44 protein-coding genes and 2 pseudogenes (2 of these 46 running past the window's edge) are annotated in these 57,671 nt (G+C 53.2%); 35 read left to right on the top strand and 11 right to left on the bottom strand.

Going from position 1 to position 57,671, the window contains the following annotated elements; all coding sequences use genetic code 11:
* From rnpA to F7R06_RS05150, 22 genes are all read left to right on the top strand, one after another.
* Positions 1 to 211, top strand: the 3' portion of a protein-coding gene (gene rnpA / locus F7R06_RS05260; protein ID WP_027926203.1) for a ribonuclease P protein component. Its footprint begins 191 nt before the window's first position; the window shows 211 of its 402 coding nt (coding positions 192–402); its start codon lies off the left edge, out of view; it ends in the stop codon at positions 209 to 211.
* Complete coding sequence (yidD, locus tag F7R06_RS05255; protein WP_090326955.1) at positions 204 to 449, top strand: membrane protein insertion efficiency factor YidD; 246 nt, start codon at positions 204 to 206, stop codon at positions 447 to 449. Before rnpA ends, yidD begins: the two co-directional genes overlap by 8 nt.
* Positions 450 to 451: 2 nt before the next feature.
* Positions 452 to 2,131: a membrane protein insertase YidC gene (gene yidC, locus F7R06_RS05250; protein WP_090326951.1), complete on the top strand. Its 1,680-nt coding sequence runs from the start codon at positions 452 to 454 to the stop codon at positions 2,129 to 2,131.
* 79 nt (positions 2,132 to 2,210) lie between these two features.
* Positions 2,211 to 3,581, top strand: coding sequence for a tRNA uridine-5-carboxymethylaminomethyl(34) synthesis GTPase MnmE (gene mnmE / locus F7R06_RS05245; protein WP_090326949.1), 1,371 nt, complete (start codon positions 2,211 to 2,213; stop codon positions 3,579 to 3,581).
* A gap of 551 nt (positions 3,582 to 4,132) precedes the next feature.
* On the top strand, positions 4,133 to 6,031 hold the full coding sequence (mnmG, locus tag F7R06_RS05235; protein ID WP_090326946.1) for a tRNA uridine-5-carboxymethylaminomethyl(34) synthesis enzyme MnmG: 1,899 nt from the start codon (positions 4,133 to 4,135) through the stop codon (positions 6,029 to 6,031).
* Entirely contained in the window at positions 6,028 to 6,672 is a 645-nt protein-coding gene (gene rsmG / locus F7R06_RS05230) for a 16S rRNA (guanine(527)-N(7))-methyltransferase RsmG (protein WP_090326944.1), read from the top strand. The genes mnmG and rsmG overlap by 4 nt, the downstream gene beginning before the upstream one ends.
* An 18-nt stretch (positions 6,673 to 6,690) precedes the next feature.
* Complete coding sequence (locus F7R06_RS05225) at positions 6,691 to 7,488, top strand: ParA family protein (RefSeq protein ID WP_090326941.1); 798 nt, start codon at positions 6,691 to 6,693, stop codon at positions 7,486 to 7,488.
* Between the two features lie 9 nt (positions 7,489 to 7,497).
* The gene (locus F7R06_RS05220) at positions 7,498 to 8,370 is read left to right on the top strand and encodes a ParB/RepB/Spo0J family partition protein (protein ID WP_047535612.1); all 873 of its coding nucleotides are present in this window, start codon (positions 7,498 to 7,500) and stop codon (positions 8,368 to 8,370) included.
* A 148-nt stretch (positions 8,371 to 8,518) separates the two neighbouring features.
* Positions 8,519 to 8,926 (top strand): F0F1 ATP synthase subunit I, encoded by a 408-nt coding sequence (locus F7R06_RS05215; protein ID WP_047535609.1) that lies wholly within the window; start codon positions 8,519 to 8,521, stop codon positions 8,924 to 8,926.
* A 16-nt stretch (positions 8,927 to 8,942) separates the two neighbouring features.
* A complete protein-coding gene (gene atpB, locus F7R06_RS05210) occupies positions 8,943 to 9,812 on the top strand; it encodes a F0F1 ATP synthase subunit A (RefSeq protein WP_007969902.1) in 870 nt (289 codons plus the stop codon).
* A gap of 133 nt (positions 9,813 to 9,945) precedes the next feature.
* Entirely contained in the window at positions 9,946 to 10,203 is a 258-nt protein-coding gene (gene atpE / locus F7R06_RS05205; protein ID WP_003097235.1) for a F0F1 ATP synthase subunit C, read from the top strand.
* 58 nt (positions 10,204 to 10,261) lie between these two features.
* Positions 10,262 to 10,732 (top strand): F0F1 ATP synthase subunit B, encoded by a 471-nt coding sequence (locus tag F7R06_RS05200; protein ID WP_090326939.1) that lies wholly within the window; start codon positions 10,262 to 10,264, stop codon positions 10,730 to 10,732.
* A 12-nt stretch (positions 10,733 to 10,744) separates the two neighbouring features.
* Entirely contained in the window at positions 10,745 to 11,281 is a 537-nt protein-coding gene (locus tag F7R06_RS05195; RefSeq protein ID WP_090326933.1) for a F0F1 ATP synthase subunit delta, read from the top strand.
* Positions 11,282 to 11,302: 21 nt separating this feature from the next.
* Positions 11,303 to 12,847 carry a F0F1 ATP synthase subunit alpha gene (gene atpA / locus F7R06_RS05190; RefSeq protein WP_090326931.1) on the top strand — a complete coding sequence of 515 codons (1,545 nt, stop codon included), beginning with the start codon at positions 11,303 to 11,305 and terminating at the stop codon, positions 12,845 to 12,847.
* 50 nt (positions 12,848 to 12,897) lie between these two features.
* On the top strand, positions 12,898 to 13,758 hold the full coding sequence (atpG, locus tag F7R06_RS05185; protein ID WP_090326929.1) for a F0F1 ATP synthase subunit gamma: 861 nt from the start codon (positions 12,898 to 12,900) through the stop codon (positions 13,756 to 13,758).
* A 27-nt stretch (positions 13,759 to 13,785) separates the two neighbouring features.
* A complete protein-coding gene (gene atpD / locus F7R06_RS05180; protein ID WP_090326926.1) occupies positions 13,786 to 15,162 on the top strand; it encodes a F0F1 ATP synthase subunit beta in 1,377 nt (458 codons plus the stop codon).
* Positions 15,163 to 15,207: 45 nt separating this feature from the next.
* Entirely contained in the window at positions 15,208 to 15,633 is a 426-nt protein-coding gene (locus F7R06_RS05175) for a F0F1 ATP synthase subunit epsilon (protein ID WP_090326923.1), read from the top strand.
* A gap of 114 nt (positions 15,634 to 15,747) precedes the next feature.
* Positions 15,748 to 17,115: a bifunctional UDP-N-acetylglucosamine diphosphorylase/glucosamine-1-phosphate N-acetyltransferase GlmU gene (gene glmU, locus F7R06_RS05170; RefSeq protein ID WP_090326921.1), complete on the top strand. Its 1,368-nt coding sequence runs from the start codon at positions 15,748 to 15,750 to the stop codon at positions 17,113 to 17,115.
* Between the two features lie 195 nt (positions 17,116 to 17,310).
* Positions 17,311 to 18,087, top strand: coding sequence for a DeoR/GlpR family DNA-binding transcription regulator (locus F7R06_RS05165; protein WP_090326918.1), 777 nt, complete (start codon positions 17,311 to 17,313; stop codon positions 18,085 to 18,087).
* A gap of 1 nt (position 18,088) precedes the next feature.
* Positions 18,089 to 19,921 carry a glutamine--fructose-6-phosphate transaminase (isomerizing) gene (glmS, locus tag F7R06_RS05160; RefSeq protein WP_090326915.1) on the top strand — a complete coding sequence of 611 codons (1,833 nt, stop codon included), beginning with the start codon at positions 18,089 to 18,091 and terminating at the stop codon, positions 19,919 to 19,921.
* 283 nt (positions 19,922 to 20,204) lie between these two features.
* A complete protein-coding gene (locus F7R06_RS05155; RefSeq protein ID WP_139204836.1) occupies positions 20,205 to 21,137 on the top strand; it encodes a TniQ family protein in 933 nt (310 codons plus the stop codon).
* 536 nt (positions 21,138 to 21,673) lie between these two features.
* Entirely contained in the window at positions 21,674 to 22,189 is a 516-nt protein-coding gene (locus F7R06_RS05150; RefSeq protein ID WP_139204835.1) for a hypothetical protein, read from the top strand.
* A gap of 525 nt (positions 22,190 to 22,714) precedes the next feature.
* Here F7R06_RS05150 and F7R06_RS05145 read toward each other — a convergent pair.
* On the bottom strand, positions 22,715 to 23,152 hold the full coding sequence (locus tag F7R06_RS05145) for a GNAT family N-acetyltransferase (RefSeq protein ID WP_090326913.1): 438 nt from the start codon (positions 23,150 to 23,152) through the stop codon (positions 22,715 to 22,717).
* A gap of 401 nt (positions 23,153 to 23,553) precedes the next feature.
* On the opposite strand from F7R06_RS05145, the gene F7R06_RS05140 reads away from it, so the two are divergent.
* Positions 23,554 to 24,711 carry a response regulator gene (locus F7R06_RS05140; protein WP_017124691.1) on the top strand — a complete coding sequence of 386 codons (1,158 nt, stop codon included), beginning with the start codon at positions 23,554 to 23,556 and terminating at the stop codon, positions 24,709 to 24,711.
* Between the two features lie 43 nt (positions 24,712 to 24,754).
* Entirely contained in the window at positions 24,755 to 29,134 is a 4,380-nt protein-coding gene (locus F7R06_RS05135) for a response regulator (protein WP_090326910.1), read from the top strand.
* An 806-nt stretch (positions 29,135 to 29,940) separates the two neighbouring features.
* Here the strand turns inward: F7R06_RS05135 and F7R06_RS05130 are convergent.
* Positions 29,941 to 31,566 carry a TnsD family Tn7-like transposition protein gene (locus tag F7R06_RS05130; protein WP_090326907.1) on the bottom strand — a complete coding sequence of 542 codons (1,626 nt, stop codon included), beginning with the start codon at positions 31,564 to 31,566 and terminating at the stop codon, positions 29,941 to 29,943.
* Positions 31,567 to 32,308: 742 nt separating this feature from the next.
* Here F7R06_RS05130 and F7R06_RS05125 point away from each other — a divergent pair.
* From F7R06_RS05125 to F7R06_RS05115, 3 genes are read left to right on the top strand one after another with little or no spacing between them, the layout of a single operon-like run.
* On the top strand, positions 32,309 to 33,271 hold the full coding sequence (locus F7R06_RS05125; RefSeq protein WP_090326904.1) for a PDDEXK family nuclease: 963 nt from the start codon (positions 32,309 to 32,311) through the stop codon (positions 33,269 to 33,271).
* Complete coding sequence (locus tag F7R06_RS31000) at positions 33,271 to 35,283, top strand: transposase (RefSeq protein ID WP_245706730.1); 2,013 nt, start codon at positions 33,271 to 33,273, stop codon at positions 35,281 to 35,283. The genes F7R06_RS05125 and F7R06_RS31000 overlap by 1 nt, the downstream gene beginning before the upstream one ends.
* The gene (locus tag F7R06_RS05115) at positions 35,276 to 36,622 is read left to right on the top strand and encodes a transposase (RefSeq protein WP_090326902.1); all 1,347 of its coding nucleotides are present in this window, start codon (positions 35,276 to 35,278) and stop codon (positions 36,620 to 36,622) included. Before F7R06_RS31000 ends, F7R06_RS05115 begins: the two co-directional genes overlap by 8 nt.
* Before the next feature lie 470 nt (positions 36,623 to 37,092).
* On the opposite strand, the gene F7R06_RS05110 is transcribed toward F7R06_RS05115, so the two are convergent.
* Complete coding sequence (locus F7R06_RS05110) at positions 37,093 to 39,003, bottom strand: UvrD-helicase domain-containing protein (RefSeq protein WP_090326898.1); 1,911 nt, start codon at positions 39,001 to 39,003, stop codon at positions 37,093 to 37,095.
* Positions 39,000 to 40,922, bottom strand: a complete 1,923-nt coding sequence (locus F7R06_RS05105; protein ID WP_090326896.1) for an ATP-dependent nuclease — start codon at positions 40,920 to 40,922, stop codon at positions 39,000 to 39,002. The genes F7R06_RS05110 and F7R06_RS05105 overlap by 4 nt, the downstream gene beginning before the upstream one ends.
* A gap of 529 nt (positions 40,923 to 41,451) precedes the next feature.
* On the opposite strand from F7R06_RS05105, the gene F7R06_RS31355 reads away from it, so the two are divergent.
* Positions 41,452 to 41,820 (top strand): antitoxin Xre/MbcA/ParS toxin-binding domain-containing protein, encoded by a 369-nt coding sequence (locus tag F7R06_RS31355; RefSeq protein WP_090326893.1) that lies wholly within the window; start codon positions 41,452 to 41,454, stop codon positions 41,818 to 41,820.
* 428 nt (positions 41,821 to 42,248) lie between these two features.
* On the opposite strand, the gene F7R06_RS05095 is transcribed toward F7R06_RS31355, so the two are convergent.
* From F7R06_RS05095 to F7R06_RS05085, 3 genes are all read right to left on the bottom strand, one after another.
* On the bottom strand, positions 42,249 to 43,745 hold the full coding sequence (locus tag F7R06_RS05095) for a hypothetical protein (RefSeq protein WP_090326889.1): 1,497 nt from the start codon (positions 43,743 to 43,745) through the stop codon (positions 42,249 to 42,251).
* Positions 43,746 to 44,121: 376 nt separating this feature from the next.
* Entirely contained in the window at positions 44,122 to 44,718 is a 597-nt protein-coding gene (locus tag F7R06_RS05090) for a GNAT family N-acetyltransferase (protein WP_159437830.1), read from the bottom strand.
* 277 nt (positions 44,719 to 44,995) lie between these two features.
* On the bottom strand, positions 44,996 to 45,376 hold the full coding sequence (locus F7R06_RS05085; protein ID WP_139204834.1) for a hypothetical protein: 381 nt from the start codon (positions 45,374 to 45,376) through the stop codon (positions 44,996 to 44,998).
* A gap of 181 nt (positions 45,377 to 45,557) precedes the next feature.
* On the opposite strand from F7R06_RS05085, the pseudogene F7R06_RS30995 reads away from it, so the two are divergent.
* Both F7R06_RS30995 and F7R06_RS30990 read left to right on the top strand, forming a co-directional pair.
* Positions 45,558 to 46,070 (top strand): annotated as a pseudogene (locus F7R06_RS30995) (AbiJ-related protein); the annotation flags it as partial.
* The gene (locus F7R06_RS30990) at positions 46,059 to 46,556 is read left to right on the top strand and encodes an abortive infection family protein (RefSeq protein ID WP_342671326.1); all 498 of its coding nucleotides are present in this window, start codon (positions 46,059 to 46,061) and stop codon (positions 46,554 to 46,556) included. The pseudogene F7R06_RS30995 and the gene F7R06_RS30990, both read left to right, overlap by 12 nt.
* Before the next feature lie 37 nt (positions 46,557 to 46,593).
* On the opposite strand, the gene F7R06_RS05075 is transcribed toward F7R06_RS30990, so the two are convergent.
* Together F7R06_RS05075 and F7R06_RS05070 are read right to left on the bottom strand one after the other, a co-directional pair.
* The gene (locus F7R06_RS05075) at positions 46,594 to 48,117 is read right to left on the bottom strand and encodes a hypothetical protein (protein ID WP_139204833.1); all 1,524 of its coding nucleotides are present in this window, start codon (positions 48,115 to 48,117) and stop codon (positions 46,594 to 46,596) included.
* Entirely contained in the window at positions 48,104 to 48,406 is a 303-nt protein-coding gene (locus F7R06_RS05070) for a hypothetical protein (RefSeq protein WP_090326879.1), read from the bottom strand. The genes F7R06_RS05075 and F7R06_RS05070 overlap by 14 nt, the downstream gene beginning before the upstream one ends.
* 226 nt (positions 48,407 to 48,632) lie before the next feature.
* On the opposite strand from F7R06_RS05070, the gene F7R06_RS05065 reads away from it, so the two are divergent.
* A complete protein-coding gene (locus F7R06_RS05065) occupies positions 48,633 to 49,661 on the top strand; it encodes a DUF4238 domain-containing protein (RefSeq protein ID WP_090327612.1) in 1,029 nt (342 codons plus the stop codon).
* 741 nt (positions 49,662 to 50,402) lie between these two features.
* The gene (locus F7R06_RS05060) at positions 50,403 to 51,548 is read left to right on the top strand and encodes a TniQ family protein (RefSeq protein WP_139204832.1); all 1,146 of its coding nucleotides are present in this window, start codon (positions 50,403 to 50,405) and stop codon (positions 51,546 to 51,548) included.
* Positions 51,549 to 51,637: 89 nt separating this feature from the next.
* On the opposite strand, the gene F7R06_RS05055 is transcribed toward F7R06_RS05060, so the two are convergent.
* Together F7R06_RS05055 and F7R06_RS31350 are read right to left on the bottom strand one after the other, a co-directional pair.
* Positions 51,638 to 52,735 carry a TnsD family Tn7-like transposition protein gene (locus F7R06_RS05055; RefSeq protein WP_245706727.1) on the bottom strand — a complete coding sequence of 366 codons (1,098 nt, stop codon included), beginning with the start codon at positions 52,733 to 52,735 and terminating at the stop codon, positions 51,638 to 51,640.
* Between the two features lie 24 nt (positions 52,736 to 52,759).
* Positions 52,760 to 53,230, bottom strand: a pseudogene (locus F7R06_RS31350) (TniQ family protein); the annotation flags it as partial.
* Positions 53,231 to 54,986: 1,756 nt separating this feature from the next.
* On the opposite strand from F7R06_RS31350, the gene F7R06_RS05045 reads away from it, so the two are divergent.
* The 3 genes from F7R06_RS05045 to F7R06_RS05035 all read left to right on the top strand — a co-directional run.
* Positions 54,987 to 55,889: a LysR family transcriptional regulator gene (locus tag F7R06_RS05045; protein WP_090326871.1), complete on the top strand. Its 903-nt coding sequence runs from the start codon at positions 54,987 to 54,989 to the stop codon at positions 55,887 to 55,889.
* 129 nt (positions 55,890 to 56,018) lie between these two features.
* Positions 56,019 to 56,645 carry a glutathione S-transferase family protein gene (locus F7R06_RS05040; RefSeq protein ID WP_090326869.1) on the top strand — a complete coding sequence of 209 codons (627 nt, stop codon included), beginning with the start codon at positions 56,019 to 56,021 and terminating at the stop codon, positions 56,643 to 56,645.
* A 63-nt stretch (positions 56,646 to 56,708) separates the two neighbouring features.
* Positions 56,709 to 57,671 carry the start of a pyridoxamine 5'-phosphate oxidase family protein gene (locus F7R06_RS05035; RefSeq protein WP_090326866.1) on the top strand. Its footprint extends 1,068 nt past the window's final position, so only the first 963 of its 2,031 coding nucleotides appear in the window; the start codon lies at positions 56,709 to 56,711; its stop codon lies beyond the right edge, outside the window.

The raw sequence follows: 57,671 nt of genomic DNA, 5'->3' as shown, positions 1-57,671 counted from the left end.
CCTCAAACGTCTGATGCGCGAATCGTTTCGCCTGCACCAGGATTCACTGGTCGGTTGGGACATTGTTATCGTCGCGCGCAAAGGTTTAGGTGACGTAGAAAACCCCGAATTGATTCAGCATTTCGGCAAGCTCTGGAAACGACTGGCACGCAGCACGCCGGTACCAGCAGTGAAAACCGAAACTGTAGGGGTAGACAGTCCAGATGCGTAAACTGGCACTCGTTCCGATCCAGTTTTACCGCTTTGCCATTAGTCCCCTGATGGCCAATCACTGTCGTTTCTACCCCAGTTGTTCCTGCTACGCGTTAGAAGCCATCGAAAATCATGGCCTCCTGCGCGGTGGCTGGCTGACCTTTCGTCGTTTAGGTCGCTGTCATCCGTGGAATCCCGGTGGTTATGACCCGGTTCCACCTATCCCTACCTCCCGTTCTTCTTCGATGGCCGAGTAATCATGGATATCAAACGCACGATCCTGATCGTCGCCCTGGCAATCGTGTCCTACGTTATGGTTCTTAAATGGAACCAGGACTATGGCCAGGCTGCCCTGCCGACTCAGAATGTTGCTTCCAGTACTTCCGCACCGGGCCTCCCGGATACGGCAACTGGCAATAAAGCGTCCGTCAGTGACGACATTCCACGCGCCGCAAACGATACCAGCGCACCTGCCGAAACTCCGGTAGCGGCAAGCACCGACCTCATCCAGATCAAAACGGATGTGCTCGATCTGGCTATCGATCCACAAGGTGGTGATGTTGCGCAGCTGAAATTGCCGCTGTATCCACGTCGCCAGGACCATCCGGAAATTCCATTCCAGCTGTTCGATAACGGCAACGAGCGGACTTATCTGGCTCAGAGTGGCTTGATCGGAAGCAACGGCCCGGACGCAAGTCCTGCCGGTCGTCCGGTTTACTCCTCGGAGAAGAAGATCTATCAACTGGCTGATGGTCAGGACCAATTGGTCGTGGACCTGAAGTTCAGCAAGGACGGCGTCAATTACATCAAGCGTTTCACCCTGAAGCGTGGCCTGTATGACGTAACCGTTTCCTACCTGATCGACAACGAAAGCACTCAGCCGTGGTCCGGTGCAATGTTCGCGCAATTGAAGCGTGACTCCAGCGCCGATCCGTCTTCCAGCACCGCCACCGGCACCGCGACTTACCTGGGTGCAGCCCTGTGGACAAGTTCCGAGCCGTACAAGAAAGTGTCCATGAAGGACATGGACAAAGGACAGCTGAAAGAAAACGTTACCGGCGGTTGGGTAGCCTGGCTGCAACACTACTTCGTGACTGCCTGGATTCCGGCCAAGGGCGAAAACAACGTCGTCCAGACCCGTAAAGACAGCAAAGGCAACTACATCATTGGCTACACCGGTCCATCCTTGACCGTTGCGCCAGGTGCCAAGGCTGAAACCAGCGCTGTTTTGTACGCCGGTCCGAAAAGCCAGGCTGTGCTGAAACAGTTGTCCCCAGGTCTGGAACTGACCGTTGACTACGGCATTCTGTGGTTCATCGCTCAACCGATCTTCTGGCTGCTGCAACACATCCACGCCATTGTGGGTAACTGGGGCTTCTCGATCATTTTCCTGACCATGCTGATCAAGGGGCTTTTCTTCCCGTTGTCGGCCGCCAGCTACAAATCCATGGCGCGCATGCGTGCAGTGGCCCCAAGACTGGCCGCGCTGAAAGAGCAACATGGCGATGACCGGCAGAAAATGTCGCAGGCCATGATGGAGCTGTACAAGAAAGAGAAGATCAATCCGCTGGGTGGTTGCTTGCCAATCCTCGTGCAGATGCCGGTTTTCCTATCGCTGTACTGGGTTCTGCTGGAAAGCGTCGAAATGCGTCAGGCTCCGTTCATCCTGTGGATTACAGACCTGTCGATCAAGGATCCGTTCTTCATTCTGCCGATCATCATGGGTGCAACCATGTTCATCCAGCAGCAGTTGAACCCGACGCCTCCGGATCCGATGCAGGCCAAAGTGATGAAGCTGATGCCAATCATCTTCACCTTCTTCTTCCTGTGGTTCCCGGCTGGTCTGGTGCTGTACTGGGTAGTGAACAACTGCCTGTCCATCGCCCAACAGTGGTACATCACTCGTAAGATCGAAGCAGCTACCAAAGCGGCTGCCTGACTTACACTGTGGATAACCACTCAAGACGCCCCCTAGTGGGGCGTTTTGCTATCTGTCACTTTTGTCTGGATACCGGTTTATGAGCGCTCCTCGTGAAACCATCGCTGCCGTCGCCACCGCCCAAGGTCGCGGAGGCGTTGGCATCGTCCGCATTTCCGGGCCGTTGGCCAGCGCTGCGGCCAAGGCCTTCAGTGGTCGTGAGCTCAAGCCAAGATTTGCTCATTACGGGCCATTCCTCGGCGCCAACGATGAGGTGCTGGACCAAGGCATCGTGCTGTATTTCCCGGGCCCCAACTCGTTCACCGGCGAAGATGTCCTGGAATTGCAGGGGCACGGTGGCCCTATTGTTCTGGATATGCTGCTCAAGCGCTGCCTGGAATTGGGCTGTCGACTCGCCCGACCGGGTGAATTCAGCGAACGCGCTTTTCTGAACGACAAACTCGACCTGGCCCAGGCCGAAGCGATTGCTGACTTGATCGAAGCCAGTTCGGCCCAGGCGGCCCGAAATGCGCTACGTTCCCTGCAGGGTGCGTTCTCGGTGCGTGTGCATAACCTCACCGAACAACTGATCGGCTTGCGGATCTATGTCGAAGCCGCCATCGACTTCCCTGAAGAAGAAATCGATTTCCTCGCCGATGGCCACGTGTTGAGCATGCTCGACAAAGTGCGCGACGAGTTATCCACCGTGATGCGCGAAGCCGGGCAGGGCGCGTTGTTGCGTGATGGCATGACCGTTGTCATTGCCGGCCGACCGAATGCCGGCAAATCCAGTCTGCTCAATGCCCTGGCTGGTCGTGAAGCGGCAATCGTGACCGAAATTGCCGGCACCACTCGCGACGTGCTGCGCGAACATATCCACATCGATGGCATGCCCCTGCATGTGGTCGACACCGCGGGACTTCGTGACACCGATGATCATGTGGAAAAAATCGGTGTGGAACGGGCATTGAAAGCCATTGGTGAGGCAGATCGCGTGTTGCTGGTCGTCGATGCCACGGCCCCCGAAGCAGTGGATCCCTTTGCACTGTGGCCGGAATTCCTCGAAACCCGCCCCGATCCGGCAAAGGTCACGCTGATCCGCAACAAGGCAGACCTCACGGGTGAAGCGATCGCTCTGGATGTCAGTGACGATGGCCATGTCACCATCAGCCTGAGCGCCAAGTCCGCTGGCGCAGGGCTGGAGCTGCTGCGCGATCACCTCAAGGCCTGCATGGGTTATGAACAGACCTCCGAAAGCAGCTTCAGCGCGCGCCGGCGTCATCTTGAGGCATTGCGACATGCCAGCGCTTCCCTTGAGCACGGTCGCGCTCAACTGACATTGGCGGGTGCTGGAGAATTGCTCGCCGAAGATTTGCGCCTGGCTCAGCAATTTTTGGGCGAAATCACCGGCGCCTTCAGCTCCGATGACTTGTTGGGCCGGATCTTCTCCAGCTTCTGCATCGGTAAATAACCCCCTCGTTGTCCACAGACAGGCCATTCGTGCCTGTCTGTTCTCCCTTTTTTCCACACCAGCCTGCTATGCCGAGCGGAATTTTTTCCGAGCTGGCGGATTTTCTGTGCCCTGGATTTGCTCAATCAGCTGTTTTCTGTGGATTAAGCCCTGTGAATAACCGCCGCTAAGGGCAGTTGATAACAAGGCCCGAAAACTGAAGATAACCGCCTCTGTGGATAACCAATACTTTAATCCACAGGCTTACACCTGTTATCCAAGGACCTCCTTGGTACATGACCACAGGGTTTTGAATCGCTGTACACATTGAAAATAAAGGGCTGCGTCGATCTATCCACAGAAAGGTCGGTCAGTAGAAATAAACATAAAAACAAAGATTTAATAAATTTCTCTCTTTTTAATTTCTATAACTCCGACTTCTCCACAGCTGGTTAATTTTTGTGCAAAGGGTTCTTTAGGAAGGGGGAAGTCCCTATACTTGTCGACCAGGTCCAAAAACCTGAGCTCAAACTATTCCTGAATTACCTACTTAAGCAGGCACGAGGTGCGTGGTGGATTTCCCTTCCCGTTTTGAAGTGATCGTCATCGGCGGCGGTCATGCCGGTACCGAGGCAGCACTGGCCTCAGCACGAATGGGGGTGAAAACCCTGTTGCTGACGCATAACGTGGAAACCCTCGGTGCCATGAGCTGCAACCCCGCTATTGGTGGCATTGGCAAAAGCCATCTGGTCAAGGAAATCGACGCCCTGGGCGGTGCGATGGCCCTGGCCACCGATAAAGGTGGTATTCAATTTCGCGTATTGAACAGCCGCAAAGGCCCTGCCGTGCGCGCCACTCGCGCTCAGGCCGATCGGATTCTCTACAAGGCTGCTGTCCGCGAAATTCTGGAAAACCAGCCGAACCTGTGGATATTTCAACAGGCTGCAGATGATCTGATCGTCGAGCAGGAGCAAGTACGCGGCGTAGTGACCCAGATGGGCCTGCGTTTCCTGGCAGATTCAGTGGTTTTGACCACAGGCACATTCCTGGGTGGACTTATCCACATCGGTCTGCAAAATTTTTCTGGTGGTCGCGCCGGTGATCCACCGTCCATTGCCCTGGCTCACCGTCTGCGTGAATTGCCGCTGCGCGTCGGTCGCCTTAAAACCGGTACGCCGCCGCGTATTGACGCCCGCTCTGTGGATTTCTCGGTGATGACCGAGCAAGCCGGCGATACGCCAATCCCGGTGATGTCGTTCATGGGCAATAAGGAACAGCATCCACGCCAAGTCAGTTGCTGGATTACCCACACGAACGCCCGCACCCACGAAATCATTGCCGCGAACCTCGATCGTTCGCCGATGTATTCCGCTGCTGGTGAGATTGAAGGCATCGGCCCGCGTTATTGCCCGTCGATCGAAGACAAGATCCATCGCTTTGCCGACAAGGAAAGCCATCAGGTTTTCATCGAACCGGAAGGTCTGACGACAAACGAGCTGTACCCGAACGGGATATCCACATCCTTGCCGTTCGACGTCCAGCTGCAGATCGTGCAATCGATCCGTGGCATGGAAAATGCGCACATCGTGCGTCCGGGCTACGCCATCGAGTACGACTACTTCGATCCGCGGGACCTGAAATACAGCCTGGAAACCAAGGTGATCGGCGGTCTGTTCTTCGCCGGACAGATCAATGGCACCACCGGTTACGAAGAAGCCGGCGCCCAGGGTTTGTTGGCCGGAACCAACGCAGCACTGCGTGCGCAAGGCAAAGATGCCTGGTGCCCGCGTCGCGATGAGGCCTACATCGGTGTGTTGGTCGACGACCTGATTACCCTGGGTACTCAAGAACCGTATCGGATGTTCACTTCTCGTGCCGAATACCGTTTGATCCTGCGCGAAGACAACGCCGACCTGCGCTTGACCGAAAAAGGTCGCGAGCTGGGTCTGGTGGATGACATCCGCTGGGCGGCTTTCTGCAAAAAGCGCGAAAGCATCGAACTGGAAGAGCAGCGCCTGAAAAGCACCTGGGTACGCCCGGGTACCGAGCAAGGTGATGCGATTGCCGAAAAATTCGGCACGCCGCTGACCCACGAATACAACTTGCTGAATCTCTTGAGTCGTCCGGAAATCGACTACGCTGGTCTGATCGCCGTGACCGGTGGGGGCGCAGACGATCCACAGGTCGCCGAGCAGGTCGAAATCAAGACCAAGTACGCCGGCTACATCGATCGCCAACAGGATGAAATCGCTCGTCTGCGGGCCAGTGAAGACATCAGACTGCCTGTGGATATCGATTACACGAACATTTCCGGTCTCTCCAAAGAGATCCAGAGCAAGCTCGGTGCGACTCGCCCGGAAACACTGGGTCAGGCCTCGCGTATTCCGGGCGTTACGCCGGCAGCCATTTCGCTGTTGATGATTCATTTGAAAAAACGCGGCGCGGGCCGTCAGTTGGAGCAAAGCGCTTGAGTTCGTTGGTCACCTCGCAACATGCAGAAGAGTTATCCACAGGTGCTCGCCAGCTCGGTGTTGCTCTGACCGAAACCCAGCACGCGCAGTTGCTGGGTTATCTGGCCCTGTTGATCAAATGGAACAAGGCTTACAACCTGACCGCCGTGCGCGATCCGGACGAGATGGTGTCCCGTCACTTGCTCGATAGTCTGAGCGTGATGTCGTTCATCGAAAACGGTCGCTGGCTCGACGTGGGCAGCGGCGGCGGCATGCCGGGGATTCCATTGGCGATCCTGTTTCCAGAGTCCCAAGTGACCTGCCTGGACAGCAACGGCAAGAAAACCCGCTTCCTGACCCAGGTCAAACTCGAACTCAAACTGGATAACCTGCAAGTTATCCACAGTCGTGTCGAAGCCTTCCAGCCTGCTCAGCCATTCAACGGGATCATTTCCCGGGCGTTCAGCAGCATGGAGAACTTCACCAACTGGACTCGCCACCTCGGCGACACCGATACACGTTGGCTGGCAATGAAGGGCGTTCATCCCGCCGATGAGCTGGTAGCATTGCCGGCAGACTTCCACCTCGATAGCGAACACGCCCTGGCCGTACCCGGTTGCCAAGGCCAACGCCATCTGCTGATACTGCGCCGCACGGCATGATTGGGAACACAAGCAAGAATGGCTAAGGTATTCGCGATAGCGAACCAAAAGGGTGGTGTGGGCAAGACCACCACCTGCATCAACCTCGCGGCATCCCTGGTAGCGACCAAGCGCCGGGTGTTGCTGATCGATCTCGATCCACAAGGCAACGCCACCATGGGGAGCGGTGTGGATAAACACGGTCTGGAAAACTCGGTCTACGACCTGTTGATCGGCGAGTGCGACCTGGCTCAGGCCATGCACTTCTCCGAACATGGTGGTTACCAGTTGTTGCCGGCCAACCGCGACCTGACCGCCGCTGAAGTGGTTCTGCTGGAAATGCAGATGAAGGAAAGCCGTCTGCGCAGCGCGTTGGCGCCGATTCGCGAGAATTACGACTACATCCTGATCGACTGTCCGCCGTCGCTGTCGATGCTGACGCTGAACGCACTTGTCGCGGCCGATGGGGTCATTATCCCCATGCAGTGCGAGTACTTCGCACTGGAAGGGTTGAGCGACCTTGTGGATAACATCAAGCGTATCGCCGAATTGCTGAACCCTGACCTCAAGGTCGAAGGTCTGCTGCGCACGATGTACGACCCGCGCCTGAGCCTGATGAACGATGTGTCGGCGCAGCTCAAGGAACACTTCGGTGAGCAACTCTACGACACCGTCATTCCACGCAACATCCGTCTGGCCGAAGCTCCTAGCTACGGCATGCCGGCGCTGGCGTACGACAAATCATCCCGTGGCGCTGTTGCCTACCTGGCTCTGGCCGGCGAGATGGTTCGTCGTCAACGCAAAAACTCACGTATCGCCGCTGCCCAGCCAACTTAAGGAATCCCCATGGCCGTCAAGAAACGAGGTCTCGGACGTGGACTGGATGCACTGCTGAGTGGTCCGACCGTCAGCGCGTTGGAAGAACAAGCGATACAAGCCGATCAGCGCGAGCTGCAACATCTGCCGCTGGATTTGCTCCAGCGCGGCAAGTACCAGCCTCGCCGCGATATGGATGCTCAGGCGCTCGAGGAGCTGGCGCAGTCGATCAAGGCCCAGGGCGTCATGCAGCCGATTGTGGTTCGTCCGATCGGTGGTGGCCGCTTCGAAATCATCGCCGGTGAACGCCGTTGGCGCGCGAGCCAACAGGCCGGTCAGGAAACGATCCCGGCAATGGTCCGCGATGTACCGGATGAAACCGCGATTGCCATCGCGCTGATCGAGAACATCCAGCGCGAAGACCTTAACCCGATCGAAGAAGCGGTGGCCCTGCAGCGTTTGCAGCAGGAATTCCAGCTGACCCAGCAACAAGTGGCCGAAGCTGTGGGTAAGTCCCGAGTGACGGTGGCCAATTTATTGCGCCTGATTTCATTGCCGGAAGTTATCAAGACGATGCTTTCTCACGGCGACCTGGAAATGGGTCATGCCCGTGCTTTGCTCGGTTTGCCGGATAATCAACAAGTTGAGGGGGCGCGACATGTTGTCGCACGCGGGCTCACTGTGCGCCAAACTGAGGCACTGGTTCGCCAGTGGTTGAGTGGTAAACCGGAGCCTGTTGAACCGGTAAAACCAGACCCGGATATCGCTCGACTGGAGCAGCGTCTGGCCGAGCGCCTAGGCTCTGCGGTGCAGATCCGCCATGGTAAGAAGGGTAAAGGGCAGTTGGTAATTGGCTACAACTCCCTGGATGAGCTACAAGGTGTACTCGCTCATATTCGCTGAAACATTTCCTCATGTAGCGCGCAGTCGGAAATCACTACCTGATAGTTGAATAGGGGCTGAACCGCCCCTATACTCTGCGCGCATTTTGTCGGCACAAATTATGCCAAGTTGTTGCATTTCGGCAGCCGACCATTGGAGAGCAATAGTGATGGAAACCCGCACGCCAAACCGCTTGCCGTTCCATCGTCTGGCAGTATTTCCGGTGTTAATGGCTCAATTTGTCATTTTGCTGATTGCCGCTTTGGCGCTCTGGCAATGGTATGGAGTCGTTGCCGGGTACTCGGGACTTTGCGGAGGCCTGATAGCCTTGCTGCCCAATGTTTATTTCGCTCACAGGGCATTTCGGTTTTCCGGCGCCCGAGCAGCTCAAGCCATCGTCCGGTCTTTTTATGCCGGCGAGGCGGGCAAACTGATTTTGACGGCAGTGCTCTTTGCATTGACGTTTGCAGGTGTGAAGCCATTGGCGCCGCTAGCTGTATTCGGCGTCTTCGTGTTGACCCAACTGGTCAGCTGGTTCGCGCCCCTGCTGATGAGAACAAGACTTTCGAGACCTTAGGGCGTTTGAGGCAACCATGGCAGAAACAACCGCTTCGGGCTATATCCAGCACCACTTGCAGAACCTGACTTTCGGTCAGCACCCTACCGGCGGCTGGGGCTTTGCCCACACCGCAGCAGAAGCCAAGGAAATGGGCTTCTGGGCTTTCCACGTCGATACTCTCGGCTGGTCGGTCGCACTGGGTCTGATTTTCGTTCTTCTTTTCCGCATGGCGGCAAAGAAAGCGACTTCCGGGCAACCAGGGGCTTTGCAGAACTTCGTTGAAGTATTGGTCGAATTCGTCGATGGCAGCGTGAAAGACAGCTTCCATGGCCGTAGCCCGGTGATTGCGCCGCTGGCACTGACCATCTTCGTCTGGGTGTTCCTGATGAACGCCGTCGACCTGGTACCGGTCGACTGGATTCCTCAGCTGGCCATCCTGATCTCCGGCGACCACCACATCCCGTTCCGCGCCGTGTCGACCACCGACCCGAACGCGACCCTGGGTATGGCGTTCTCGGTTTTCGCACTGATCATTTTCTATAGCATCAAGGTCAAGGGCCTCGGCGGCTTCATCGGCGAGCTGACCCTGCACCCGTTCGGCAGCAAGAACATCTTCGTTCAGGCCCTGCTGATCCCGGTGAACTTCCTGCTGGAATTCGTGACCCTGATCGCAAAACCGATCTCCCTGGCTCTGCGTCTGTTCGGCAACATGTACGCCGGCGAGCTGGTGTTCATTCTGATCGCCGTGATGTTCGGCAGCGGTCTGCTCTGGCTTAGTGGCCTGGGCGTAGTTCTGCAGTGGGCGTGGGCAGTGTTCCACATCCTGATCATCACCCTGCAGGCGTTCATCTTCATGATGCTGACCATCGTTTACCTGTCGATGGCGCACGAAGAAAACCATTAAGACCAGTCTCGACTAGTCTGATGTCCCTCCTGGTCAAACGGGAGGGTGCTCCTCACGGGGCATCTGAAACGATTTGTTTTACCGCTTTAATCTAAAAAACCTAAACCATACGACGTAAAAGTCGGGAGGAAAGATGGAAACTGTAGTTGGTCTAACCGCTATCGCTGTTGCACTGTTGATCGGCCTGGGCGCACTGGGTACCGCAATTGGTTTCGGCCTGCTGGGCGGCAAGTTCCTGGAAGGCGCAGCGCGTCAGCCAGAAATGGTTCCAATGCTGCAAGTTAAAATGTTCATCGTTGCCGGTCTGCTCGACGCCGTAACCATGATCGGTGTTGGTATCGCTCTGTTCTTCACCTTTGCGAACCCGTTCGTTGGTCAGATCGCTGGCTAATTACTCGGATCTTCCGAGTAATTTGATGTGATGGACAACGTAACTGCGAGGTGTTGGCGTGAACATTAATGCGACCCTGATTGGCCAGTCCGTTGCGTTCCTGATTTTTGTACTGTTCTGCATGAAGTTCGTATGGCCTCCGGTCATCACGGCGCTGCACGAACGTCAAAAGAAGATCGCGGATGGACTGGACGCTGCCAGCCGAGCAGCTCGCGACCTGGAGTTGGCCCAAGAGAAAGCGGGTCAACAACTGCGCGAAGCGAAAGCTCAGGCAGCTGAAATCATCGAGCAAGCCAAGAAGCGCGGTTCTCAGATCGTCGACGAAGCCCGTGAACAGGCTCGCGTCGAAGCTGACCGTGTGAAGGCTCAGGCTCAGGCCGAGATCGAACAGGAACTGAATAGCGTCAAAGACGCGCTGCGCGCCCAAGTGGGTAGCCTGGCCGTTGGCGGTGCCGCGAAGATCCTGGGTGCCACAATCGATCAAAACGCGCACGCAGAGCTGGTTAACCAACTGGCTGCTGAAATCTAAGCGAGGGCGATCATGGCAGAACTGACCACGTTGGCCCGACCTTACGCTAAGGCGGCCTTCGAGCACGCTCAGGCCCACCAGCAACTGGCCAATTGGTCAGCCATGCTCGGCCTGGCAGCAGCGGTGTCGCAAGACGACACCATGCTGCGCGTGCTCAAGGCCCCGCGACTGACGAGCGCAGAAAAGGCCGCCACGTTCATTGACGTGTGCGGCGACAAGTTCGATGCCAAGGCACAGAATTTCATCCACGTCGTTGCCGAAAACGACCGTCTCCCGCTGTTGCCGGAGATTGCCGCCCTGTTCGACCTGTACAAGGCCGAGCAGGAGAAGTCGGTAGATGTGGAAGTGACCAGTGCATTTGCATTGAACCAAGAACAGCAAGACAAACTCGCCAAGGTTCTCAGTGCACGACTCAACCGGGAAGTGCGCCTGCAAGTCGAGGAAGACAGTTCCCTTATTGGGGGTGTTGTCATCCGCGCCGGCGACCTGGTTATCGATGGCTCGATTCGCGGCAAAATCGCGAAACTTGCCGAAGCATTGAAATCTTGAGTTTGAAGGGGCAGCAGAGCAATGCAGCAACTCAATCCTTCCGAAATAAGTGAAATTATCAAGGGCCGCATCGACAAACTCGATGTGACCTCCCAAGCCCGTAACGAAGGCACTGTCGTCAGCGTATCTGACGGTATCGTGCGGATTCACGGTCTGGCCGACGTTATGTCCGGCGAGATGATCGAGTTTCCGGGCGGCGTCTACGGTATGGCCCTCAACCTGGAGCAAGACTCTGTAGGTGCCGTTATTTTGGGCGCATACCAGTCTCTGGCTGAAGGCATGAGCGCCAAGTGCACAGGCCGCATCCTGGAAGTTCCGGTTGGTAAGGAACTGCTGGGTCGCGTAGTCGATGCACTGGGTAACCCGGTTGACGGCAAAGGTCCGCTGAACAACACCCAGACCGATGCGGTCGAGAAAGTTGCTCCAGGCGTGATCTGGCGTAAGTCGGTAGACCAGCCTGTACAGACTGGCTACAAGGCTGTCGATGCCATGATCCCTGTCGGCCGTGGCCAGCGTGAGCTGATCATCGGTGACCGTCAGATCGGTAAAACCGCTCTGGCGATCGATGCGATCATCAACCAGAAAGACAGCGGCATTTTCTGCGTCTACGTAGCCATCGGTCAGAAGCAATCGACCATCGCCAACGTGGTTCGCAAGCTGGAAGAAAACGGCGCACTGAAAAACACGATCATCGTGGCTGCAAGTGCTTCGGAATCTCCTGCGCTGCAATACCTGGCACCGTACGCCGGTTGCACCATGGGTGAATTCTTCCGCGACCGCGGTGAAGACGCGCTGATCGTTTATGACGATCTGTCCAAGCAGGCAGTGGCTTACCGCCAGATCTCCCTGCTGCTGCGCCGTCCACCAGGCCGTGAAGCTTACCCAGGCGACGTGTTCTATCTCCACTCCCGTCTGCTGGAGCGCGCATCCCGCGTTTCGGAAGAGTATGTAGAGAAGTTCACCAACGGCGCAGTGACCGGCAAAACCGGTTCCCTGACCGCACTGCCGATCATCGAAACCCAGGCTGGCGACGTTTCCGCGTTCGTTCCGACCAACGTGATTTCCATCACCGACGGTCAGATCTTCCTGGAATCGGCCATGTTCAACTCGGGCATCCGCCCTGCAGTGAACGCCGGTGTTTCGGTATCCCGTGTGGGTGGTGCCGCTCAGACCAAGATCATCAAGAAGCTGTCCGGTGGTATCCGTACCGCTCTGGCTCAGTACCGTGAACTGGCGGCATTCGCCCAGTTTGCTTCTGACCTGGACGAAGCGACCCGTAAGCAACTTGAGCATGGTCAGCGCGTTACCGAGCTGATGAAGCAGAAGCAATACGCGCCAATGTCGATCGCCGACATGTCGCTGTCGCTGTATGCCGCTGAGCGTGGGTTCCTGACTGACGTAGAAATCACCAAAGTCGGCAGCTTCGAGCAAGCGCTGATTGCTTACTTCAACCGCGATCACGCCGACCTCATGGCGAAGATCAACGTGAAGGGTGACTTCAATGACGAAATCGATAGCGGCCTGAAAGCCGGTATCGAGAAGTTCAAGGCCACCCAAACCTGGTAAGCCGCAGCGGGAGCCGCAAGGCTCCCGCTTGCTAACCTGATAGGTGTTACATGGCAGGCGCAAAAGAGATTCGCAGTAAGATTGCGAGCATCAAAAGCACGCAAAAAATTACCAGCGCCATGGAAAAAGTGGCGGTCAGCAAAATGCGCAGGGCACAAATGCGCATGGCTGCTACCCGTCCTTATGCGGAGCGCATCCGCCAGGTTATTGGTCATCTGGCCAACGCTAACCCGGAGTATCGCCACCCGTTCATGATCGACCGTGAAGTAAAGCGCGTCGGTTATGTCGTGGTGAGCAGTGACCGTGGTCTGTGTGGTGGCTTGAACACCAACCTGTTCAAGGCTTTGGTCAAGGACATGGCGGTAAACCGCGAAAACGGTGTCGAGATCGATCTGTGCGTGATTGGTAGCAAGGGTGCGGCTTTCTTCCGCAACTTCGGCGGTAACGTCGTTGCAGCTATCAGCCACTTGGGTGAAGAGCCGTCGATCAATGATCTGATCGGCAGCGTCAAGGTGATGCTGGATGCTTATCTGGACGGCCGTATTGACCGTTTGTCCGTGGTATCCAACAAGTTCATCAACACCATGACACAACACCCTACCGTGGAGCAGTTGGTTCCGCTGGTGGCAACCCCGGATCAAGCACTCAAGCACCACTGGGACTATCTCTACGAACCTGATGCCAAAGAGCTGCTTGACGGCTTGATGGTGCGTTACGTGGAGGCGCAGGTGTACCAGGCGGTGGTCGAGAACAACGCAGCTGAACAAGCTGCGCGGATGATCGCGATGAAGAACGCTACCGACAACGCCGGTGATTTGATCAGCGAATTGCAGCTGGTCTACAACAAGGCGCGTCAGGCTGCGATCACCCAAGAGATCTCGGAAATCGTCGGCGGCGCTGCCGCGGTTTAACGGTTCAAATTTTCAGAGGATCCAGCTATGAGTAGCGGACGTATCGTTCAAATCATCGGCGCCGTTATCGACGTGGAATTTCCACGCGACAGCGTACCGAGCATCTACAACGCGCTGAAAGTACAAGGCGCGGAAACTACCCTGGAAGTCCAGCAGCAGCTGGGTGACGGCGTAGTTCGTACCATTGCGATGGGTACCACCGAAGGCTTGAAGCGCGGTCTAAACGTTGTCGATTCCGGCGCTGCCATCTCCGTACCGGTCGGTAAAGCGACCCTGGGCCGGATCATGGACGTTCTGGGCAACCCGATCGACGAAGCAGGCCCGATCGACACCGAAGAGCGCTGGGGTATTCACCGCGCTGCTCCATCCTTCGCGGAACAAGCAGGCGGCAACGACCTGCTGGAAACCGGTATCAAGGTTATCGACCTGGTTTGCCCGTTCGCCAAGGGCGGTAAAGTCGGTCTGTTCGGTGGTGCCGGTGTAGGCAAAACCGTAAACATGATGGAACTGATCCGTAACATCGCCATCGAGCACAGCGGTTATTCCGTGTTCGCCGGTGTGGGTGAGCGTACTCGTGAGGGTAACGACTTTTACCACGAGATGAAGGATTCCAACGTTCTGGACAAAGTGGCACTGGTTTACGGTCAGATGAACGAGCCGCCGGGAAACCGTCTGCGCGTAGCACTGACCGGCCTGACCATGGCCGAGAAGTTCCGTGACGAAGGTAACGACGTTCTGCTGTTCGTCGACAACATCTATCGTTACACCCTGGCCGGTACTGAAGTATCCGCACTGCTGGGCCGTATGCCTTCCGCAGTAGGTTACCAGCCGACCCTGGCTGAAGAGATGGGCGTGCTGCAAGAGCGCATCACTTCGACCAAGCAAGGTTCGATTACGTCGATCCAGGCCGTATACGTACCAGCGGACGACTTGACTGACCCGTCGCCAGCGACCACCTTCGCCCACTTGGACGCCACCGTCGTTCTGTCCCGTGACATCGCTTCCCTGGGTATCTACCCAGCGGTAGACCCACTGGATTCGACTTCGCGCCAGCTGGACCCGAACGTGATCGGCAACGATCACTACGAAACCGCTCGCGGTGTACAGTATGTTCTTCAGCGCTACAAAGAACTGAAGGACATCATTGCGATCCTGGGTATGGACGAGCTGTCGGAAGCCGACAAGCAGTTGGTAAACCGTGCTCGTAAGATCCAGCGTTTCTTGTCGCAGCCGTTCTTCGTGGCTGAAGTCTTCACCGGTGCTTCGGGTAAATACGTTTCCCTGAAAGACACCATTGCTGGCTTCAAAGGCATCCTCAACGGTGACTACGACCACCTGCCAGAACAAGCGTTCTACATGGTTGGCGGCATCGAAGAAGCGATCGAGAAAGCCAAGAAACTGTAATCCCGGCGCCCGGCAACGGGCGCTAATTTAGGTTGAGGCAATCAGATGGCTATGACAGTCCATTGCGATATCGTCAGCGCGGAAGGGGAAATTTTTTCCGGTCTGGTCGAGATGGTGATTGCGCACGGTGCACTGGGTGATCTTGGTATCGCTCTGGGTCACGCGCCGCTGATCACTAACCTGAAACCAGGCCCGATCCGCCTGGTCAAGCAGGGCGGGGAAGAGGAGGTGTATTACATCTCCGGTGGTTTCCTCGAGGTTCAGCCGAACATGGTCAAGGTCCTTGCCGATACTGTGCAACGTGCTGCCGACCTGGACGAAGCCTCCGCTAAGGAAGCCGTTAAGGCTGCCGAGAAGGCATTGCATGAGCGTGGCGCGGAATTCGATTACGGTTCTGCTTCCGTACGTCTGGCCGAGGCTACAGCTCAGCTGCGCACCGTCCAGCAGATCCGCAAGAAGTTCGGCCGCTAAGGCAGCGCTTGTTGTGTGATTGATTAAAAAGGGTAGCCTCGGCTACCCTTTTTTCTTTTCTGATGTCCACCACTATGGTCGCAGCCGCTGACCACCCAGGATTAGTAGCCAGTCATGTCTCTTGAAATCGTTATTCTCGCTGCCGGTCAAGGCACGCGCATGCGTTCGGCCTTGCCGAAAGTCCTGCACCCGATTGCTGGCAATTCGATGCTCGGTCATGTTATCCACAGCGCCCGACAACTTGATCCACAGCGCATTCACGTGGTCATTGGTCATGGTGCCGATGCTGTTCGTGAGCGTCTGGCGGCCGATGATCTGAATTTTGTCCTTCAGGACAAACAACTGGGCACCGGACATGCCGTGGCCCAGGCCGTACCCTTCATCAAGTCCGATACGGTGCTGATTCTTTATGGGGACGTGCCACTGATTGAAGTGGAAACCCTGCAACGCCTGCTCAAGAAAGTTGCGCCACAGCAGTTGGGTTTGCTGACCGTTAATCTTGACGATCCGACCGGTTATGGCCGCATCGTGCGTGACGCCGCGGGCAATGTCACCGCTATCGTCGAGCAAAAAGACGCCAGCGAAGCCGAGCGCGCAATCACCGAAGGCAATACCGGTATTCTGGCCCTGCCATTCCAAAGCCTTGGCGGCTGGATGAGCCGGCTCTCCAACAACAACGCCCAAGGCGAGTATTACCTGACTGACGTGATTGCCATGGCGGTGAGTGACGGCTTGGTGGTGGCCACCGAACAACCCCATGACGCCATGGAAGTGCAGGGCGCCAACGACCGCAAGCAGCTATCGGAACTTGAGCGTCACTATCAATTGCGTGCCGGTCGCCGTTTGATGGCGCAGGGCGTTACGCTGCGTGACCCGGCTCGTTTCGATGTCCGTGGTGAAGTTACGGTTGGCCGAGACGTGTTGATCGATATCAACGTGATCCTTGAAGGCAAGGTCGTCATCGAAGACGACGTTGTGATCGGTCCTAACTGCGTGATCAAGGACAGTACCTTGCGCAAAGGCGTGGTGGTCAAGGCCAACAGCCACATCGAAGGCGCCATTCTGGGTGAAGGCAGCGATGCCGGGCCGTTCGCACGTTTGCGTCCAGGTACGGTGCTGGAGGCTCGCGCGCATGTGGGTAACTTTGTTGAGCTGAAAAATGCCCACTTGGGCGAAGGTGCCAAGGCTGGTCATCTGACTTACCTGGGAGACGCCGAAGTGGGCGCTCGTACCAACATTGGCGCCGGCACTATCACCTGCAATTACGATGGTGTGAATAAATGGAAAACGGTATTGGGTGAAGATGTGTTCATCGGCTCCAACAATTCATTGGTGGCACCTGTGGATATCTCTTCCGGAGCAACCACTGCGGCTGGTTCGACCATTACCCTGAATGTGGATAAGGCGCAGTTGGCTGTGGGTCGTGCCCGCCAAAAGAATATCGATGGCTGGAAACGGCCTGAGAAAATCAAGAAGAACTGAGTTATCCACATCGGTGATCGCCTGAAGTTATTCACAGGCACTCAGTAGCGTTGTGGGCAAGTCTCGCTCCCACCGGAGCGGGATTTGCCGCGCTGTTTTTATCCACAGCACCTCTTTATCGCACCAGGCTTGACGAAGTTTCGTTAATGGGTTTTTATTGGTTTCGTTATCTTTCGAAACGAAACTTACCAAGTCATGTCGAAACGCAACACACCTCAACGCCGCCACAACATTCTTGCCTTGCTCAATGAGCAGGGTGAAGTCAGTGTGGATGAGTTGGCCAAGCGCTTCGAAACCTCTGAAGTTACGATTCGCAAGGATCTGGCAGCCCTTGAAAGTAACGGCCTGCTGCTTCGTCGTTATGGTGGCGCCATCACCATGCCCCAGGAGCTGGTTGCAGACCTCGGTCAGCCGGTCTCCAAGTACAAGCAAGCCATTGCCCGTGCTGCAGTGGCGCGTATTCGCGAACATGCGCGAATCATAATCGACAGCGGCAGCACCACCGCGGCAATGATCCCGGAACTCGGACTGCAGCCGGGCCTGGTGGTGATGACCAACTCCCTGCATGTCGCCAACGCCTTGAGCGAACTTGAGCATGAGCCGGTGCTGTTGATGACCGGCGGCACCTGGGATCCGCACTCCGAATCCTTTCAGGGTCAGGTGGCCGAGCAGGTACTACGCTCTTACGACTTTGATCAGCTGTTTATTGGTGCCGATGGCATCGATCTGGTCCGCGGTACAACCACCTTCAATGAATTGCTTGGGCTGAGCCGGGTCATGGCTGAAGTGGCCCGCGAAGTGGTCGTTATGGTGGAGGCCGATAAGATTGGCCGCAAGATCCCAAACCTGGAACTGCCCTGGAGCAGCGTCCATACCCTCATTACCGATGATCGCCTGCCACTTGAGGCACGAAATCAGATACAGGCGCGTGGAATCACAGTGATCTGCGCGACTGTCAGTCAGGAGAAATAGCATGTGTGGAATTGTCGGCGCCGTCGCAGAACGTAACATCACCGCCATCCTGGTCGAAGGCCTGAAGCGTCTGGAATACCGTGGGTATGACAGCGCCGGTGTGGCGGTCTACACCAATGACGCAAAACTGGAACGCCTGCGTCGCCCGGGCAAAGTCAGTGAGCTGGATCTGGCCCTGGCCGAAGCGCCGCTGGTTGGTCGTTTGGGTATCGCCCACACACGTTGGGCGACTCATGGCGCCCCGTGTGAGCGTAATGCGCACCCGCATTTTTCCGGCGACCTGGCGGTGGTGCACAACGGCATCATCGAAAACCACGAAGCCCTGCGTGAACAGCTCAAAGCCTTGGGTTACACCTTCACTTCGGACACCGACACCGAGGTCATCGCCCACCTGCTGGACCACAAACTCAAGGACCTGGAAGACCTGACCGCAGCCCTCAAGGCAACTGTCAAAGAGTTGCACGGTGCGTACGGCCTGGCAGTGATCAGTGCTCGGCAGCCAGATCGCCTGGTCGCTGCCCGCAGTGGCAGCCCATTGGTGATCGGTCTGGGGCTGGGTGAAAACTTCCTCGCGTCCGACCAGTTGGCGTTACGCCAGGTCACCGACCGCTTCATGTACCTGGAAGAAGGCGATATCGCCGAAATTCGTCGCGACAGCGTGCATATCTGGGACGTTGACGGCAAGGCGGTCGAGCGCGAAGCCGTCCAGTACCGTGATGGCGCAGAAGCGGCCGATAAGGGTGAGTTCCGTCATTTCATGCTCAAGGAAATCCATGAGCAACCGTCTGTTGTACAGCGAACCCTGGAAGGGCGCCTGAGCCAAACTCAAGTCCTGGTGCAGGCCTTCGGTCCACAAGCGGCCGAGCTGTTCGCCAAAGTACGCAACGTACAGATCGTCGCCTGCGGCACCAGCTATCACGCAGGGATGGTCGCTCGTTACTGGCTGGAAGAGCTGGCTGGCATTCCGTGCCAGGTCGAAGTTGCCAGTGAATTCCGCTACCGCAAGGTAGTGGTACAGCCGGACACACTGTTCGTGACCATCTCCCAATCCGGCGAAACCGCCGACACTCTGGCCGCGCTGCGCAACGCCAAGGAATTGGGATTCCTCGCCAGCCTGGCAATCTGTAACGTCGGCATCAGCTCGCTGGTGCGAGAATCCGATCTGACCTTGCTGACCCAGGCCGGTCGCGAAATCGGCGTGGCCTCGACCAAAGCTTTCACCACGCAATTGGTTGGATTGCTGTTGTTGACCCTGTCTCTGGGGCAGGTGCGCGGCACGCTGAGCAAAAGCGTTGAAGCAACGCTGGTCGAAGAGTTGCGTCGCTTGCCAACCCGCCTCGGTGAAGCGCTGGCCATGGACAGCACCGTGGAGAAAATCGCTGAGTTGTTCGCCGAAAAAAATCACACCCTGTTCCTCGGACGTGGTGCGCAATTCCCGGTTGCGATGGAAGGGGCGCTCAAGCTCAAGGAGATTTCCTACATTCACGCCGAGGCTTATCCGGCTGGCGAGCTGAAGCACGGTCCGTTGGCGCTTGTGGATAACGACATGCCAGTCGTAACCGTTGCGCCGAACAATGAGCTGCTGGAAAAACTGAAGTCCAACCTTCAGGAAGTCCGCGCCCGTGGTGGCGAGCTGATTGTCTTCGCCGACGAGCAGGCTGGCATGACCAATGGTGAAGGCACGCACGTTGTGCATATGCCGCACATCCACGACATCCTGTCGCCGATCCTCTACACCATCCCGCTGCAGCTGCTGTCGTACTACGTGGCTGTGCTGAAAGGCACCGACGTTGACCAGCCACGCAACCTGGCGAAATCGGTGACTGTGGAATAAGTTATCCACAGCTGATCGAACCCTTGGTTTTAGACAATAAAAACTGTCGCGGAACAATAAAAACTGTCGCAACACGCAGGGAGGTGCCGCTCGTCTCCTTGCGTTGCGAGAACTGCCGTTGAGAAGGTCTGTTTCAGTTCGAGACGGGACTGCCCCCTCGATGCTTTGAGTCGCTGAGAACCTAAAGCAGGGGGCCCTCTTCCCTTTCTTTCGTTTTACCGAGGCGAATATCGCGTTTCTATTAATATAGCGCTGACAGCCAAATTCGCTAATTGTGATTAATATGCTTTTAAAAATACAAACCGATGAGGCATTAGATTCTTACATCTCAAGAAATAGGCTGTTTTTAAAAGATAAATTTGAAGTCGAAGATCCTTTTAAGTCATTGCAAGGTGATGAATGGTCGATCAAAGACTTAATATTGGTCGCAGATCTAATGAGCTGGCATCACTTTGCCGGATTCATTAAGCTAGTTCAGCAGCACACTGTTTATTTTAGTTATCGTCTAATCGTTGATGATGTCGAATCTATGCTTTTGAGACACAGGTTTCTAGAAAAGAGCAACTGTGACTTTGGTTATGTTACTAAGGGTAAAAATGTTGCTATATGTCTCGAATGTGTAAAGGATGATATTGAACGAGTAGGTTTCTCTTTTTGGAGGCGAAGTCATCAAAATGAAATTAATGTCTGCGCTACACATAACGTAAAATTACTCAAGAAGTGCCAATTCTGTGATCGTGCTTTTCGCGTAGAAAATCACTGCCTCAATGTATTGTGGAGTGGTTGTAAATGCGGCAGGTATATCCTAGAGTCGGAAACAGAGATCAATGAATGCAGTTTGGAGTTCAAAAGATCAAAACTTAATGCAGCTATATTGAATTTTGACCGTAAACTTGATTGCGTAATCGCCTATGAATCTTTTTTAATCGCTCTAAATTGTAATGAGCGATATAAAGAACTGTGGAATGAAGTGACTGACTCTCGTTTTGATCGTGTTTTGTTTCCTTGGACAAAATCTGATTTGCACTATGAAATCAAAACATATCTAAGCTTTGGGCCGGAACATCTTAGGGTGTGTTGTTACATTGTCGCTACACTTATATTTTTGTTGTTCGCAGACTTTGAAGAGTTTATCCGCTCCTTCAAATATATCTTGGAAAAAAAGTCGCTACAGTTCGAAAGTATGACAGAGAAACGTGCGAGCCTTGTTAGTTAGAAACGTAAACTTTACCAAACAACTGCCACAGCAGCGTGCGTCAGACCTGCTGGACACGGCATTTAGCTGTTTTCGCGCATTGTCCAGATTGCAGCGCAACGATTGCCATCACTAATCCTGCTACTATTCCCACAAAAATGCTTGGTGCTTGGGATACAGAATTGGTAACTTCAACGATCTTCCAAAACGTCACACTAATCATGTAGTGGAAGACAGAGCGGAAGCGGTTTTTCGAAGTTTGATATCAGCCTCCGAAGTCCTTGTGCTACAGGCCTATGACCGAAAGGATTATGGAACCGACAACCAGATCGAAGTTACTGATAGCGGATGTGCTATGAACATCAGGAGCTGGCCGAACTGTTACGACGAGATTTTCCTATTGTCCCTGAAAGATACAAGAGCTCGGTTAAAATCAGCGGTTTATAGCTGACGTATTTCGATCTAAAATTATTAATGATTCACTGGAGTGATTAATTTGCTATTTTCATGTAATTCACATGTCAAAAATTTTAATGTTATATATTGAAGGCTGACTTATGAGTTTGACCGACCCAAATGTTCAATCAGCATTAATTGCTGCGTCGACTACATTAACTGTTCTATTTCTTCGAGCTCTGGCAAAACCGGTCTGGGAGCGAAGCTTCCACAAATTCAAGCTAGAAAGCGATTACAGATACGACCAAAGAAAGAGGGTTAGAGAGGCTATCTCAAAATATAAAGTGCCGTTACTAAATTCTGCAGAGTATCTTAATCACCGACTTTGGAATTTCTCTAAAAATGCGCCTGAAGCTTGGCATGTTAAAAGTGCCGATGAGCAAATTAAGGATAAGTATTATTTGCAATCATTTTGCTATAGGTTTTTATTGTTTTTTGCGATCTGCAGGAAGGTCGATTTAGAACTTGTGTTTCTAGATAGCACGGTAAGTACAAAAGAAGATCTAGAGTTACTTAAATATTTGAAGTGCTTTCCGCATTTCTTCTGTGACGCCGGAATATTCGAAGGGCTAAATTACGACCATTCGAAACCTACCGATCATTTTTTTTGGAGATGATTTTCGAGAACTCATTAATAAATTAGAGGGGGATAATGGGTTTATAAATTTTTCCGAATTTAAAGATAAAAATCCTGAAATAGAATTTGCGCCTGTGTTTAGATATTTTTCCGGGATTTCGACTGATCGGAGTTGCAATCGCTGGTACGCCTTGAATGGCTTTCATTTTACTTTGATGTCATTTTTAAATGATTATGGTTATGACTTTCAAAAAACGGGAAATAAAAAATTATCAGATCTCGCCAAAGAATTGCCAAAAAATATGCTTATCAGAAATATAATGAATTTTTATGCACGACTTTCACTTGGCAGAAACAAAAATATGCGTAAAGTAATATCGGCGATGTTGGCGGTCAAATAAAGTAATTACAGTCTCAGTTTTTGACGGAAGTGGGTGCCCGCTTCTGGCCGATTTGTGCCTGTCGTGACCGGCAGTAGTCGACCCGAAGCGGACTCTGACCAGCATTTGGTTAAGGGGGGCTTTAGCCCGTCCCATTGAGCGAAGTGAACGATTTGAACCAGTTGTTATGCATGTTTTACTAGCCGTTTCTTTAAATGATACAGGTTAGTCCCGATTGGGCGATCCTCAAGAACACCATAAATCTCATATCCATGCCGCTCATAGAACTTTTTAGCATCAACGGTTTTTAAGAATGCAACTACTGCTCCATTGTTGGCACCAATCGCTTCTGCTTTTTCCAAAAGCATAGATCCTACTTTTTTACCGCGATGAGATTCCTTAACCCAAAAGGTGTCAATTTCTAAGCCATCCCAGTAACAGTTACAGCTTATTGCACCGATGTAGTCGCCTACTTCATCGTGTGCAACCACCATGAATATTTTATCTTCCGATTCTGGTGGCAGATTTGGATATTGAATTCGAAGATATTCTGAAAACCTATTATTCAGAACTCCTTTATCCTTTTCTGTTGGAGAACCCAATACATCAATCTTGATTTCCATTTTATTGCTCCTTAAATTCAACTTTTAGATGCCGAACGGCTTTTGGCATAACATCCTATGTTCATGCGTAATCCCTTGAGCAATCAAAAAATCGAAATTGTAAACGCGACATCAAGAAGGGGGAAAGCGACATATTACTTAGCACATTACTGACGTGTTAGCTGCGTGTCCATGGTCTGCTATTGGCCGTTTTCTGCCTGTCGTGACCGGCAGAAATCGACCCATTGCAGCCTGTCGAGACAGGCGAATATCGGCCAATAGCAGACATTCGATTTAGTGACTCTTCGAACCAACCTGCCGATCTTCACCTAGCGATTGCAGCTTTTCTAGCTACGCTTGCCAGCAAGAGATTGGTGCAAGTACGCCGACTCGTTAATTGTCTGGCAAGGGAGCCAACAACCATGGATAGCACTCAGGGCGTTTATCCATCAGCGACCGTTCTGGTGGTCGATGATACCCCCGACAACCTGATGTTGATCGCCGAGTTGCTGAAGGACAAATATCGGGTCAAGGCCGCCAATAGCGGCGAGAAGGCCCTGCGTCTTCTGCAGGCTGATCCACTGCCCGACCTGATCCTGCTGGACATCATGATGCCGGGCCTGTCCGGTTATGACGTCGCCGAGCAGCTCAAACGTGATGCCCGCATTCGCCACATACCGATCATTTTCCTGACTTCCATGACCGCTACGGAGGACGAGATTCGCGGCTTGAGCCTGGGGGCTGCGGATTACATTACCAAGCCGATCATTCCCCCCGTGCTCATGGCCAGGGTTGAGACGCAGATCAAGCTCAAGTCCGTTGCCGATTTCCTGCGCAATCAGAACGAATTTCTCGAGCAGGAAGTGCAGCGCCGCACCCGGGAGGTGATCGCCATCCAGGATGTCACGATCCACGCCATGGCCTCGCTGGCGGAAACCCGTGACAACGAAACCGGCAACCACATTCGTCGAACCCAGCACTATGTGAAACGGCTGGCTGAACTGTTGAGCAATCACCCGCGCTTCTGTCACTTCCTCGACGAGGACACCATCAAACTGCTGTTCAAATCAGCCCCGCTGCACGATATCGGCAAGATTGGTATTCCCGATCGTATCCTGCTCAAACCGGGACGCCTGACCCCGGAGGAATTCGAGGTCATGAAGACCCACACCACGTTAGGGCGCGACGCCATCCAGCACGCCGAGGATCAATTAGGTATCAACGTCGACTTCCTTCATTTGGCCAAGGAAATTGCCTACGGCCATCAGGAAAAGTGGGACGGCAGTGGCTATCCGCAAGGCGTGGCCACCGACGACATCCCGATCAGCGCCAGGTTGATGGCGGTGGCAGATGTCTACGATGCACTGATCAGCCGCCGCGTGTACAAGCCCGGCATGTCCCATGAGCAGGCGGTGGCAATCATCCGCGAAGGCCGGGGCTCGCACTTTGATCCGGACATCTGCGACGCGTTTCTCGCCAATGCCGAGCAGTTCCGCGCAATTGCTGAACAATTTGCCGACAGCGACCAGGACATGGCCAGGCAGTTAGCCCTGCTTGAGCAGATCGCCGACCGTCCCTGAGCCCCACGCATCCGTTTGCACATCCCGTTGAAAGAGGCCGTTTATGAACAGACTGTTCGAGATGCTCGAGCGCCTGTCTCTGCGCAGTAAATTGATCATCGGCTTCGCTGCGCTGCTGATATTGATCCTGATATTGGGTGTGCAAAGCCTGCGCACTCAGTATTCGCTCAAAAATGAAATGCAGCAGTTGTACCAGCAGGATCTGGTGGGTATTCAGCATGTGCAGGAAGTTCGGGTGCAGTTGCCGCATCTGTTGCTCGCCATGCAACGTGCAATCGCTACCAACAACGCGGACATCCGTATCAGCGCCAGAGCCCAGATGGATATCGCCCAACAGCGACTCCATGAAGCGCTGGAGCAGGTTCGTCCGACACTGCGCCGACAGAGCAGCATCAGCAGCCTGGTGGAATTCGAAGTGTTATTACAGCGTCTGCAAAAAAATGGCGATGAGGCACTGGAACTGGCTGGCAAGGGCTCCTTGGGACAGGCCTTGATGTTGCTCAACAGTAAGGATTTTCTTGCGCTGGAGCAGGGCGGCGACGGGCTGCTCTCGCAGATCGAGAAAAACAAGGAAACCGACATCCACGATACGGCGAAGAACCTGGCGGAATACGCAGAGCGCAGTACTGCGATCACGTACATCTTGCTGCTGGGTGGTTCGGCGCTGGCCTTGCTGTTGACCTGGCTGGTCAGTTATTCGATTCGCGTGCCGTTGAATCGCGTCCGCGTGGCGGTGGACGAATTGGCGTCCGGCAAGCTGGACGGCCAGATCCCTCACACCGATCTTCGCAACGAAACCGGCGACCTGGCGCGTGCCATCGCCACGCTGCAGCTGGAGGCTTGTCAGCTTGAGCGTCAGCGTTGGGTGAAAAACCACACCTCACTTCTGCAAGTGGGCCTGCAACAGGCGGAGACGCCGCAGCAGTTGGCTCAGGCTTTTTTCAGCCACATCGCGCCGCAGTTGGGCATGTGCCAAGGAGCGCTTTACGTTCTCTATGAAGGCGCGGCACGCCTGCGCTTGGTGAGCGGTTATGCGGTGGACAGTGCGCACCCGCTACCCACAGAACTAGATCTCGGGGAAGGGTTGCTTGGCCAGTGCGCGCTGGATCGCCAACCTCGTCAGCTTGAGGATCTACCCGAACCGTTTTGGCATGTGCGTACGCCGTTGGGCGCAGCCCCCGCCAGCGTCCTGTTGGTTCAGCCCGTGTTGCGTGGCGAACGCCTGCTCGGGGTTATGGAAATGGCCGGTTTTCGCCAACTGGAAGAGAACGAAGCGCTGCTGCTGCAAGAAGTCCTGCCCAGGCTGGCCGGTGCCATGGCCATTATGGAACGCAGTGAGGCAGCCCAGGCGCTGCTGCTGGAAACTCGCCGTCAGGCAGACGAAATGGGCGCGCAAGCCTTGCAACTGGAACACCAGGCCAGCGAGCTGGAGGCCCAGCAGGCAGCACTGCGCGCCACCGAGGCCTGGTATCGCGGCATCATCGAGGCCGCACCGGACGGCATGCTGGTGCTGGGAGCCGATGGCCGCATCCTGATGACCAACCCGCAAATGGACACCCTGTTTGGCTACGCCCCCGGCGAGCTGATTGGCGCCAGCATTGAGCGTCTGGTACCGCAGGCTGCCCGCGAGCGGCATGTCAAGTTACGCGACGGCTTCATTGCCAGCGGCGGAACCCGGCAGATGGGCGGCGATCTGGACGATCTGAGCGGCGTGCGCAAGGACGGCAGCTTGTTCTCCGTGGAAATCGGCCTTTCCCACTTGCCCCGTCTGGAGGGGCGTGGCGTCTGCGTGTGCGCCTCGGTGCGCGATGTCAGTGAGCGCAGGGCGATTGAAGCCAGGTTGCGCACTGCCAGCGATCGCCTGAACCTGGCACAGGAGTCGGGTGACATCGGTCTGTTCGACGTCGATCTGGTCAGCGGCACAAATTATTGGACGCCACAGCTCGAAACCCTGTTTGGTCTGGAGCCTGGCGGCTTCGGTGGCACGCTGGCGCACTGGCAGGCGCTGGTGCATCCCGACGATGTAGCGAGGGTCAGCAGCACGTTCGAGAGTGCCGTCCAGAGTGGCAATGATCGGGCCGAATTCGATTTTCGCATCGTGCGCAAAAATGATGGTCGGGTGCGCACGTTCCGCTCGCTCAACCGTTTTTCACGCACACCAGACGGCAAGCCATTGCGCGCAACCGGCATCAACATCGACGTGACGGCTCTGGCGGAGGCTCGAGCAGCGGCCGAAGAAGCCACTCAAGCGAAGAGTGAGTTCCTTGCCAACATGAGTCATGAGATCCGCACGCCGATGAACGCCATCATCGGGATGAGCCATCTGGCGCTGCGTACTTCGCTGGACAATCGCCAGCGCAATTACATTGAAAAGGTGCACCGCTCGGCGGAGAACCTACTGGGCATCATCAACGACATTCTCGACTTCTCAAAAATTGAAGCCGGCAGGATGAGTCTCGAGCAGATCCCGTTCCGACTGGAAGATGTGCTCGACAGCTTCGCTGCCATGATCGGCCTGAAGACCGAGGACAAGGGGCTGGAATTGTTATTTCAGATCCCGCCCGACCTGCCCACAGCTCTGCTTGGCGATCCCCTGCGATTGGGGCAAGTGTTGGTCAACCTGGGCAACAACGCCGCCAAGTTCACCGAACACGGTGAGATCGTGGTCGGCGTTGAAGAAATGGCTTCTCATAACGAACACGTGCAGCTGCACTTCTGGGTGCGCGACACGGGCATCGGCATGACCGTCGAGCAGTGTTCACGCTTATTTCAGTCGTTCAGTCAGGCTGACAGTTCGATCACGCGCAAGTACGGGGGCACCGGGCTGGGATTGTCCATCTCGAAGAAGCTGGTGGAGTTGATGGCCGGCCGAATCTGGGTTGAAAGCCAGCCGGGATTCGGCTCCACGTTCCATTTCCAGATGCAACTCGGTGTGCAGCAAGGACTGCAACCTCGTCGTATGTTCAAGGCCGGCGAACTGCTCGGCATGCGGGTTCTGGTCGTGGACGACAACGCGAGTGCCCGTGAAATTCTCTCGGGCATGGCGCGCAGCTTTGGCCTGGAAGTGGATGTCGCGCAGAGCGGTAGTCTGGCGCTGCGCCTGTTGGCCGACGCCGAGCATAAGGGGCTGCCTTACGATCTGGTTTTGATGGACTGGCGGATGCCGGGCATGGATGGCATGGAAGCCGTGAGCAGAATGCATTCTGCGAGTCTGATGCGCACACCATCGGTGATCATGATCACCGCTTTTGGCCGCGAAGAAGCCCGCGAAGAAGCCGAACGCCAGGGCATCCAGTTACCGGTGGTACTGACCAAACCCGTCACGCCGTCATCGTTACTCGAAGCCATCGGTGTCGTGCTGGGCAGAGACACCCACAGCGATACGCGGGCTGGCGAACGCTCCCAACAGAATGCCAGTACCGTTGCCAGTCTCAACGGCGCCCGGCTGCTTTTGGTCGAAGACAATGAGCTAAATCAAGAACTGGCCAGCGAACTGCTGGAAAGTGTCGGCATACGCTTGCGACTCGCTACGCACGGTCAAGAGGCCCTGGATATCCTTGGCGAGGATGGCGACTTCGATGGAGTGTTGATGGATTGCCAGATGCCAGTGATGGATGGCTACACGGCCACCCGGCAAATTCGCCAGCAACTGCGCTTCAGCACTCTGCCAGTGATCGCCATGACCGCCAACGCTATGGACGGTGACCGCGAGCGTGCGCTCGAATGCGGCATGAACGACCATATCTCCAAGCCACTGAATGTCGAAACCATGTTCGCCACAATGGCAAAGTGGATCAAGCCACGAGCCGCTCAAGCACCGCTGAACGCAGGCTTCGCCGATGGATTGCCAGATCGTCTTGAGGGCATTGATGTGGTGGCGGGTCTCGCCACCTGCATGGGGCGGCGGGATCTCTATTTACGTCTGCTCTGCAAGTTTCGCGATACTCAGACAGACTTTGCGGAGCAATTCCAGGCCGCACGAATCGATCCGGATCCTGGTGCCGCGGGACGGCTGGCGCACAGTTTGCGCGGCACCGCCGGCAACATCGGCGCCAAGGCCGTGGCGCAGGCTTGCACGTTGTTAGAACAGGCCTGCCAGAACGGCGAGCCGGGTTCGGTAGTGCAAGCGCTAGCGATGCAGGTCGAGCATTCCTTGCTCCCGACCCTGGCGGCTCTGGCCAACCTTAAGGCAAACACACCGGCCTCCATGGATGGCTATCCGCTGGACGACTCGGCAATCAGCGAGCAACTGAATAGGCTGATCAGACTATTGGAGGAGGGTGATACGACGGCTTTGGACGTGCTGGCGGCACTGCGCAATATGCCACTTGATCGAGCGTTGGCAGAACGGCTGGCACTCGCCGCGGCGCAGGTGGAACTGTTCGACTTTGATCGCGCCTTGCAGCTCATTCAGGATAAATGAATTGGGTAAGCAGGTAGCCGCTAACCTTTAACTGCAGTTGACCGCTTTTGGCCGTTTTGTGCCTGTCGCGAAGGACGCAACCAAGCCAGAACCGCCTTCGTAAGGCAGAGACGGGCCAGTACCAGACGTGCGTCGTAGCCTGCTTTGTGTTCCCTTGTATTACGGCCTCTATTGCGCCATAGTTCGCGCAACAACTAACCCTCATGACCGGCGTGGCTTGACCATCTGGTTGGAGGGGGGAAAAGCCGGCGCTAGCCGGTTTTTCCGTTTTTGGAGGACTAGAAATTCCGGGAACGCCTGAGCTAGAGGCTCTGCGCTTGCATTTATATCAACGGATAAAGGGTGCTTACGTGGCACTCCCGCACAAGTGGCTGGACCTGGCCAAGAGCTGCCTGTCGCGTTGCACTGCAATTTATTCAACGCTCATAGCGATGATCGACCAATACGCAAATATAGCGATGTGTAGCAAAATTCACTATATATCGTTAGAAAATCCTATATTTGGTTGGCCGCCTTCTTGTTCCGATCATTGAGAGTGATAGAGCAGTAGTGGGAACATGCGGTTATGAGCCCACGCTTTGCCAGATATCGGCACCCTAATCGTCGGGGACTAGCAAGGCAGCGTCGATTAATCCGGCCGCTTCTTTAGCTCGCAGTGTGGAGGGCGTGGTAAGTCGTAGTACAGACAGGACGGAGCGGCTTGTGGTCGGCACGGCCGGGCCGCAGCGGTGGCCGCCATGCTCGCCGAAAGCTGGTCGCCCCGTCCGAATTCACACTAGTAACTTTTACCAGGTGCTCCTCTCAGGTTAACTGTTCTTTTTTATTAGTGAAATCAACGCGCGGGTACGAGGGTATCGACTTCTATTTTCTAAACAAGATGATAGGGTCGGAGCTAAGGAGAAGATCTCAAAATTATCTAATCTAAGGTTTTTATCGCTTCCAAACTTTTCAATCAGGGATTTTCTAATGAATATTTCTAAGTCTACATCCCGTGCCTCCCAATCGATACGCGAATTATTTCCAATCCGACCGGAAGGTAATTTAGTAGTTTGCGAGAGAAGCCAGGCTTTATCGTTTCTATAGAGCCATGCATAAAGCTCAGGGGTGCGAGCGCGGACAGTCTTAGCGCTAGGGTGTGTGGTTTCTTTAACTGTAGCCATCCAATTTTTTCGATGCTGAATCAATGCAGATTTGCGCTGAATTTCAGCCCATGAGCGTTCTACCAAAGGCTCTTCACGAAGTAATCTATTTACAGTAGATATAGAAATCTCGAACTCTGAGCAAACTTGAGTCTTCGGCTTGCCAGCTGCCAAACGCTCCAATATTTGAATGCGGAGACGGGGCTTTAGCACTTTTGGCCTGCGTATACTCTTTTGCGCCAAAGATTTTTCCGGTATACGTTCAGTTCCCGGTGAAATCCTGTCCCTTCCGCCAATGGTTAATACCGCTTGGCCTTCCTTAGCTTCTTGGTGATCGTAGGCTTCCACAAACGAGTCCATATCGCCGAAAAGCCAGATAATCATGATCAAGTGTTTCAACGGATGGCAATGCCCTCGCGGGCTGCGGGTTAGTTGCTCAATGTAGGAAGCTGCACCTTCCGCTGTCGTTGGAAGACATGTGAGCGGATGATAAGGCTGGAGCAGTGAAGTAAGGTGGGATAGGGAAGAGGCAATGCTCTTCAAATTTTGCCCGGAACTGCAAAATCGGCCTAATGCATTTCGGTAGACAGTTTTCACAAGCTGAAGGTCAAAGCGCCGGTGCAGTCCGAGAGCTGCAAGTTCAATTACGGCCGTTGCCAATTGTACAAGTAAATCCTGAGTTCTAGATTCGAACACAGTTTCTAAGTGATCAGTTAATGAGTCTTGGCTTGGTAGAACCCAACTAAAACGCGCAGACCATCTGCGATTGTGATGACTCTCCATTAGCATCTTACGGTGGACTGGACACACTATGACGCCTGGATACTGATGAGTAAGGTGCCAGTAGGAAACCCCATAAGCTGCGGCATCGGCTTTTATGCATGCCCGACATGCCTTCAAGGGGTGCTCTGCACCAAAGCGACTTGTGATGAGGCCTAGACAGTATTTAATCGAGCCAAGCTTTGAACTATGCAATGCCAAAATAGCAGCGTTGATATTCGAATCCGACTGAAAAGGGAAAAACATTGGAAGTATTGTGTGTTTAGAGATGATAGTCTCCGGATTTCCCCATGCGGATAGCAATTGTTCATCAAGAGTATCTAGGTTATATGGAAAGTCATGTTTAATTTTGAGTGGGGAGGGGTTCGTTAGCCGCATGGATGTCATCGCGGAAGCCAATTGGCCATTAAAGAAGTGATGACGGCTGCAAAGGCTGAAAAATGTTTCATCCTCAAGCCAGCGCAAAGTTACGTTCAACTGTTGATCTAGATAGCCGGCTGATGCGAGGTTCATGCCCTGAGCTCACACATAAGGTAAGTTCTTTACGTTACTCATGTTAGCGCAAATGGTAAAAGTCATTTAAGTTATAAAGTTTTGCTTTTCAGCGGATTATTATAATAAAGGCGAGATAATCAAAACGAATGTTTTGTGTTTTAAGATTTTGTCTGGGGGAGAATTCAATAATTTTTAGGTAGTAACTTAGCGAGAAAGTCCCTTAGGCGTGCCTATGAAAGTGTATTTTTTCAAACTTTTTAGGTTGTCAGCGAGCATTTTCTAGCGGTAACATGATTCGCTTTACCAAACTTCTCCAAAGAACTATCCAGGACAGGAATCGGCGAAAACGCCAACTGAACTGCCCGCATTACGTGAAGGTGAAGACCCAGCCTTGGGAGAGATGGTCCAAATCGATAAGCCGCCGAAGGCGTCCTTTCGGATCATCTCAGGTGAGCGTATGTGGAATCAGAATGAGGAATTGTCATGGCATCTAGCTAAACAGAGGAGCTAGGAGTCAGATAGACAAAGGCCCAAGTGTCAGCTTGGGCCTTCGTGGATATGTCAGATTTTCGTCCCTGACAAATCCATTGTCTATCCCCTTCGCGTAAGGCGTCAAGCCCTGCGCGGCTCCGCTCATCCCGAGAAAAGTACTTGTCGTGAATAGCGAGGCCTAAGTGTGCCTGCTTTTTGAAGTATGCGGTCTTCTCCTAGTGATTTCCTGGCTACTGGGTGAAAGGCTCAAGGACATTGGAATGCAAAAATGACACCGCAGCAAAAATTTGGACTGATAGTGAGCCGCCAAGCCCGTTTCAAATGGGGAGATGTGTATGTCCCGTCTACGATGGCGGTACCTAGGGAAGCTCCTAAAGGTTCTCGTATTAGTAGGTTGAACAGTCGGAAACTCGGCCGCACCTTACATACGCTGTCCACACCAGAGCGGGTGTTTACGCAACTCGCGCTTTATCATCCTGATTTGCTCGATATACATGAGCAGAAGATGCTTTCGCCTGTTACTACAGGGCATCCCCTTCGTGGTCACCCGTTGATCAAAGGCACATTTCCTAACCCTCTGCGTGGGACATTAGAAATCGCGACTGAAATAGGATTTAAACATTATGAAATCGCCATTGATAACGAGGAAGGTAATCGGCATAAAGTTCCTTACCCGTACCAGGGCGATCTTTTGTTGTACATGAAAGGACATGATGGAATTCCCTATGCAGTGAACTGGTCGGTAAAGGATAAAATAGAATCATTTACTGAGAGAAGAAGATCCAGTGTCAAAACACCGGTACAGCAGAGAAAAGACCGAGAGCACGCCCAGCTTAGAGCCAAACTGGAGAAAGAATACTATTCCAGCGCCGGGATAAGAACAGTGCAGGTTTCTTTAGATTTAATAGAATCAGCGGTAATAGCAAATCTGGATTTACTATTTTCCATGCACGACTTACCTGCCACGCATAGCCTGGAATTGTTTGAGGAATTCAGTTGTGATATTCAGGAAGCTGTTAAAGCGGGATACCCGGTAGCGCAGGTCATGATTAGATATGGAGCACGCTGGGGCAATCGCGATCAATTTATTGCTAGGTTCTACCAAGATGTCTGGAACCGCAAACTTCTAGTAAATCTATTCGAACCAATACTCATCGATCATCCGTTAACTAGCGAACAGCAAGATCTGCTCTCTGTCTATGGAACGCTTTTTGAGGAGTCAGAAAAGTGATGATTGGCGGGCGTGTAATCGCTCCAGAGGGGTTCCTCTGTCTATCAAAAGGAGCCGTATATCATTTTCTGCAGAGTGACTCGGCTCGAAACCGAGTTAGGCTCATTCTTTTCGCCGATGATGGGAATGATGTCAGTGCTCAGCTCGTTACAATATCAGCAGTAGAGTTTGAGGAGGCACTCGAGAATGACTTGCTGATTTGTGACAATTCTAGCGGGATCTATCCACCTTGGCTCGAGCCCGTACAGGGTGTTGCTATTCCACATCTTGAAAGTCTGCGGAGATCGAAGAAAGAGAGCTATGACCAAAAAGTTGATCGCCGGTATATGGCTATTGCGGAATTGGTAAGTCGTTTTTTAGAGATCTTGGCGAGTGATAACCCAAACGCCATAATCAATGCTCACGCTAAGAGTCAACGCCCCCAGCAAAATGCTGGGCGACTTAGATTTTGGTTTTACAGTTACATTATTTTCGGCCATAACAAATGGGCTCTACTACCAAAATTTCACCGAATAGGTGGTTGGAATCGGGGTGATCCTTCTCGCGTGCGGAAACTAGGTAGACCATCTTCAAAAGGACGTAAATTTGGGTATCCCGTCACGGCAGACATGAAGGAAAAGATTCTTTCTGGATTTCTGAAATTTAAATCCTCATACAAGACGCAAGAGAGCCTATACAACGTCGTTCTTACTAGGGAGTTTAAGTGTGTTGTCCATATTAAGAAGGACGGCACTAGAGTGTTCGGTCACCCGGAAGGCCAGCCTTTTCCGTCTCAGGTGCAGTTCAAATACTGGCTGAAGAAAATGATCAGTCCAGATGCGCTTGCACGCGAGTTGAAAGGAGCGCACAAAAAGCGTGCGCAATCGGGCTCGCAGGGGAGTTTTTCTGAGCGATTGACCAATGTGAACCAGCGCGTAGAGTTCGACGGCTATTACATCTCGGAGAAGCTAACTGGCCTTACAGAGGGTAGCGCCGTGGATAGCTTTTGCGTCGTGCGTGCTGTATGCGGTCTATCCGGAGCGGTGGTTGGCATAGGATTCTCGGAAGGGAAGGAGAATATGGCTGCCTATAGGATGGCTCTGTTTTCAATGGCAGTAGATAAGGTGAGGTTTGGCGAGCTATTCGGCATGGAGATCAAGCCAGGCGAGTGGCCATGTGTCGGCCTTTCTGGAGGTGTCGTTTTCGATAGAGGCCCAGGAGCAGGGTTAAAATGCGAGCCTGAGATAAATTGGCTGGGGAGTTTTGAGTTGACACCGGTTTATTCTGGGCAGTCCAAGGCCACTGTTGAATCTTCCCACCCGAGGGATAAAAAGAGCTTTGAACAACCAACATACTTCCACAGCAAGCTTAATTTCGTCGAAATGGCCAAGCGTGAAATTTTTCAGGTTCTATGGGACAACCACACCTCTGATGCTGGGCGTCGTATGTCGGAGGAGATGTTGCTGACTGGTTTCAAGCCGACACCTCACAACATTTGGAATTATTTAGATAGTCGCTGTAGGAACAGCTCTATTGGAATGCCATTTGATACGGCAGTGAGAACTTTCCTTACACAGCATTCCGCTATGATACAGAAAGACGCCGTTTATTTTTATGGACGAAAATATAGATCTCAAGCACTGATGAATACTCGGGTATTTGATCGGGTTGCCAGGAATGGTGCAATCAAGATTACAGCTTTCGCTATGACCATGTGTGTACGGCATATATGGGTTGAAGTAGAAGGGGTACTGTTTGAATTGGATATTGTCCGCTCCGCGAGTACCTTGCCTGGTAGCATTGATATATCCCTGCAAGACCTAAAAGAGATCGATACGATGCGTCGTGCAGGCGCAGCCGCACTTAGGGAAGAAAGGCCGGCTATGCAGCAGGAGTATATAGACAGATTCAATAGAAATACTGGAGAAGAATGGGGCAGTGGGGTACGTAAGCTCGGTCGAGCGGGTAAGGGAGCGCCAGCGCAGCGCGATATAGCGGACTACAATCGTTTTAGAGGGCAGCGAAATGAATGAGAGAATTCTCGCTCGGTTCGATGGATGCTCCGACATTGAACAGATCCGTGAGAGGGTCACGGTCAGTCCCGCCCCGGTCCAGGCTTTAGGTAGTCTGGATGCTTTGATGGGGGCAGAGGTCCTTGCTGATGCTCTAAGACAAATCTATTTACCGAATGAGTTTTCTCTAGAATTTATTAAGGAGATGGTGGCCCGGGCGTCACTGTACAGTCGAAAGCTGTTCGAGAGCCAGACTGCGTACCTTTCCCGAGTTTACAACCCTCCGGATGTGGAGGTTGCACCTGTTTGTCTAACAGGCTTAGCAGGCATTGGCAAAAGCCAGACTATTACCGCTTTACGGAAAGTTCTACCGCCACCTCTTGGCTTCACGTGTGACCACTTCGAGGGAACGCTCCAATTGGTCTCTTACTGGTATGCAAGTGCCAGAGGGAAAGCCGGGGGTCGACAGTTGCTTGCAGATTTTGTGTTAGATGGACAACAAAGATCCAGTTATAACTCTGCAAAGCTGTTAATTGAGTGTCGCCGGCGTGTAAATAGAGACGGTGTTTCAATGTTGATATTAGAGGAAACCCAGCATATTAATACAGGCCAGGGCGCTTCTAAGGTTACCGACATTCTGTTGACGATGGCGGCGATCGGTCCGCCGATGATATACGTCTCTAACTACAGTCTGGTGCATAAGCTGCTCGGTCGGAACAGCGAGGACAAGCAACGTTTGCTTTCAGAGCCGCGAATTATGCTGCCGGATGCTCCGGACGGCTTGGATTGGCGAACTTATGTCGCTGAGTGCGTCAGGGTCAGTGCTGGCCATATTCAGGCACCGCTTGATGATCTCGTGAATGAGATATATAGATCTACCTTTGGTATTAAGCGGCTTGTCGTTCAGCTGATAAAGCTTGCATATATAGAAGCTCGATCATCTGGTCGTTTGTGCATAGACATCAACGATATTACTCGTGCATACCGCTCGCCAGCCTACGCAACCAACCAAAAAGATGTGGAAGAGTTACACCTGCAGGCACTTCAAAACCGTACAACAGGGAGTCGGATGGATCTGCGTTGCCCTTTTGAGCTACCAAGTGACCTGAGGTCAAAAGTCGTAAAGTTTGCGCGTACCGATCGAGTTAATCGAGTCATCAACAAGGTTTTCCATTCGTCCCTCAATGAAAGCGAGCGTTCTGCTATGGAGCACATCGAACCGGAAGCATCCAAAGCCACTCGATCACCTAAAGTTCCGCGCCGACCTCGGGTGCCCCAAGCGTCGGAGACAGATCTGGCAAACGCTTTCGAACAGGTCCTCGAATCAATGGGTACTGCTAAGCCTAAGAAGCCGAGGTAACAGTCGGCTCCTTGTCTATAGCAGGCGTCGCAGTCTGAGGAATATCTAGCAGCCGAAGGATGACCTTTAGAAAAATCTGCACTTAAGCGGCATCTTATTTCTCCTTCCAATGCCGCTGACGCATGCCAGTCTCGCTGTTAGTTAAAAACAGAATCATTGAGTTCTATGTGTTGGCGCTGATGTGATTTTGACCCAGGCTGCTGATTTTGGGTGACCTAAAATCGGCCTCTGAAATCCCACGCCAAGATATCGTTTGCTCTGTATTCGGGAGGGTCAATGATTTCCGGCAGCCTGGGTCAAAATCGTATCAGCGCCAACAACCAGCCTAACGATCAGTGATTTACTGGCTAAAGTGGATTACGCGGGTACGCGTGGCGATAGTGATGGTGTCACAGCTCTGGACGGTGAAGTGCTAACGACTCAAAGCCTGTCAGCAAGCCCTCGTTCTTGAAGGCTGAACCCCTGGCCTGCTATAGCAGATGGGTGATGGTCCAACCTTGATCGGTCAATGCCGTTTTACACTCGTCTGAAACCCGTTCTGCATTGACTGCCAAGCACAGAAAGCTGGTAGGTCGCGACATACCGACATATAGGTTTCGAAATTGAGAAAGCTGAGTCTCAGGCATTTTCCCGGAGCGAGTGCCAATCCCAGCAATGATGGGTAATGCCAGCTGTAGGTCGAAGCGACGACTTGGATGGCCTAGAGACTCCATGACGAGTGTTGCCAGATGCGTTTCGCCTTTCATCGAGGCGAGGGTGCCGATATGAATATCTAAGCTGCGACCATTTTTTTCGATAGCGCACATGGACCGGTGGGCTCCGTTAATAGCCATGGCATCTGGTCGCTCAAAAACCGGGAGCGCGGCGAATATCTGTGGTGTCATGTGATTTGGGAGCAAAGGGCGCAGCCTCACGTATAAAAAATTCACGATGCGGATACGCCTAGCTTCATCCGCATTGCTCACGTTTTTCATGCACAGATCACGAATCAGTAGCCGGAAGGCTGAAACATCTTCATCAGCATCACGCAGTTTTCGAATTAACTGATGATCGGTTTTCAAGCCTTCGACAATCTCTGCCTTGGCCGCGCGTAGTACCAGAAACAGCGCTCTGCGGATCTCCTCAAATCGTGATGAAAACGATGCGTTTACGGCAGGCTTGGGCCCCCCGAGAAGCGCCCAGAATCGCACAAGCTTGAGTCCGGGTGATTGGTCGCCACCCGAAGCCGGCCAGTAGTCCAGGAGGGTACGGCCTGCTATCTGTGTTAGAGCATCGCCCTGTTTGCGAGCGCAAAGGGCTTTGACTTTTCCCCTAGTAAGATCGGTATCGCTGAACCGGTCTAGTACATGGTCTCCAAACGTCGAGATTACTTCCTGTACTCGCCCGGTGCTGTAGACGATCAGCATGGACGCGTGACGGTCTTCGCCCTCTCCGGTAACAGCGGTACCTGCCAGCTGTGCTCTAGACACGGACTTAGCGATGTGGGGACCGAAGCGCTTGCTGGAGGAGATCGGAAGTACGTCGCCTCGAGGGAAAGTCAGGTTTTCCGCGCCTTCCGAGCTTCCAAGGATTCGCTGGTTGATGTCGCCGAAGCGCTGAATGGTGACGGTCTCATCGAACATCAGCTGCAACAAACGCTCTTGCTCCCAGGACGTGTCCTGCATTTCGTCGATGAAGACGATAGGAAACCGTCTGGATAGCAGGGTGCGAACCTTAGGGAAAAGGGTCAACAAACGTTCTGCGTACGCGAACATGTCCGCGTGCCGGAAAACCCCTTCAGCAGCGAGTTTTTCTTTGATACCGACGATTGTCGGAAGGGTTTTCGCGCCTGGTTTAGGAAGCGAGCCAAACTCGCTGGCGAGGTCCAGTGAGGCACCTTTGTACACCAACCCCTCTAGCATGGGCGCGACGCTCGCATTCTTTTGCATATAAAGCTTCAAGCCAAAGTTAGCTTGGGCTAACGCCACTGCTCGGCGAGCAAAGATATCGTTGTCGATCACATCGACAGTCATCCCATTGCTTCGCAGATAGGGCAGAGCCAGAAACTGATTCACCATGGCGTGAATCGTCCCGATGAAGTGGGGATGTGTGAGCAGGCGACTCCCGTCATGGCTTGTACCTAACCGATGTTGAATCTCATCACGGGCGACATTGGTATGACTGAGCACACAAACGCCTGCGCGGCTTGAGGTCCATCTGCGGCTCAGCATCAGGAGCTTCGCGGCTAGTACCGTGGTCTTGCCACTGCCTGGCGCGGCGTTGATGTCACGAGACTGGTTCTCCAGCAATACGGCGCGCCGCTCTTGATCATCGAAGTTCAAGTCGGGTGTCAGTTCGCGTAGAGCCGCAAGGTCGGCAGCATTGATCACAGGGACTGTCATGGCTTAGCCCTGCCAGTCAGATGTCGTAGCGCCTGCTGTAGGTAAGGCGGCAGCTTGTTGAACAACTCATCGCCTTTCCCATAGTCGCCTGTTGAAATCAGGTGAGCAGCGTATTGGGCTGTGATCGCTTTTGATGCCTCTTTTTCAACGAGCGGCTGGTAAATGAGTGACGCCAGTTCCACTGGCGAGTGTCCGGCGTTCGAGAGTTCTTTCCAACGCTCGCCTGCATCGACGAGCGTCTTCTTCTCATCTTCCTCCGTCAGCCGCTCACCCCTCGAATCTGCCTTCTTCGCCAGGTGAATTGCGTCATGCATCAACTGGGCACATCCATGAAGGGCGAGATCGAATTCCAGCGTCCAGTTGTTGGAGACGCAGACAATTGTGCTACCACCCTGGGCGCGGTCGACCTTCGTTTTGACCAGTGCCTCGACTTCCTCTGGCGTGTAGTCTTTTTCGAATCGCTTACGATTGTTCTTGGGAGGAGATATGTAGGTGGCCTCATTGGGAACGATGTCACGATCCGTAATACAGGCGACAGGAATGGGAATCGCCGAGCCATCAATCGGCTGCAAGATTCGCGCGTAGTGATAAAGCCCAACTCCGCCGACGTTAACGCAAGAAATGCCGTATTCGTTGAACGAATATCCTGAAGCCGCAGCAAGAGCGGGCAGCAGCAGCGCTTCTGCTGGCCCTTCCACGATCGCAACGCCGCGAGCGAAGAACAGATTCGCTTTGGTGGCATCGATAAAGCGCCTCAAAAACTCGTAATCACTTTTCAGCAATTTGGTCTTCCCGTGAGCCAAGCTGAATAGTCGCGCACGGTTTACCAAGGTCAGACTTGCGATGTCCGCACCCGCCGCCAGAGATGGGCTGTGGGTAGTCATGATGATCTGAACAGGGCGGCTATCTGGCTCCGCCGCTTTGGAGGTGCGTTCGAGGAGCAGCTGAACGCGCTCCTGCAGTTGCGGATGGAGATGGGCCTCGGGTTCCTCGATCAGCAGCAGTCCGAGTTCATCACCGTCCCGCAGCAGAACCAGTTCGGTCGCCATGAACAGAGCGTTGTTATAGCCGAGTCCGCGAATGCACCGCTCACCTGGATCGATGGTGGAGGATGGCAGCAGCGCCAATTCGAAGCGCTCCAGAATGGGCTGCAGGCCCAGCTCCGGAGCGATCTGGATACGTGAGGACAAAGCATCGCCGGCAAACGCGAACTTGTTCAGGTAGTTGTCGTTGATGTCGTCCTGGACGTCTCTGATGACCTGATGTTCGCCCAGGTGATGCTGAGCAAACGCCATCAGCCCTACCAGGTTGCTAGGGACGGTAGCAGGAGCCGCTAGGTCGAAGTCATTTTGCTCCTGCCCATCAATGCGTTTATGAGCGCCCAAAATTTGGGACAGCCGAGACTGGCGACCAGGGCGCAACTCGGCTTCGGCATCTCGAAGGGGGCGCAAGTAGGTGGCTCGGATGAGCTCGCGAACCGCCGTGCCGATCTCTGGCCCCGTGCCGTTCGGGCCCGAGCAGGTAATTGCCTCGACCCGTCCACGTTTGTTGGCCTTCGGTGGTACCCAACGCGCCTGCAGAAAAACGATCAAGCTATGAGACCCGTCTGCTTCGTGGGTCATCCATTCGAGAACTGAGGCTTCTTGCTCGGGGTCTAGGTCCACAAGTGTGGCTTCGATGAATAGAGAGCGTGCTCGTGTCGTGCCCGTGATGTGAAAGTCAGTTTCGAAGAGGCGAATGAACTCGTAGCTGGTTGTCCACAGCACGTAGCGAATCGCGTCGATTACAGAGGTTTTACCGGAATCGTTTTCCCCGACAAGGATGTTCAGTCCTGGGGCAAGCTCCCAATCAAGTGATGGGGCAACCGTACCGTCGCCAAACGCACGAAAATTTGACGCCCTTATCCGCTTCAAATGCATCTTGCTTCTCCGTCCTGTTGGAAAGCCTGTCCCAAATGGCGTAAGGCAGTCCGTGCGCTCTATGGGTGTGATTGGCTTTTATCACGGGAGAAAGCGGGTCGGAAGGTAATTTAGTGTAACCGTCCGGCCAAGTCACCTACCGAACTCCAGCATCAAGGGCGATGGTGTCCGCGTATTTTTAAGCGGACGCGATCGCCCTTATAGACAGGGTTTTCATGCGCCAACGAAGCTCTTATCCCAAACCATTTAAAGCTCAGGTCGTCTAGGAATGCCTGCAGGCTGGAGCGCCGATTTCCAGCGTAGCCATCCGCCACGGCATCAACGCCAGTGTAATCCGCAAGTGGCTACCGACATATCGGGATCAATCGCCTGCAATCTTGCCGGCTTTCGTTCTGGTTAAAGCGGTACCAAGGTGAGCAATAGAAGAGATGGTGGTCATCTCGCTGCCTTTGGGTGATAAATCCATCACCGTAAAGTGGCCAGCCTCGGATCCGGACGGCTGCGCGTGTTTCATTCGTGACCTGGCCCAATGATCCGCGTCGATGCTACCGGTCATCTCTCCACGATGCTTCTGAGTGGCTATTGCAGTAAGGTGAGCCTTATCCAAAGGAACAGGGAGCTACCGGAGGCAAATATGCCAGCGATGTATTTACTTGGTCGGTGTCCCTCCGCACGTGCCCGTTGCTGGAGCAGCCAGTATCGTTGTTACCTAGCTCGTCGGGATCAGGTTCAGTATCAGGCTGCTTACGTTCTGGGCAATGATCGACTAGCGTCTGAATGGCTTACAAGGCCGGCTCTTGCCTTGGACAAGCGAACTCCCTGTAGCCTACTGGGAGATGCCAAGGGCTATTCCCAGGTCCTTGATCACCTGATGAGGATCGAATATGGGGTCTACTGAGGCGATGCTGGACAGGGATGGCATTTGGGGTGCCGGTGTGGTCCTACGTATCGAGCCGCCTGCGCCGACCCGCTGCCTATGCAAACCTAACACCAGGACTGAGGTTGCTCTTTATCAAGCTTCACTTCCGATCCGTAGCGGATCCTGGGCCAGTGAAATTTGCCTTGGTTTAGTCGTCGCGCTGCAGTAAGCGGCCAGCAATCACACCTTCATAATCCCATCACCATGGGCGATGGTGTCCGCCTATCGCTAGGACTTCCATGCACTAACAAAGCTCATTCAGCGTTACAACTGGACAGGGCCGCATCAGCACAACAGCTTCGCACTGTTGGAGATTGCGGAAGAAAACTCAATTCTTTGTCCGGGAATTGTTGACTACTACTGCCAACCATCGAGTCGAGCCTTGAACTTAGAAGGAGTACAAAAAATCAAGGGTGAATTACAGGGATAAAGTGGTGCTCCAAGGTTTTCAGTAAAGACGCATCCCCCACAGATTTAGCAGCCTGTCGAATATCCTCGGGGCCACACACGATCAAGTTAAATTTGGCACTGTTTGCGATGCGTGTTTTTTCGATCCGTTGCTGGGCTTCAGGAGACAGAAGTCCACTCGTCCACAGTTCAAACTGTGGTTTGGGTTTGTCCCATTTTATGTGTTGCAAATGGTGCCTGACCCGCTTAATGCGAGTATTTAGCCATAGGTCTATCTCCTCATCACTAACAAGGATGCCAGGCCCCATACCTTTACATTCGATGAATCGGGCTGAAACTCCGTCTTTCACAGCCCAGACATCCACCTCAGCCTTACCGTCCACACCCGAGCAGATTTTGTTGAGCTGAACCTCCCCAGGAAAAGTCTTCCGAACGAGCTCGGCAATGAGTAGTTCGAAGAAGGATCCTCGCATGTTCCCTAAAGCCCCCTCGAGCTTGCTTAGCCTTGTGATGACATCGTCGAGCTTTCCGGAGTCCACCACTCCCTGTACGGCGTTCTTTAGTGTTTTGGTCAGATCGCGGAATGCCTCAGCCACGTCCTTCCCAAAAAGAGACTCAGGTGTCGCGGGTATGACACCGGCCGATCTCAGTTCAGCGAATGCGTCGTTTTCGAAGCGCTGTCCGACCAAGAGGAACATCACGCGACCAATGTTCCCCAATGCTTGGAGTGTTTTAACTTTGTGGAGGAAAGGTTTGATTGCGCTGACGCTGACATTGTCCAGTAGGAGAACATCGCACGCGATGAATCCAGGCTTGAGTTCGCCTTTGCCACGATCAGCTAGAGCGGTGCTGTAGCTCGGAGCGCTGAGATCCCAGTTAAAGGTGCCGACGCTAGGTAACTTCTCTTCAATTCCTCCTCGGAGGAGGACGCTGTTGTAGCTAGCGAACGCTAGGTTTCGTAGCCATTCCTTGATGCTATCGAGAAGCACTGATTCTGCCATCAGACGTGCACGGACACCGGCTGAGATTGCATCCAAATCCGGGCTTATAGATATCTGTCTAGTCACCACGCATGGTCCAATTCCTGGCTGGTCTGTCACCACCAAGACGCCAGCCTCTGTCATGCGTTTGAGGACAGCAGCGGAGGCAATATGCCGCTTCTGAGCTATCGGTGCGCCACAGGCGATGTGAAAGTGATGGACTGGCAATATCTCACGGCAAAGTACAGCAGCTAGTGCCCACGAGTAGGCACCATCGACGGAGAAAATTGCTTCGTAAAGGTTTTCCCAGTACTCATCCGTCGCATACTGCATTTTGAGGTATACAAATGTCGCGCCGCGTGCGAAGGGCAAGCTCTTCAGCTTTTGAAATTCATCTGAAGCACGGCTTATGCGTTGGCGAGCCGCGTCAGAAGAGAGGCCGTGCTTCTCAACTAGGTAACTCGCCAGCTTGGTACTTAGGCAAGGTCCCTGTTCCTCCAGCGCATCCTTGAACATTTGATCCTCCTTCACGTTATGTCACAGAGCGCTATTTATAATCTAAAATCTATACTCCTTGCATGGTGAAAAACAGCTGTTAAATATTTTGTTTAAAATCAATTGGTTACATGTGAAAAAAATCAAATTTCGAACGGCACTCTGTCACAGCAAAAAAAGGATGGCCTGAATTACCCCTGATTTGCTCTTTATTGTGATTGTCAGGATTTTGTACGCTGACTTTCATTTCGGCGAAGCTACAGTCCACCCCCCAAGCTTGCTTGCAAACGTCAGTAATTATCGAGACTACGTTTGAACGCCTCTTTGAAGCCCGCTTTGATCATCAGTTCATGCATCGTGGTGTGCGGCGCTTTTTTCAAAGCTTGCTTAAATGAGGTCAGGCGTAAGCCAATAGCGCCTTTACGTCGTCATCGTTGAGCATGAACACCCCTGCCGCCACACTTGCTCCTCGTGTGCCCATCACAACTAGGTCTGCGTACATACCTTGAGTTAGTGAAAATCCTTGTTGCTTCCCTGGAGCCGTGAATGCGCCTTTTTGCTCAAGCCCAGCATTCTCGTAAAAATCTATCAGGTCATAGCCGCACAACAGGAAGGTATCGCGCGGATCTTCGATCAGCGCATTGAGAATCTGTGAGCCAATACCGTGGCCGCGAAACTCTGGGAAAACAAAGATTTTGTGACAATAGCGTGGAACGTTTGGGTCTGGATGAACGAACAACAACGCATAGCCGTAGAGGCAGCCATTTTCATGGCTCATGGCAACCTTCAGATGCCCTGACCGGTAGCACTCGTCAAAAATTCCCGCCACATGCTTGATGGCCTTTCGGGTTGCCTCTTCTGAAAAGAAAAGAAACTGCATGGCTAGAATGGGCTGAGCGAGCAGATCCTGAAGCACGCCTTTGGCTTCATTTTCCAAGATCTGGGGAAGGAAGGTGTCGATCAGTTGTTGATCAGAAAGAGTGGTGTCTGGCATAGATAAGCGCTCCTGCTTTGACTGGATAGCCCGCTCGTTTCGCATGGGCGATACAGTTGTCCTAGGGTAGAGCGCCGAGCGTACCTGCCACTGTTAGAGTTTGTCATCCGACAAAATCATCCAACATGTTGCGGCTTGGATACCGGAGAGGTCTGCGCTCCATTCAACGGGCTCAAATGGTAGGCTGCGGCTCAGGCAAATCGTATGGTCGAACATAAAAGAGCTCTGTGTAGATAGAGCTCGAGTTGCGCTGTCACGACGTAGACTTGGTTGCGGCTCAGGGAATGCGGTTGTAGTAGCGATCCGGGTGGACACGCTCAGAACCAATCCCTTCCAAGGCTAGATGCCAAAAATTTCCTTTGACCATCGCCTTGCTTGAAGCCAGAACCTGGATAGCACCGGCATCTACATCATGCTCCTGATAAATGAAGTCGCCTGCTTCGAGGTCCTGGGCTGGGCAGCGGCGTACAAAGTGCTTGTTGCCGTCACTATCCTCAAGCTCAACCAGCACCGGTTGGTCACAGGTTTTGCAGGTCCACGTACGGTCATTCAGATCCTCGAAGCGATCTAGGTTGTCGGTCTCACAGTGAGAACACGAATAGCTTGCGTCGTATCCAGTGGCCATGCGGGGTGCTTTAGGGGGAGTACGTGGAGCCATGGGATATATCCTTGGTTTATGTCGATAAGGAGTTTTATCACCAATTTGTTGGCATCGTCGATTCCTGCTTCCCAGCAGAATAGTTGTGGTAAGCGAGGGATAAAATAGCCATATGAATTAGGTGAGCCAGTCCGTTGAGCTCCGGGTGCACCTTCGTGTTGCAAGAACGGAGACTTTGGTAATGAGTGCCTTAACTGAGCACGAGCAAAGCAACGCGTACTTTGCGCTGATCGGGCCTGCACGTGAGTACCAAGTGGATTGGCGTTCCGGGAAGTCTTCCAACCTACCGAAATCGGTGCGGCAAAACATCACGGACGGCCTACGTCTAGAGAACGTGCCGTGGTATGGGGAGCTCAATGATGTTGAGTTCCCGAGTCGGCTGTACGAGCTTGAAACCCTTCCCTCCACGGACAGTCGCTAAAAAGACGTCGTCGGCGACATTTGGCAGCATCGCTATAACAACGATGACTGGATCTTCAGCGACTCCAGACTCAATCTCTTCGATGGGAGCGCTGAGGCATTTCTCCGGTTTCTCTGCGAAACGGTGCATCCCGTGGTTCGCCCCTAACGAGAAGAAGCGATTAAGCTAGTTGAGCATTTCAACGATCAACTCCAGAACGCTGGCTGGGAGTTGTACCAAGAGCAGCAAATCGCCGGCCGCCCACGCTTTTCCTACCGGCTGATGAGCAGCGCTTCGACAGAAGCGAACGCAACCAGGTCGGTCATGCGAGCGAGAGTTGTTGTTGAGACGCTGAGCGCCGGATCGATGGCGAAGCAAATTGAACGTCGGGAATATGCCGTCGATTCAGACCCCGAATTGGCGATCGGGACGGCCAAAGAACTGGTAAAAAGCTGCTGTAAGTCCATTCTCACGAAACGAGAAACTCCGTTCACCAAGGCCGATGACCTAGGCAATCTGACGAAAAAGGTCACCAAAGCATTGCAGCTGGTTCCCGACGGAGTCAGTGAAGTAGCTAAGGACGCTGAAAACATCAAGAATATCCTCCGCAACCTCTCTCAGTTGACCAGCAATCTCACGCAGTTGAGAGGTTTGTACGGTACCGGACATGGCAAGGTGCAGCCCAGGCATGCTCGGCTTGCGGTTGCCGCAGCAGTGGCATTTATCGATTTCGTATCGGAAACGCACCGATACCGAGAAGCTTCCGAGCCGCAGAGGTGAAGAGCTTGGTAGAGCAGTCGTTTAACCTTCATGGGGTTCACGCTAAGGGGTTGTCAGTGTTTTTATTCAAGACAGTCATGAAGTGAGCCATGAGCTCATCTGCCAGACAGCAGCTGTACGGCTTGAGTAACTGCGGAAGCTCAGCGAGGAGAGTTGTACGGTCGATTTTAACGTTGAGGTGACTCGCTAGGTATTCCATTTTAAGGTGGCTACTCTGGCCGTCATCGGCCATGGATGCGACTGAGAACAGGGAGGTTAGGTAGTTCAGCACCTTGGTGTCCATGTGCTTTTCCATAAAAGCCAGCTTCTGAACATTGGTGTCCAGACTTTCCTTCAGATCTACACCGCTAGCTGCAAGCGCCGAAAGAAAAGCTTTGTGCACATAGATTTTAGAGTGAGTCTCACCAGGGAGGCTGAGCGTTACCTGACGAGACGTTCGTTGCACGCTAAACAGCAGTGCTGCGGCGATCGCTGTTTGATGGGCGACATGGAGGTCATCAAAGTATGCCTTTCTGTACGGGCTCATCATGTCGGTATTAGGACAATGCTTTTGCCCGTAGATGCGAACAAGGCACTCCGCCTGGCCGACGAGATCGTCGGGCAGTTCGCAGACGTCAACGTCGAAAGCCTGAGCGACATTCGCCAAAATTTCACCTGCAGTTGCCGTTAGGTCTAGCTTGGTTATTTCAATTGGAAAATCATCAAGAAGGGTCTTGTTAAGCTCGCACATTTCTCGCCAATGGGACGTTTCTGCATCCAGAAAATGATCTTTGAGCAAGCGGACTCTTGCCATGTCTCTGGATGCATCGGGCGGGACACCCTCAAGCGTGGAGACGAAACCTTTTCTGGCGAATTCCACCGCTTTAGCAGCACCATAGTCGGGTGGGACGTGCGTAGGCCAAAACGCAAAGCCCTTTAATGGATCAGCGCAACCGTTTTCCCGGTTATTCTGTACCAAAAGCTGGCGCTGAAGGGCGGCTAGGTAATCTGAGACAGCCTTCGTCATTCGCATTGACCGCTGCTCAAAGATTCCGCCCGGCAGTTCGCAATTGATGGATTTCTCAAGCAATGGCTTGGCTGAATCCAGCGCTGAGCTTGGGATTCCCTCCTTAAGCTCGGCGAGGTAATACTGGAGCATCTCGTCCCGATTTTTTTTATGGCGCTTGCTGCTGGGTACCTTGGAGCCGAGGACGGCACTCATCGATGGCTTTGAGAACAACACATACGGACGCCACTTTTTGCTACGTGCCGACATCCGCCTCACGAGGACTGTAAGCTTTGCCTGTTCAAACCGCATAAGGTCGTCGCGACTTGGAGAGCCAGGCTCCTCTTGATACTCAGAGCCTAAAATGTCCTGGGGATCGATGCCATACGCTGCCAGCAATTCCTTCAATGGCTGGTAAGCCTTTTCTGTCACGTCAAATTCTGCGGTGAGGTGCTTGTAGAAGTCCTCACCGTCAAAACGGGTCTTTTCGTCAAGAGCGCTGATAGGCACACCCGGTTCAAAGCGAGTATCACTATCAGTCAGTTTTTCTTGGTGACTCATATCATTGCCCGTCATGATCGATTTTTTTCGAAGCGTCGATAGTCAAGACCACACTTTTGTCGGCCATGCGCCCCAGCCCCTTTGCCGTTCGCATGTCAGAAAAGACTGTGCCTCCGTTTTGTATTTCCCCCAGAATCTCAAATTGATCTGCTGCGGCCCGGACGGCCATTGGGGCCGAGAGATGCGCTGTGGTCATCAGCCTATCGGCCATTAGGCCGATCAAGCCCAGGTCACCGATCTCCTCGCGAAGCTGGGCGAAGTGGTACATCTGACGGCCGGGGGTTAGCACTACGTTCTGGCTCATGGGAAAACTCCGATTGGTTTGTCGTGAGCGAACAGTACCGGCAACAACATTCAGGACACAGGATCTAATCTTACAAGACGGCACAGATAGGAAAATGTAGGGCTGGATCCACCAGTCCGCGCAAGTTGTCAGCACCAAGATAGTTCGAGACATGGTTTGCTGACGAGTCGCGCACATGAATATGGCGGCTTGCCATATCGCAGGGCAATTGAGGATAGAGTCGGAAATGGAAAGCTTCAAAAAGGACAACCACTACGTACCTCAGGCGTACCTGCGGCAGTGGATGATCGATGGCAAAGTCCTTGCCTACCGACTGATAGTGCCGCACGAAAAAAGCGCGATCTGGAAGCCGCTTTCAACCAAAAGCTTAGCCATGCTTCCGCATCTTTATACCTATTTCTCTGGCGCTGAAGACAGCGATGAAGTCGAGCGCTGGCTTGATCGTGATTTCGAAGGTCCTGGACTCGCATCCATAGCAAAAGTAGTTAGCGAGTCGCGATTGACCCGAGAGGATTGGAATAATTTGTTCCGCTTTGCTGTTGCGCAATCGGTCCGAACGCCTGCTCAAATGCAGAGCTTTATCAAACGCCAAAATGAAACGCTTGAAGCATTACTGTCTGAGTCCATTGAATGGTCCATGGCCCAAATCGAGGCAGCTTCAGCCGTTGGAGCCCAGCCTGAGCCCCCTCCAGTTGTAGAGCCCTACAGCAAGCTGCCCCTGAAGCTGCAACGTGTGAAAAATGAGGATGGCGAAGACGGCATTAAAGCGCAGGTCCTGAACGGGCGGAAATTTTGGCTCTGGCAGATCGAACATGTGCTCAAGAGCACTATCAATCGGTTGCCAAATCATCGGTGGACCATCCTGCACGCTCCACTTGGGGTCACCTGGCCAACCACCGATAACCCGTTCATGAGGGTGGGAGTTGGTGCGGATGGAGCGTTGAGTCTTGAGGGTGGTTGGGGAGTGCCAGGTACAAAACTGTTCATGCCACTCAGCCCCAAACATCTTCTGTTTGCGTGTGTTGGCTCTCCACCCCCTCAGCGCGGCACCACGTTAAGTCTTGCTGAAGCAGTATTTTACCGGACGATGATTTTGACCGGCGCTTGTCGCTACGTGTTTGCAACTGATACACGAGATATTGTGGAGTACAAGCCCCGAACCGTGTGCCGCGAGCAATTTGAAGCAGAGAAGAAGGGTTGGGCGGAATGGCATGAGAGCCAATCGAGAGAGGAAGCCGATTACCCCGACCTGTGATGGATCTGAATCACCTCTGCTTTTTGGAGGCGCCTCCTAGCTTCACAGTGGCTTTGGTGGGCCGGGAAGCTGGGGACTTTTCACTGATTGATATGCGGTACGAAAATAGAAAAGCCCGCCATGAGGGACGGTCTATCAAGTGTCTCCAAGGGGATGCTATGTGCCAACGGTAGTGATCAACTCATCTAGGACACATTTTAAGATTTTCTTCGGTTTCCCCCGGGGTCAACTCGTCGCTACATTAATTAGGCCGGATCCAGTTGTAGTGATGCATCAGGTACTGGCTGAAATCTCGCTGTGCTTGTTGCCCGGTCATGTTACTCGTGGTCGGTGGCCTCCAGTGCTCTGAAATGTACGTCAAAACCGCGTCGCACATGGCTGCGACAGTTTTAATTCTCTAGAGCGTAAGCCTAAACCGGTTTTTGGGGGGGGGGCGACAGTTTTGCGTTTCCTCCGTAATTGGATTTGTGCGTGTAAATACGGGTATGCCCGCGACAGTTTTAATTCTCTAAATTCACCCTGGTTTTTGAGAATTAAAACGGTCGCGTGCGAATTAAAACGGTCCCATGCGGCCATTCATCACTTGGACATCACGTCGCAGGCTGGGGAACCTGATGCAGCCTCATCGGCTATTCTAGGTCGCGACGTGATATTGAGGCCGTTGTTGGAGCTTCGGCCTTGAGCTCTGATATATACCCCACGCTCTTCGACTGGCGCATGAAATAAAAGTGACTTCTAACAATGCTTCTACGTATCCAGCGAGATGAAACAATTCACTCCTTTATAGAACGCAATATCTTTATTCTAGGCAAAGGCCGGTTTCCAAAATGGTATACGTCTAAGAGCCTCACAAGCGAAGATGTTAGAAACGTTGCATCATTATTAGGATGGCATGGATGCTCTGGTTTCAACCGACTATTGCATAACCACACCTGTCAACCGTTGTTTTCAGTATTAAAAAGTTCACAGGATATGGCTTATTCCGGTAGTAAATATATTGCTGAATTCGTAGATGTAGACCTTGCTTTTCCGAAGCGATTGACCTTCTGTCCTGAATGCGTGAGGTCTGATTTCGAGAAAGTCGGTTTTTCATATTGGCGCAGGGCCTCCCTAGAGTCTGTTGGCGTATGTGCAATTCATAACGTTATTTTAGAGTCCGTATGCCCTGCTTGCGATAAGCCATTTACCTTTCAAGGACATAGTCGTAATGTAATGTGGGAGGGGTGTGGCGGAAAGTATCTCAGCGAAAGCCACTCAAGAGTGAACAACGACCTTGCGGAGCTAAAGCGCTCACGGTTAATCGATGATTTATACAAATGCCGATTTCATATATCATTAATACCCGCCTTAGAAGCACTGTCAGTTAGGTTTTTTTCAGATCCGTCAGAGATGCCTTCGAATACATCTAACCAGGAGGAGTTACAAAAAATTTCGCGAATTATAAGTACTCAGCTGGCTCGAGTGAAAATACATGCTGAAAGTAATCTTGCATTTTATTTTGAGTATGTCGATTTCGACAGTATTATTAACTCTATAACTATGCTTTACGATGGATTTCAGGAGTTTGTCGCGGATGTCATTGGGCCCTGTGATGAAGTACGCGACATCACATCATTATGGTCAACATACAGGGCCGGAGGTCATGAGTCTGCCCATTATGTGGACGAGGATTATTCGCTTGGAGTTGGCAACTGGTATTGCCCATACCCATCACCTTTATCTTTCGGGTTTGGGCGTGGTGATTTCATTAAAAAAAGCATTTCGATAGTCTATCCATGCTGTTCGTTTGTTGATGTAAAAAAAGGCAGAGGGCAACTCGCTCCAAGCTTGGCTGATCCGCCACACCCCGCTATTCCGAGTATCGAACCAATGGAAGCTTTTGGATAGGGTTCTACTCATCTTATTAGCCAAGGGTCCCCAATAGCGCACCGTAGCGATACGATTCCGGACAGGTGCTTAATATGATGAGGCGCCCATCACCCCGTGCGTTGTAATAGTTCTCTAATAAGCAATCGGGTTTTAGGATAATGGGTGCGTTTTTCTAACAAACGAGACAAACTTGGAACCAGGCTGAACAGCGCGGTTTTAGATATTCTCAGTTGGTCGTACTCGCCATACGCGCGATGCATCGTCGAAAGTATCAGATTCTGAAGTTCTATATCACGCTTGTCCCAGTCTATGGATGAGTAATTCCCCAGTCGTCCGCACGGCAATTCTGAATTACGCGCTAGCAGCCAATCACGATCATTGCGATAGAGCCAAGCATATAGATTGGGTGTCCTTGATCGTAATTCTTTCGTGGACATTTGGCTGTTTTCTTTAATCACACTATTCCATTGTGCACGATAGGTGCGTAGGTTTTTCCTTAACTGCTTCTCTTGTCTTGACGTTTTTACTAATCTATCTGAAGAAAGAAGGCGATTAACGGTGCTAATCGAAACTCTGAACTTAGAGCAGATTTTATCTTTTGCTTCTCCTTTTATCAGGTTTTCTAAGATTGCAACACGTAATTGTGGTTTTAATTTCTTTGGTCTACGAGCGACTAAAGTATTCATCTCGCTGGTAGTAGGTTGTAGATTATTTTTCGCGAAAGCGGCATTGCTAAATTTTGTTAATAAGCCAGCCTTACTCCTTGCGTCGTATTGATCGATAAACATGTTAAGTCGGTCAAATAGCCAAGTGATCAGCACCAAGTGCTTTAGGGGATGACATCTGCCACGAACTTTGCGCGTCATCTGTGAGATAAAAGCCGATGCTTTTGACGGCGTAGTTGGAAGGGAGGTATATGGCGGATATGGTTGAATAAGCGATGCGTATTCGGCGAATGAGTTTGCTGTTCTTTCTCGTATTTCGAAGCTTGCTCCAAGTAGATCGAGCGCATCCTTGTACACATTGGAAACGCTATCCGGGTCAAAACACCGTGACTTACCGTCATGCACAAGGTCGAGTATCGCTTCACTCATTTTTTTAAGCGCATTTTTAGCTGCGTCGCTAGGGTAAGGTGGCGAGTCCGACTCAAAAAGCTCTTCGCTCGGAAGGATCCATTTAAAGCGCCCCGACCATTGCCGATTCACTATGCACTCCTTTAAAAGCAGCTCATGAACTGGGCACAACACTACACCAGGATACTGGTGCGAAAGGTGCCAATAAGCGGCTCCACAGGTTAGACGATCCTCTCGCATGCAGGATGTGCATGCCTTCAAAGGATGTTCGGCTCCGAATCGCCCGGTCACAAGGCCCAGACTGTACTTTATCGATCCAATTGACGGACTTTGCATCGCTAGAACAGCGTTGTCGATTCGGTCTCTGGATTGAAAGGGGATTAACAAGGGGAGAATGGTGTGCTCGAGGATGATCGATGTGGCATCCCCCCAGCAGGCTGTCATCCGACTATCTAGAGAGCAGAGGTTGCTGGGTAAGTCATGGGTAGTGGAGCAGCGGGGTGAGCCGAAAAGCCATTTTAATGTGCTGGAAGTATCCAGGTGGCCCAAGAATTGGTGCTGACGGCTGCACAGACTGAAGAAGGTCTCATCGTTATACCACCGCAGTATCGCGTCAGGCTGAGCCATCACCCAAGCCCTCAAACGGGTCGGGCTGTATGATAGATGAGCCTACTAACCTACCGGAAATGACAACGAGCGATAACAACTAGCTTTTTTGATTTCCTTGCGCGCTATTCGCCTGAAAAGACACACCTGTTCGGAGTCGGAAAGCTGGTAGCGTGGCGTCGAACTCCCCACGCCACCACTCTTTTTGTTGTCACGCAACAATTTCAGGCGTTAACATATTTCATTTTTTTGGTTGCGATGATCTCGCCATTTTTTTGGGAGACATACGAACTAGACGTGCACTTCCGCTAGCCACGGAAGTAATACTAACACCTGCTAAATGGATACTTAACATGTATTGATAAAAATAAACTTTTGAAGCCAAGAGACAGGAGCCCAAGCGCCAACTTGGGCCCCTGTGGATAAGTCAGGTTAGGACGCTGACCAATCCATTCTCTATTCCTAACTGCGGGACGTCAAGTCTCGCACGGCTTCGTTCGTCCACAGGAAAGTTAGCGTTATCCACAGCGCTAGTCCGCGCGCGAGCCCGTAATACGTGGGTTTTCATGACGTTATAGGTTTTATCCCCAATCAATATGACGCTCTGAGGCCCAGAAAATGGATTGCATATATGACACCAGAACAACGAGTAACCCTCATCTTGAGCCGTCAAAGTAGCTTCGAATGGGGGGACATATACATCCCCTCGACCCTGGCTATGCCACGCGAGGCTCCGAAAGGATCCCGTATCAGCAGACTCAACAGCCGCAAGCTCGGTCGAGAATTGCACGCGCTTTCCTCCCCTGAGAAGGTGTTTACGCAGTTGGCTCTTTACCATCCTGATCTGTTCGATCTTCACGAGCAGAAAATGCTATGGCCTCTGAAGTCAGGCCATCCACTTCGTGGGCATCCATTGATGAAAGGTGTCTATCTGGCACCGGTTAGTGGAACCTTGGAGATTGCGAAGGAGCTAGGGTGTTGGCGCTGATGCGATTTTGACCCAGGCTGCCGGAAATCGTTAACCCACCTAAATACATCAGTAAACGATGTCTAGGCGCGAGATTCATAGGCCGAATTTAGGTCAGGCAAAATCAGCAGCCTGGGTCAAAATCGCATCAGCGCTAACAGTTGAAGTGAGCACGTCTCTACTGGGAAGCAGCTATTCTGTGAGGCGAGTGGGCTTCTTTCATTTATTTTGTGAACCCTGTCGACGGCCAAGGCGCGACTTTTGCGGAGGAGGGTAACCTGTACCAGCGCGAGATGAGGCTCTCGGGATGGCCGGTCAGCCAGCGCAAGCTGATTTTGACCACGGTCCTGGTTAATGGCCTTGAGTATGACCATGCCGTCATCCTCGATGTGGATGCGGATGCGCTTGATGCGAAGGATCTGTATGTGGCGATGACTCAAGGATCGAGGTCTCTCACCATCATCGGGACAGGCCGACATCTGCCAGCTAAGGTCTTGGTCCAGGTCAGTGTGAGATTTCATTGTTGCAGTGGAGGTCTCATCCCACGCGCATCTCACAGAGTTGCAGCCAGATGGCGGCAAAAAATAGGCCAGATCCATTACGTACCGTGGCGCGACAGTTTTAATTCTCAAGCGATTTGCGCCTAAGTGGCGTTTTAGGCTGATGCGACAGTTTTGCGAATTATTTGTAGAGGTTTGGAGGCCACGGAATCCGCCATCTCCTCGCGACAGCTTTAATTCTCAAAATTCAACCCTCTAAAAATCGCAGCCCAATGGTTGCGATTTTTTTATCCGAATCGAGGACATACCCATGGACCGCTTCCAGGAAATGCAGGTCTTCGCCGCCGTGGCTCAGGACCAGGGGTTTTCGGCGGCGGCGCGGCGTCTGGGCATGTCGGCAGCCAGTGTCACCCGCGCGGTGGCGGCGTTGGAGAAACGTATTGGTACGCAGCTGCTGACGCGCACTACGCGCAGCGTGCACCTGAGCGAGGCGGGCCAGCGTTATCTTGAAGATTGTCGGAGAATTCTCGCTGAGGTCCAGGAAGCCGAGGATTCGGTGGCGGGCAGTCATGCCCAACCCCGTGGGCAATTGACGCTGACGGCGCCGGTGTTGTTTGGTGAGCTGTTCATCACACCGCTGATGGTGAATTTTCTGACGCAATTTCCCGACGTCACGATCAATGCGTTGTTAGTCGATCGGATAGTGAGTGTGGTGGAGGAGGGCATCGATGTGGCCGTGCGCATCGGTGAGCTACCCGACAGCAATCAGCACGCCATTCGAGTCGGTGAGGTGCGACGAGTGATTTGCGCGTCACCGCAGTTTCTTGCCATTCACGGAAGGCCAAGACATCCGCAAGACCTGGCGAAAGCGCCAATCATCGCCACATCGTCGATAGGCCAACAAAGAAGCTGGCCATTCCTGGTCGATGGCGAGGCGCTGAATGTCCGTCCTGAACCACGGCTGGTGGTGACGGCGAATCAGGCGGCCATTACCGCTGCGAGCCTTGGCCTGGGCTTCACTCGGGTTTTGTCTTATCAGGTGGCGGGCAAGGTCGCGGCTGGAGAGCTGGAGATCATCCTGGCCGGCTTCGAAATGCCGGCTTTGCCCATTCATGTGATGTATCAGGGAGGGCGCAATGCCCCGGCACGCGTCCGCAGCTTTGTGGACTTTACCGTGAAGGCGCTCAGGGAAAACCCCGCACTGAGTGGTTGATGGTTTATTGCGCTGGTTGAAATAATGGATTGCGTTTGCTGGTTATTCTGTTGTTTTGGTGACTGGTAGAAGATGACTGCCTCCTGCGCTGATCCACCGAACAGCGCTTTTCATCCTGCGGAGTCGACCATGCAAGCCATCAAACTCTACAACTTTCCCCGTTCCGGCCACGCGCACCGTGTGGAGCTGATGCTTTCGCTACTGCAATTACCAACCGAGTTGATCTTCGTCGACCTGGCCAAGGGCGAACACAAGCAACCGCAATACCTGGCACTCAATGCTTTTGGTCAGGTGCCGGTGCTGGATGACCAAGGCGTGGTATTGGCCGATTCCAACGCGATCCTGGTTTATCTGGCACAGAAATACGGCAAGGGTCGTTGGTTGCCAACCGATCCGGTGGGTGCCGCCAGGGTGCAGCGTTGGTTGTCGGTTGCTGCCGGGCCGATTGCTTTTGGTCCGGCCAGGGCCAGGTTGATCACGGTATTTGGCGCACCTTACAACGCTGAAGAAACGATCGCTTACGCCCATACCGTGCTGAAGATCATCGATCATGAACTGGCCAATACGCCTTGGCTGGCTGGCAGCGAGCCGACCATCGCTGACGTGGCAGCCTACAGCTACATCGCCCATGCACCTGAAGGCAATGTCTCGCTGGACGACTACGCCAACATCCGCGCCTGGCTGGCACGGGTAGAAGCCTTGCCAGGATTTGTCGGCATGCCGCGCACCGTTGCGGGCCTGCAAAAAACTGCCTGATGCTAGCGGCCCGACACTGTCGGGCCCTTCACGCTGCGCCGAGAGTGCAGGGGAGTAGCCGTAATGGACCGTTCACCGTGGCATGCTGGCGAAAAAGAGTTGCAGGCTCATGTGGGTGTCGCTGAGCGAATGGAGGTGTTGGGGCGTCGGGTAATTCGCACCGAGATGCCCGACCAGCACCGTACGTTCTATCAGCAACTGCCGTTCATGCTTTACGGCGCGGTGGATGCAAATGGCAATCCGTGGGCCAGCGTGCTGGAAGGAGCACCGGGCTTCGCCCATTCACCTGAACCAGGGCTGTTGCAATTCAGCAGCTTGCCGGCTGCCGATGATCCGGCGCAATTGGCTGATGGGGCGGCGATCGGTCTGCTTGGGATCGAACTTCACACCCGGCGTCGCAACCGTATCAATGGTCGTATCGGCGCAATGTCCTCGAACGGCTTTGGCGTGACGGTGCAGCAGTCTTACGGCAACTGTCCGCAATACATTCAACTACGGCAGTTTCGATCCGTGCCATTGGCAGATCCGGCAACCCGACTCGCGCAGCATTACAGCGAGCTGGATGAGGCGGCCAAGGCGATGATTGCCGAGGCAGATACCTTCTTTGTCGCCAGTTATGTGGACGTCGAGGGTGAGCGTTCGGTGGATGTTTCCCATCGCGGCGGTCAATCCGGTTTTGTACAGGTAGAAGGTAATCGCCTGACCATCCCGGATTTCGCCGGCAATCTTTTTTTCAACACATTGGGCAACCTTCTGGCCAATCCCAGGGCTGGTTTGTTGTTCATCGATTTCAATTCCGGTGACCTGCTGCAACTCAGCGGTCGCACCGAAATCATCCTTGAAGGTCCACAGGTCGAAGCCTTTCAGGGGGCCGAGCGCTTGTGGACGTTCCACGTGGAACATGTGGTGCGTCGACCCGCCGCCTTGGCTTTGCGCTGGCGTTTCGACGGCGTGTCACCCACCAGTTTGCTGACTGGCACTTGGGCGCAAGCCACGGCCCGCCTGCAAGCACAGGCCTTGGGCGAC

The organism is Pseudomonas moorei (assembly GCF_008801475.1).
Taxonomy (GTDB): Bacteria; Pseudomonadota; Gammaproteobacteria; order Pseudomonadales; family Pseudomonadaceae; genus Aquipseudomonas; species Aquipseudomonas moorei.
Note: the sequence above shows the minus strand (reverse complement) of the source record. Positions and strands in the feature narration are given on the sequence as shown.

Bases quoted from the DNA above. Each gene is read 5' to 3' on its own strand.
- yidD (WP_090326955.1), top strand. From the start codon at position 204: ATGCGTAAACTGGCACTCGTTCCGATCCAGTTTTACCGCTTTGCCATT.
- yidC (WP_090326951.1), top strand. From the start codon at position 452: ATGGATATCAAACGCACGATCCTGATCGTCGCCCTGGCAATCGTGTCC.
- mnmE (WP_090326949.1), top strand. From the start codon at position 2,211: ATGAGCGCTCCTCGTGAAACCATCGCTGCCGTCGCCACCGCCCAAGGT.
- F7R06_RS05225 (WP_090326941.1), top strand. From the start codon at position 6,691: ATGGCTAAGGTATTCGCGATAGCGAACCAAAAGGGTGGTGTGGGCAAG.
- F7R06_RS05220 (WP_047535612.1), top strand. From the start codon at position 7,498: ATGGCCGTCAAGAAACGAGGTCTCGGACGTGGACTGGATGCACTGCTG.
- F7R06_RS05215 (WP_047535609.1), top strand. From the start codon at position 8,519: ATGGAAACCCGCACGCCAAACCGCTTGCCGTTCCATCGTCTGGCAGTA.
- atpB (WP_007969902.1), top strand. From the start codon at position 8,943: ATGGCAGAAACAACCGCTTCGGGCTATATCCAGCACCACTTGCAGAAC.
- atpE (WP_003097235.1), top strand. From the start codon at position 9,946: ATGGAAACTGTAGTTGGTCTAACCGCTATCGCTGTTGCACTGTTGATC.
- F7R06_RS05195 (WP_090326933.1), top strand. From the start codon at position 10,745: ATGGCAGAACTGACCACGTTGGCCCGACCTTACGCTAAGGCGGCCTTC.
- atpA (WP_090326931.1), top strand. From the start codon at position 11,303: ATGCAGCAACTCAATCCTTCCGAAATAAGTGAAATTATCAAGGGCCGC.
- atpG (WP_090326929.1), top strand. From the start codon at position 12,898: ATGGCAGGCGCAAAAGAGATTCGCAGTAAGATTGCGAGCATCAAAAGC.
- atpD (WP_090326926.1), top strand. From the start codon at position 13,786: ATGAGTAGCGGACGTATCGTTCAAATCATCGGCGCCGTTATCGACGTG.
- F7R06_RS05175 (WP_090326923.1), top strand. From the start codon at position 15,208: ATGGCTATGACAGTCCATTGCGATATCGTCAGCGCGGAAGGGGAAATT.
- glmU (WP_090326921.1), top strand. From the start codon at position 15,748: ATGTCTCTTGAAATCGTTATTCTCGCTGCCGGTCAAGGCACGCGCATG.
- F7R06_RS05165 (WP_090326918.1), top strand. From the start codon at position 17,311: ATGTCGAAACGCAACACACCTCAACGCCGCCACAACATTCTTGCCTTG.
- glmS (WP_090326915.1), top strand. From the start codon at position 18,089: ATGTGTGGAATTGTCGGCGCCGTCGCAGAACGTAACATCACCGCCATC.
- F7R06_RS05155 (WP_139204836.1), top strand. From the start codon at position 20,205: ATGCTTTTAAAAATACAAACCGATGAGGCATTAGATTCTTACATCTCA.
- F7R06_RS05150 (WP_139204835.1), top strand. From the start codon at position 21,674: ATGAGTTTGACCGACCCAAATGTTCAATCAGCATTAATTGCTGCGTCG.
- F7R06_RS05145 (WP_090326913.1), bottom strand. From the start codon at position 23,152: ATGGAAATCAAGATTGATGTATTGGGTTCTCCAACAGAAAAGGATAAA.
- F7R06_RS05140 (WP_017124691.1), top strand. From the start codon at position 23,554: ATGGATAGCACTCAGGGCGTTTATCCATCAGCGACCGTTCTGGTGGTC.
- F7R06_RS05135 (WP_090326910.1), top strand. From the start codon at position 24,755: ATGAACAGACTGTTCGAGATGCTCGAGCGCCTGTCTCTGCGCAGTAAA.
- F7R06_RS05130 (WP_090326907.1), bottom strand. From the start codon at position 31,566: ATGAACCTCGCATCAGCCGGCTATCTAGATCAACAGTTGAACGTAACT.
- F7R06_RS05125 (WP_090326904.1), top strand. From the start codon at position 32,309: ATGACACCGCAGCAAAAATTTGGACTGATAGTGAGCCGCCAAGCCCGT.
- F7R06_RS31000 (WP_245706730.1), top strand. From the start codon at position 33,271: ATGATTGGCGGGCGTGTAATCGCTCCAGAGGGGTTCCTCTGTCTATCA.
- F7R06_RS05115 (WP_090326902.1), top strand. From the start codon at position 35,276: ATGAATGAGAGAATTCTCGCTCGGTTCGATGGATGCTCCGACATTGAA.
- F7R06_RS05110 (WP_090326898.1), bottom strand. From the start codon at position 39,003: ATGACAGTCCCTGTGATCAATGCTGCCGACCTTGCGGCTCTACGCGAA.
- F7R06_RS05105 (WP_090326896.1), bottom strand. From the start codon at position 40,922: ATGCATTTGAAGCGGATAAGGGCGTCAAATTTTCGTGCGTTTGGCGAC.
- F7R06_RS31355 (WP_090326893.1), top strand. From the start codon at position 41,452: ATGATCCGCGTCGATGCTACCGGTCATCTCTCCACGATGCTTCTGAGT.
- F7R06_RS05095 (WP_090326889.1), bottom strand. From the start codon at position 43,745: ATGTTCAAGGATGCGCTGGAGGAACAGGGACCTTGCCTAAGTACCAAG.
- F7R06_RS05090 (WP_159437830.1), bottom strand. From the start codon at position 44,718: ATGCCAGACACCACTCTTTCTGATCAACAACTGATCGACACCTTCCTT.
- F7R06_RS05085 (WP_139204834.1), bottom strand. From the start codon at position 45,376: ATGGCTCCACGTACTCCCCCTAAAGCACCCCGCATGGCCACTGGATAC.
- F7R06_RS30990 (WP_342671326.1), top strand. From the start codon at position 46,059: ATGAGCAGCGCTTCGACAGAAGCGAACGCAACCAGGTCGGTCATGCGA.
- F7R06_RS05075 (WP_139204833.1), bottom strand. From the start codon at position 48,117: ATGACGGGCAATGATATGAGTCACCAAGAAAAACTGACTGATAGTGAT.
- F7R06_RS05070 (WP_090326879.1), bottom strand. From the start codon at position 48,406: ATGAGCCAGAACGTAGTGCTAACCCCCGGCCGTCAGATGTACCACTTC.
- F7R06_RS05065 (WP_090327612.1), top strand. From the start codon at position 48,633: ATGGAAAGCTTCAAAAAGGACAACCACTACGTACCTCAGGCGTACCTG.
- F7R06_RS05060 (WP_139204832.1), top strand. From the start codon at position 50,403: ATGCTTCTACGTATCCAGCGAGATGAAACAATTCACTCCTTTATAGAA.
- F7R06_RS05045 (WP_090326871.1), top strand. From the start codon at position 54,987: ATGGACCGCTTCCAGGAAATGCAGGTCTTCGCCGCCGTGGCTCAGGAC.
- F7R06_RS05040 (WP_090326869.1), top strand. From the start codon at position 56,019: ATGCAAGCCATCAAACTCTACAACTTTCCCCGTTCCGGCCACGCGCAC.